The organism is Pseudonocardia sp. Cha107L01 (assembly GCF_052566575.1).
Genome location: NZ_CP199579.1, coordinates 4379722 through 4434974 on the forward strand (window position 1 = coordinate 4379722; position 55253 = coordinate 4434974).

59 protein-coding genes (2 of these 59 only partly in view) are annotated in these 55253 nt (G+C 72.5%); 24 read left to right on the plus strand and 35 right to left on the minus strand.

Annotated features, from left to right (window positions below; genetic code table 11):
• On the plus strand, positions 1 to 127 hold the 3' end of the coding sequence (locus ACTXG6_RS20615) for a phytoene desaturase family protein (protein ID WP_445189427.1). It extends 1286 nt beyond the left edge of the window; the window shows 127 of its 1413 coding nt (coding positions 1287-1413); its start codon lies beyond the left edge, outside the window; it ends in the stop codon at positions 125 to 127.
• Between the two features lie 453 nt (positions 128 to 580).
• Complete coding sequence (locus tag ACTXG6_RS20620; protein ID WP_445190059.1) at positions 581 to 1168, plus strand: cadmium resistance transporter; 588 nt, start codon at positions 581 to 583, stop codon at positions 1166 to 1168.
• 9 nt (positions 1169 to 1177) lie between these two features.
• On the opposite strand, the gene ACTXG6_RS20625 is transcribed toward ACTXG6_RS20620, so the two are convergent.
• From ACTXG6_RS20625 to ddaH, 3 genes are all read right to left on the minus strand, one after another.
• On the minus strand, positions 1178 to 2002 hold the full coding sequence (locus ACTXG6_RS20625; protein WP_445189428.1) for a dimethylarginine dimethylaminohydrolase family protein: 825 nt from the start codon (positions 2000 to 2002) through the stop codon (positions 1178 to 1180).
• A 378-nt stretch (positions 2003 to 2380) separates the two neighbouring features.
• Positions 2381 to 3619 carry an ornithine--oxo-acid transaminase gene (gene rocD / locus ACTXG6_RS20630; RefSeq protein ID WP_445189429.1) on the minus strand — a complete coding sequence of 413 codons (1239 nt, stop codon included), beginning with the start codon at positions 3617 to 3619 and terminating at the stop codon, positions 2381 to 2383.
• A complete protein-coding gene (gene ddaH / locus ACTXG6_RS20635) occupies positions 3616 to 4473 on the minus strand; it encodes a dimethylargininase (RefSeq protein ID WP_445190060.1) in 858 nt (285 codons plus the stop codon). Before ddaH ends, rocD begins: the two co-directional genes overlap by 4 nt.
• 154 nt (positions 4474 to 4627) lie before the next feature.
• Here ddaH and ACTXG6_RS20640 point away from each other — a divergent pair, with 154 nt between their 5' ends.
• Together ACTXG6_RS20640 and ACTXG6_RS20645 are read left to right on the plus strand one after the other, a co-directional pair.
• Entirely contained in the window at positions 4628 to 5062 is a 435-nt protein-coding gene (locus ACTXG6_RS20640) for an Lrp/AsnC family transcriptional regulator (RefSeq protein ID WP_445189430.1), read from the plus strand.
• 18 nt (positions 5063 to 5080) lie between these two features.
• Complete coding sequence (locus ACTXG6_RS20645) at positions 5081 to 5470, plus strand: hypothetical protein (RefSeq protein ID WP_445189431.1); 390 nt, start codon at positions 5081 to 5083, stop codon at positions 5468 to 5470.
• On the opposite strand, the gene ACTXG6_RS20650 is transcribed toward ACTXG6_RS20645, so the two are convergent.
• Complete coding sequence (locus ACTXG6_RS20650; protein WP_445189432.1) at positions 5467 to 6717, minus strand: PucR family transcriptional regulator; 1251 nt, start codon at positions 6715 to 6717, stop codon at positions 5467 to 5469. The two genes, ACTXG6_RS20645 and ACTXG6_RS20650, sit on opposite strands and share 4 nt — an antisense overlap.
• Positions 6718 to 6900: 183 nt before the next feature.
• On the opposite strand from ACTXG6_RS20650, the gene ACTXG6_RS20655 reads away from it, so the two are divergent.
• The 3 genes from ACTXG6_RS20655 (at position 6901) to mftD (ending at position 10061) form a co-directional block, all read left to right on the plus strand.
• Positions 6901 to 8043 carry a HoxN/HupN/NixA family nickel/cobalt transporter gene (locus ACTXG6_RS20655; protein WP_445189433.1) on the plus strand — a complete coding sequence of 381 codons (1143 nt, stop codon included), beginning with the start codon at positions 6901 to 6903 and terminating at the stop codon, positions 8041 to 8043.
• A gap of 48 nt (positions 8044 to 8091) precedes the next feature.
• Positions 8092 to 8712: an L-threonylcarbamoyladenylate synthase gene (locus ACTXG6_RS20660; RefSeq protein WP_445189434.1), complete on the plus strand. Its 621-nt coding sequence runs from the start codon at positions 8092 to 8094 to the stop codon at positions 8710 to 8712.
• Positions 8713 to 8855: 143 nt separating this feature from the next.
• On the plus strand, positions 8856 to 10061 hold the full coding sequence (mftD, locus tag ACTXG6_RS20665; RefSeq protein ID WP_445189435.1) for a pre-mycofactocin synthase MftD: 1206 nt from the start codon (positions 8856 to 8858) through the stop codon (positions 10059 to 10061).
• A gap of 20 nt (positions 10062 to 10081) precedes the next feature.
• On the opposite strand, the gene ACTXG6_RS20670 is transcribed toward mftD, so the two are convergent.
• The 5 genes from ACTXG6_RS20670 to ACTXG6_RS20690 form a co-directional block, all read right to left on the minus strand.
• Positions 10082 to 10900, minus strand: coding sequence for a hypothetical protein (locus ACTXG6_RS20670; protein WP_445189436.1), 819 nt, complete (start codon positions 10898 to 10900; stop codon positions 10082 to 10084).
• Positions 10901 to 11102: 202 nt separating this feature from the next.
• Positions 11103 to 11525 (minus strand): TIGR03668 family PPOX class F420-dependent oxidoreductase, encoded by a 423-nt coding sequence (locus tag ACTXG6_RS20675; protein ID WP_445189437.1) that lies wholly within the window; start codon positions 11523 to 11525, stop codon positions 11103 to 11105.
• Positions 11526 to 11552: 27 nt separating this feature from the next.
• On the minus strand, positions 11553 to 12812 hold the full coding sequence (ilvA, locus tag ACTXG6_RS20680; protein ID WP_445189438.1) for a threonine ammonia-lyase IlvA: 1260 nt from the start codon (positions 12810 to 12812) through the stop codon (positions 11553 to 11555).
• 73 nt (positions 12813 to 12885) lie between these two features.
• Positions 12886 to 14055: a glycoside hydrolase family 3 N-terminal domain-containing protein gene (locus tag ACTXG6_RS20685; protein WP_445189439.1), complete on the minus strand. Its 1170-nt coding sequence runs from the start codon at positions 14053 to 14055 to the stop codon at positions 12886 to 12888.
• Positions 14056 to 14218: 163 nt separating this feature from the next.
• Positions 14219 to 15247: an MBL fold metallo-hydrolase gene (locus ACTXG6_RS20690; protein WP_445189440.1), complete on the minus strand. Its 1029-nt coding sequence runs from the start codon at positions 15245 to 15247 to the stop codon at positions 14219 to 14221.
• Positions 15248 to 15470: 223 nt separating this feature from the next.
• On the opposite strand from ACTXG6_RS20690, the gene ACTXG6_RS20695 reads away from it, so the two are divergent.
• The 4 genes from ACTXG6_RS20695 to ACTXG6_RS20710 all read left to right on the plus strand — a co-directional run bounded on the left by ACTXG6_RS20695 (position 15471) and on the right by ACTXG6_RS20710 (position 18437).
• Entirely contained in the window at positions 15471 to 16142 is a 672-nt protein-coding gene (locus tag ACTXG6_RS20695) for a phosphatase PAP2 family protein (RefSeq protein ID WP_445189441.1), read from the plus strand.
• A 141-nt stretch (positions 16143 to 16283) separates the two neighbouring features.
• Positions 16284 to 17027, plus strand: coding sequence for a protocatechuate 3,4-dioxygenase subunit beta (gene pcaH, locus ACTXG6_RS20700; RefSeq protein ID WP_445189442.1), 744 nt, complete (start codon positions 16284 to 16286; stop codon positions 17025 to 17027).
• Between the two features lie 56 nt (positions 17028 to 17083).
• Positions 17084 to 17620 (plus strand): protocatechuate 3,4-dioxygenase subunit alpha, encoded by a 537-nt coding sequence (gene pcaG, locus ACTXG6_RS20705; protein WP_445190061.1) that lies wholly within the window; start codon positions 17084 to 17086, stop codon positions 17618 to 17620.
• The gene (locus ACTXG6_RS20710) at positions 17613 to 18437 is read left to right on the plus strand and encodes an IclR family transcriptional regulator (RefSeq protein WP_445189443.1); all 825 of its coding nucleotides are present in this window, start codon (positions 17613 to 17615) and stop codon (positions 18435 to 18437) included. The genes pcaG and ACTXG6_RS20710 overlap by 8 nt, the downstream gene beginning before the upstream one ends.
• 55 nt (positions 18438 to 18492) lie before the next feature.
• Here ACTXG6_RS20710 and ACTXG6_RS20715 read toward each other — a convergent pair whose 3' ends face one another.
• The gene (locus tag ACTXG6_RS20715) at positions 18493 to 18930 is read right to left on the minus strand and encodes a nuclear transport factor 2 family protein (protein ID WP_445189444.1); all 438 of its coding nucleotides are present in this window, start codon (positions 18928 to 18930) and stop codon (positions 18493 to 18495) included.
• Between the two features lie 132 nt (positions 18931 to 19062).
• Here ACTXG6_RS20715 and ACTXG6_RS20720 point away from each other — a divergent pair, with 132 nt between their 5' ends.
• Complete coding sequence (locus ACTXG6_RS20720; protein ID WP_445189445.1) at positions 19063 to 19683, plus strand: TetR/AcrR family transcriptional regulator; 621 nt, start codon at positions 19063 to 19065, stop codon at positions 19681 to 19683.
• Here the strand turns inward: ACTXG6_RS20720 and ACTXG6_RS20725 are convergent.
• The 4 genes from ACTXG6_RS20725 to ACTXG6_RS20740 are packed head-to-tail and all read right to left on the minus strand — an operon-like array spanning position 19624 to position 24701.
• The gene (locus ACTXG6_RS20725) at positions 19624 to 21192 is read right to left on the minus strand and encodes a sodium:solute symporter (protein ID WP_445189446.1); all 1569 of its coding nucleotides are present in this window, start codon (positions 21190 to 21192) and stop codon (positions 19624 to 19626) included. The genes ACTXG6_RS20720 and ACTXG6_RS20725 overlap by 60 nt on opposite strands.
• Positions 21193 to 21211: 19 nt before the next feature.
• Positions 21212 to 21913, minus strand: a complete 702-nt coding sequence (locus tag ACTXG6_RS20730) for an anhydro-N-acetylmuramic acid kinase (RefSeq protein ID WP_445189447.1) — start codon at positions 21911 to 21913, stop codon at positions 21212 to 21214.
• A complete protein-coding gene (locus tag ACTXG6_RS20735; RefSeq protein ID WP_445189448.1) occupies positions 21910 to 23982 on the minus strand; it encodes an N-acetylmuramic acid 6-phosphate etherase in 2073 nt (690 codons plus the stop codon). Before ACTXG6_RS20735 ends, ACTXG6_RS20730 begins: the two co-directional genes overlap by 4 nt.
• Positions 23979 to 24701 carry a GntR family transcriptional regulator gene (locus ACTXG6_RS20740; protein ID WP_445189449.1) on the minus strand — a complete coding sequence of 241 codons (723 nt, stop codon included), beginning with the start codon at positions 24699 to 24701 and terminating at the stop codon, positions 23979 to 23981. Before ACTXG6_RS20740 ends, ACTXG6_RS20735 begins: the two co-directional genes overlap by 4 nt.
• A 379-nt stretch (positions 24702 to 25080) precedes the next feature.
• Between ACTXG6_RS20740 and ACTXG6_RS20745 the strand changes: the two genes are divergently transcribed.
• The 4 genes from ACTXG6_RS20745 to ACTXG6_RS20760 all read left to right on the plus strand — a co-directional run bounded on the left by ACTXG6_RS20745 (position 25081) and on the right by ACTXG6_RS20760 (position 28672).
• The gene (locus ACTXG6_RS20745; RefSeq protein WP_445183062.1) at positions 25081 to 26523 is read left to right on the plus strand and encodes an aldehyde dehydrogenase; all 1443 of its coding nucleotides are present in this window, start codon (positions 25081 to 25083) and stop codon (positions 26521 to 26523) included.
• A 140-nt stretch (positions 26524 to 26663) separates the two neighbouring features.
• The gene (locus ACTXG6_RS20750) at positions 26664 to 27191 is read left to right on the plus strand and encodes a very short patch repair endonuclease (protein WP_445189450.1); all 528 of its coding nucleotides are present in this window, start codon (positions 26664 to 26666) and stop codon (positions 27189 to 27191) included.
• 224 nt (positions 27192 to 27415) lie between these two features.
• Positions 27416 to 27685, plus strand: coding sequence for a hypothetical protein (locus ACTXG6_RS20755; RefSeq protein WP_445189451.1), 270 nt, complete (start codon positions 27416 to 27418; stop codon positions 27683 to 27685).
• The gene (locus ACTXG6_RS20760; protein ID WP_445189452.1) at positions 27686 to 28672 is read left to right on the plus strand and encodes a cobalamin biosynthesis protein; all 987 of its coding nucleotides are present in this window, start codon (positions 27686 to 27688) and stop codon (positions 28670 to 28672) included.
• Here ACTXG6_RS20760 and ACTXG6_RS20765 read toward each other — a convergent pair.
• The 4 genes from ACTXG6_RS20765 to ACTXG6_RS20780 are packed head-to-tail and all read right to left on the minus strand — an operon-like array spanning position 28651 to position 31612.
• Complete coding sequence (locus tag ACTXG6_RS20765) at positions 28651 to 29601, minus strand: SURF1 family cytochrome oxidase biogenesis protein (protein WP_445189453.1); 951 nt, start codon at positions 29599 to 29601, stop codon at positions 28651 to 28653. The genes ACTXG6_RS20760 and ACTXG6_RS20765 overlap by 22 nt on opposite strands.
• A gap of 4 nt (positions 29602 to 29605) precedes the next feature.
• Positions 29606 to 30529, minus strand: a complete 924-nt coding sequence (locus tag ACTXG6_RS20770; protein WP_445189454.1) for a fructosamine kinase family protein — start codon at positions 30527 to 30529, stop codon at positions 29606 to 29608.
• Positions 30526 to 31032, minus strand: a complete 507-nt coding sequence (locus ACTXG6_RS20775) for a low molecular weight protein-tyrosine-phosphatase (protein WP_445189455.1) — start codon at positions 31030 to 31032, stop codon at positions 30526 to 30528. The genes ACTXG6_RS20770 and ACTXG6_RS20775 overlap by 4 nt, the downstream gene beginning before the upstream one ends.
• A 34-nt stretch (positions 31033 to 31066) precedes the next feature.
• Positions 31067 to 31612 carry a hypothetical protein gene (locus ACTXG6_RS20780; RefSeq protein ID WP_445189456.1) on the minus strand — a complete coding sequence of 182 codons (546 nt, stop codon included), beginning with the start codon at positions 31610 to 31612 and terminating at the stop codon, positions 31067 to 31069.
• A gap of 154 nt (positions 31613 to 31766) precedes the next feature.
• Here ACTXG6_RS20780 and ACTXG6_RS20785 point away from each other — a divergent pair, with 154 nt between their 5' ends.
• Positions 31767 to 32522: a GAF and ANTAR domain-containing protein gene (locus ACTXG6_RS20785; protein WP_445189457.1), complete on the plus strand. Its 756-nt coding sequence runs from the start codon at positions 31767 to 31769 to the stop codon at positions 32520 to 32522.
• 42 nt (positions 32523 to 32564) lie between these two features.
• Here the strand turns inward: ACTXG6_RS20785 and ACTXG6_RS20790 are convergent, their stop codons facing one another.
• From ACTXG6_RS20790 to ACTXG6_RS20800, 3 genes are all read right to left on the minus strand, one after another.
• Positions 32565 to 33713 carry a metallophosphoesterase gene (locus tag ACTXG6_RS20790; protein ID WP_445189458.1) on the minus strand — a complete coding sequence of 383 codons (1149 nt, stop codon included), beginning with the start codon at positions 33711 to 33713 and terminating at the stop codon, positions 32565 to 32567.
• 82 nt (positions 33714 to 33795) lie between these two features.
• Complete coding sequence (locus ACTXG6_RS20795) at positions 33796 to 34275, minus strand: hypothetical protein (RefSeq protein WP_445189459.1); 480 nt, start codon at positions 34273 to 34275, stop codon at positions 33796 to 33798.
• Positions 34272 to 35651 carry a molybdopterin-dependent oxidoreductase gene (locus tag ACTXG6_RS20800; RefSeq protein WP_445189460.1) on the minus strand — a complete coding sequence of 460 codons (1380 nt, stop codon included), beginning with the start codon at positions 35649 to 35651 and terminating at the stop codon, positions 34272 to 34274. Before ACTXG6_RS20800 ends, ACTXG6_RS20795 begins: the two co-directional genes overlap by 4 nt.
• Positions 35652 to 35763: 112 nt before the next feature.
• On the opposite strand from ACTXG6_RS20800, the gene ACTXG6_RS20805 reads away from it, so the two are divergent.
• Both ACTXG6_RS20805 and ACTXG6_RS20810 read left to right on the plus strand, forming a co-directional pair.
• Entirely contained in the window at positions 35764 to 36873 is a 1110-nt protein-coding gene (locus ACTXG6_RS20805) for an NAD-dependent epimerase/dehydratase family protein (RefSeq protein ID WP_445189461.1), read from the plus strand.
• Positions 36874 to 36920: 47 nt separating this feature from the next.
• Positions 36921 to 37580 carry a glycosyltransferase family 2 protein gene (locus tag ACTXG6_RS20810; RefSeq protein ID WP_445189462.1) on the plus strand — a complete coding sequence of 220 codons (660 nt, stop codon included), beginning with the start codon at positions 36921 to 36923 and terminating at the stop codon, positions 37578 to 37580.
• Between the two features lie 132 nt (positions 37581 to 37712).
• On the opposite strand, the gene ACTXG6_RS20815 is transcribed toward ACTXG6_RS20810, so the two are convergent.
• Both ACTXG6_RS20815 and ACTXG6_RS20820 read right to left on the minus strand, forming a co-directional pair.
• Entirely contained in the window at positions 37713 to 40907 is a 3195-nt protein-coding gene (locus ACTXG6_RS20815) for an arabinosyltransferase domain-containing protein (RefSeq protein WP_445189463.1), read from the minus strand.
• Positions 40908 to 41009: 102 nt separating this feature from the next.
• Positions 41010 to 41408, minus strand: coding sequence for an OsmC family protein (locus ACTXG6_RS20820; protein ID WP_445189464.1), 399 nt, complete (start codon positions 41406 to 41408; stop codon positions 41010 to 41012).
• 163 nt (positions 41409 to 41571) lie between these two features.
• Here ACTXG6_RS20820 and ACTXG6_RS20825 point away from each other — a divergent pair, with 163 nt between their 5' ends.
• Complete coding sequence (locus ACTXG6_RS20825; RefSeq protein ID WP_445189465.1) at positions 41572 to 42201, plus strand: hypothetical protein; 630 nt, start codon at positions 41572 to 41574, stop codon at positions 42199 to 42201.
• 123 nt (positions 42202 to 42324) lie between these two features.
• Here the strand turns inward: ACTXG6_RS20825 and ACTXG6_RS20830 are convergent, their stop codons facing one another.
• Positions 42325 to 43023 (minus strand): hypothetical protein, encoded by a 699-nt coding sequence (locus ACTXG6_RS20830; RefSeq protein WP_445189466.1) that lies wholly within the window; start codon positions 43021 to 43023, stop codon positions 42325 to 42327.
• A gap of 398 nt (positions 43024 to 43421) precedes the next feature.
• Between ACTXG6_RS20830 and ACTXG6_RS20835 the strand changes: the two genes are divergently transcribed.
• The gene (locus tag ACTXG6_RS20835) at positions 43422 to 43841 is read left to right on the plus strand and encodes a DUF5709 domain-containing protein (protein WP_445189467.1); all 420 of its coding nucleotides are present in this window, start codon (positions 43422 to 43424) and stop codon (positions 43839 to 43841) included.
• Positions 43842 to 44058: 217 nt separating this feature from the next.
• On the opposite strand, the gene ACTXG6_RS20840 is transcribed toward ACTXG6_RS20835, so the two are convergent.
• The 10 genes from ACTXG6_RS20840 to ACTXG6_RS20885 form a co-directional block, all read right to left on the minus strand.
• Complete coding sequence (locus ACTXG6_RS20840; RefSeq protein ID WP_445189468.1) at positions 44059 to 44529, minus strand: nitrile hydratase accessory protein; 471 nt, start codon at positions 44527 to 44529, stop codon at positions 44059 to 44061.
• Positions 44526 to 45119 carry a nitrile hydratase subunit alpha gene (gene nthA, locus ACTXG6_RS20845; RefSeq protein ID WP_445189469.1) on the minus strand — a complete coding sequence of 198 codons (594 nt, stop codon included), beginning with the start codon at positions 45117 to 45119 and terminating at the stop codon, positions 44526 to 44528. Before nthA ends, ACTXG6_RS20840 begins: the two co-directional genes overlap by 4 nt.
• Positions 45116 to 45808 carry a nitrile hydratase subunit beta gene (gene nthB / locus ACTXG6_RS20850; protein ID WP_445189470.1) on the minus strand — a complete coding sequence of 231 codons (693 nt, stop codon included), beginning with the start codon at positions 45806 to 45808 and terminating at the stop codon, positions 45116 to 45118. Before nthB ends, nthA begins: the two co-directional genes overlap by 4 nt.
• A gap of 157 nt (positions 45809 to 45965) precedes the next feature.
• Positions 45966 to 46904, minus strand: coding sequence for a LysR family transcriptional regulator (locus tag ACTXG6_RS20855; protein ID WP_445189471.1), 939 nt, complete (start codon positions 46902 to 46904; stop codon positions 45966 to 45968).
• A 162-nt stretch (positions 46905 to 47066) separates the two neighbouring features.
• Positions 47067 to 48068 carry a CbbX protein gene (gene cbbX, locus ACTXG6_RS20860; protein ID WP_445189472.1) on the minus strand — a complete coding sequence of 334 codons (1002 nt, stop codon included), beginning with the start codon at positions 48066 to 48068 and terminating at the stop codon, positions 47067 to 47069.
• A 1-nt stretch (position 48069) separates the two neighbouring features.
• A complete protein-coding gene (locus ACTXG6_RS20865) occupies positions 48070 to 48495 on the minus strand; it encodes a ribulose bisphosphate carboxylase small subunit (protein WP_445189473.1) in 426 nt (141 codons plus the stop codon).
• A gap of 15 nt (positions 48496 to 48510) precedes the next feature.
• The gene (locus ACTXG6_RS20870; RefSeq protein ID WP_445189474.1) at positions 48511 to 49941 is read right to left on the minus strand and encodes a form I ribulose bisphosphate carboxylase large subunit; all 1431 of its coding nucleotides are present in this window, start codon (positions 49939 to 49941) and stop codon (positions 48511 to 48513) included.
• A 263-nt stretch (positions 49942 to 50204) separates the two neighbouring features.
• Positions 50205 to 50819: a TetR/AcrR family transcriptional regulator gene (locus ACTXG6_RS20875; RefSeq protein ID WP_445189475.1), complete on the minus strand. Its 615-nt coding sequence runs from the start codon at positions 50817 to 50819 to the stop codon at positions 50205 to 50207.
• Between the two features lie 52 nt (positions 50820 to 50871).
• Positions 50872 to 52107, minus strand: coding sequence for a GAF domain-containing sensor histidine kinase (locus ACTXG6_RS20880; RefSeq protein ID WP_445189476.1), 1236 nt, complete (start codon positions 52105 to 52107; stop codon positions 50872 to 50874).
• Entirely contained in the window at positions 52104 to 52739 is a 636-nt protein-coding gene (locus ACTXG6_RS20885; RefSeq protein WP_445189477.1) for a response regulator, read from the minus strand. Before ACTXG6_RS20885 ends, ACTXG6_RS20880 begins: the two co-directional genes overlap by 4 nt.
• Before the next feature lie 189 nt (positions 52740 to 52928).
• Between ACTXG6_RS20885 and ACTXG6_RS20890 the strand changes: the two genes are divergently transcribed.
• The 3 genes from ACTXG6_RS20890 (at position 52929) to ACTXG6_RS20900 (ending at position 55187) form a co-directional block, all read left to right on the plus strand.
• The gene (locus ACTXG6_RS20890) at positions 52929 to 53876 is read left to right on the plus strand and encodes a phosphoribulokinase (protein WP_445189478.1); all 948 of its coding nucleotides are present in this window, start codon (positions 52929 to 52931) and stop codon (positions 53874 to 53876) included.
• A gap of 112 nt (positions 53877 to 53988) precedes the next feature.
• Positions 53989 to 54492 carry a MauE/DoxX family redox-associated membrane protein gene (locus ACTXG6_RS20895; protein WP_445189479.1) on the plus strand — a complete coding sequence of 168 codons (504 nt, stop codon included), beginning with the start codon at positions 53989 to 53991 and terminating at the stop codon, positions 54490 to 54492.
• Positions 54492 to 55187 carry a thioredoxin domain-containing protein gene (locus ACTXG6_RS20900; protein ID WP_445189480.1) on the plus strand — a complete coding sequence of 232 codons (696 nt, stop codon included), beginning with the start codon at positions 54492 to 54494 and terminating at the stop codon, positions 55185 to 55187. Before ACTXG6_RS20895 ends, ACTXG6_RS20900 begins: the two co-directional genes overlap by 1 nt.
• A 12-nt stretch (positions 55188 to 55199) precedes the next feature.
• Here ACTXG6_RS20900 and pabB read toward each other — a convergent pair whose 3' ends face one another.
• Positions 55200 to 55253, minus strand: partial view of an aminodeoxychorismate synthase component I gene (gene pabB / locus ACTXG6_RS20905; protein WP_445189481.1) — the 3' end only. It continues 1767 nt past the right edge of the window; 54 of the gene's 1821 nt are visible here — the last part of the coding sequence; its start codon lies off the right edge, out of view; the stop codon is at positions 55200 to 55202.

Consider the following 55253-nt stretch of genomic DNA (forward strand, 5'->3'; position numbering starts at 1 on the left):
GGTCGATCCGTACTACACCGGAGTGCCCGGGGTGTACCTCTGCTCGGCCGCGACGCCGCCCGGGGCCGGCGTGCACGGCATGTGTGGCTTCAACGCGGCGAGCTCAGCGTTGCGCGCGCTGCGTTGATCTCTCCATCGGCGGGGCGCGGCGTCCTGTGGCCACGCCCTGGGTTTCGGGACCACGGGCCTGACGTCGGCCTCGGAGCCCCATTACGCGGATTGAGCGGCGCCTAAAGTCTCAATTGGGCGGAGTGAGTGGCACCTAAAGTCTCATCGGCGCGGTCTTCTGCTTTATCGGCAGGGCTACGGGCGGACCTGAGCGGCCAAACGAGCGAAACTCGGTAGCCCACATGCCGTAACGCCCCGTCGCGCTCGGTCGACCGCCGAGACAGCCGGCCGAGCGCTGACCGCACACACCGTCGTTCCGCCGTACACACCGCCAAACCTGTGCGGGGCGCTACGACGGTGTGTGCCGTGGTGCTGAGAGTGCTGACGGTGCTGACTGGGGTGGTCGGCACCGGTCGGTACAGTCCGGCCGTGGACGGCGCGCTCCGTGGCCTTCGTCGCCCGGGCGGCCGGCATGTTCGCCGTGACCAACATCGACGACATCCTCGTCCTGGCGTTGTTCTTCGGTCGGTGTGCCGGGCACCGGGGTGCCGCGGTCCGGGTGGTGATCGGCCAGTACCTGGGTTTTGCGGCCATCCTGGTCGCCTCGCTCGCCGGGGCACTCGGGGCCGGGTTGCTGCCGCGCCCGGCCATCGCCTATCTCGGACTGCTGCCGCTGCTGCTCGGCATCCGGGCGGCCTGGGGCGTCTGGCGGGACCGGCACGGCACCGGCCCGGACGCCGGCCCCGGTCCGGACGCCGGCACCGGCACCGGCACCGGCACCGCTTCAGTCCTTACCGTCGCGGCGGTCACCTTCGCCAACGGCGGCGACAACATCGGCGTCTACGTGCCGGTGTTCGCAACCGCCGGCCCCGCTGGCCTGGTCGGCTATTCAGCGGTGTTCCTCGTCCTGGTCGGGGTCTGGTGCGGAGTGGGCCGGTTCCTCGCCACCCGGCCGCCGGTGGCCCGCACGCTCGCCCGGTTCGGCCACCTGCTGCTGCCGGCCGTGCTGATCGGCATCGGCCTGCTGATCCTGGTCGAAGGCCACGCGTTCGGCCTCTGACCTGCGCTTTCAGTCGCGCCAGAGCGGGGCGGTGAGGCAGGTCGGGCCGCCGTCGCCCTTCACCGAGACTTCCGAGCCGTCGTATACGTGGGTCTCGCAGCCGTGCGCCTCCAGCGCCGCCCGGATCCGGGGGTTGCCGTCGACCAGGACCACCACCCGAGGGCGTACCGCCAGGACGTTGCAGCCCATGGTGAGGTACTCCTCGTCGTCCACCGGCACGACCGTGATGCCGCGCGCCTCGAGGGACTGCATCAGGCTGACCGGCGCGAGCGGCGGGTAGACCACCGCGAGGTCGTCGGCGACCGGCGAGATGAACGACATCAGGTGCAGCACGTGCTCCGGGCCTCCTGCGTGCGGCAGGTCCACCGAGACGACGGTGACGCCCTCCTCGGCCAGCAGTGCGCGCAGCTGGGCCACCGCCGGCTCGTTGGTGCGGTAGCTGCGCCCGATCACCAGGGTCTGCTCGTCGAGCCAGATGAAGTCACCCCCGTCGGCGACCGCGGCACCGGTCAGCCGCCCGATCACGGGCACGCCGGCGCGCTCGAACGCCGCGCCCAGCAGCTCCGGCTCGGGCTGGCGTACCGGCTTGGTCATCTGGAACAGGATCGCGCCGCGGCCGGTGACCAGTGCGGGGTCGCGGGCGTAGACGGCGTCGACGAGGCCGTCGATCGGCGCGGCCACCTCGACCTCGGCGCCGAGGGAGCGCAGCAGCGCCGCGAACTCGTCGTGCTGGCTGGCCAGCAGCGCCGGGTCGGGGGTGCGCCAGTCGGCGGCGGCGAAGTCGCCCCCGGTGCTGGGCCGGCGGACCAGGACCCGGCGGAGCGGCGCGCTCATCGAGCGAACCCCGAAGTGAGCGTCGGTGGCCAATTGGGTCTGCGATGAGTCCATTTGGCTACCATAAGAGGACCGGTCCGCGTCCCCGGCCGCCTGTGCATGCCGCTTAGCACCTACGACTACCGACGCCGACCCGGTCGAAAGCTGGCGGCGGTTGAGGACGATCCGACGCCAGCGCTTGCAGTAGCAAATGATTCGTATCCGTCGTGATGAGCGTTGCCACGCTCATGCTTGCCGGAAGTGGGACCGGCTTACCTGGTGCGGCCTATGCTGCCGCCTGTCCCGCACTCAGTCCGTCGGCTTCGTGACACGCGGACGTCGACGCCAGGTTCGGCGATCCCCGGTGTTCGAGTTCGACAGAATTGTCGGCTCGTGGTTTCAGCTGGACGCCAGATCTTTCAGCGACCTGCGCAATGCCTCGACCGCGCCGTCCAGCTCGGCCGGCTCGATCACCAGCGGCGGGGCGAGGCGCAGGGTCTGGCCGTGGGTGTCCTTCGCCAACACGCCGTGCGCGAGCAGCCGTTCGCAGACCGCCCGGCCGGTGCCCAGCCCGGGGTCGACGTCGATGCCGGCCCACAGCCCGAGGCTGCGCACGGCGGTCACCCCGTGTCCGACCAGCGACTCCAGCCCGGCGCGCAGCTGCTCACCCAGTACCCGGGCGCGCTCCTGGTACTCGCCGGTGGCCAGCATCCCGACCACGGCCCGGCCGACCGCACAGGCCAGCGGGTTGCCGCCGAAGGTGGAGCCGTGCTGGCCGGGGCGCAGCACACCGAGCACGTCGGCGTCGGCGAGCACCGCGGACACCGGCACCACGCCGCCGCCGAGCGCCTTACCGAGCAGGTACATGTCCGGCACCACGCCGTAGTGCTCGCAGGCCAGGGTGCGCCCGGTACGGGCCAGCCCGGACTGCACCTCGTCGGCGATGAACAGCACGTTGTGCCGGGTGCACAGCTCGCGCACCCGCGCCAGGTAACCGGGCGGCGGCAGGATCACGCCCGCCTCGCCCTGCACCGGCTCCAGGAGCACCGCGACGGTGTCGCCGTTGATGGCGGCGGCCAGCGCGGCGGCGTCGCCGAAGGGCACCGCGCGGAAGCCGGGGGTGTAGGGGCCGAAGTCGGCGCGGGCGTCCGGGTCGTCCGAGAAGCTGATCACGGTGGTGGTGCGGCCGTGGAAGTTGTTGGCGGCGACCACCATGTTCGCCCGCCCCGCCGGCACGCCCTTGACCCGATAGCCCCACTTGCGGGCCACCTTGATGCCGGTCTCCACCGCCTCGGCACCGGTGTTCATCGGCAGCACCAGCTGCTTGCCGACGAGCGCGGTGAGCTCGGCGCAGAACGGGCCGAACTGGTCGTGGTGGAACGCCCGGCTGGTCAGGGTGACCCGGCCCAGCTGGTCGCGGGCGGCGTCCACGATCCGCTCGTTGCCGTGCCCGAAGTTCACCGCCGAGTAGGCCGAGAGGCAGTCCAGGTAACGGTTGCCGGCGACGTCGGTGACCCAGGAGCCCCGCGCGGTGGCGATCACCACCGGCAGTGGGGCGTAGTTGGCGGCGCTGTGCGCCTCGCCGAGCTGGATGTACTCGGTCGCGGTGCGCACGGGTGTGTCGGTGAACAGGCTCATGTCCGGATCTCCAGGGTGCAGCACTTGGCGCCGCCGCCGGCCTTGAGCAGCTCGGACAGGTCGACACCAATGGGGTGGAAGCCGCGCTCGCGCAGCTGGGCGATGAGGCCGGTGGCCGCCTCGGCGAGTACCACGTGGTACCCGTCGGACACCGCGTTCAGCCCGAGTACGGCGGCGTCGGCGGGGGCGGCCAGGATCGCGTCCGGGAACAGCCGGCGCAGCGTCTCCCTGCTGCCCTGGCTGAACGCTTCGGGGGTGTAGGCCACCGTGGTGTGGTCGGGGTGGTCGTCGAGCACGGCGAGCGCCGTGTCCAGGTGGTAGAAGCGCGGGTCGACCAGGCGCAGCGACACCACCGGCAGCCCGAACGTCTCCCGCACCTCGGCGTGCGCGGCGAGCGTGGTGCGGAACCCGGTACCGGCCAGCACCATGTCGCCGACCGTGAGGAAGTCGCCCTCGCCCTCGTTGACCTGTTCGGCCGCGGCGACCGCGGTCAGCCCGGAGCCGCGCAGCCAGTCGAGATAGGCCGGACCCTCACCGGCGCGCTGCGGGTAGGCGAACCGGGCGCCCAGGGCGCGGTCCCCGATCACCAGGCCACCGTTGGCGGCGAACACCATGTCCGGCAGGCCGGGCTCCGAGGCGATCGTCTCGACGACGTGCCCGAGGTCGGTGTAGGTCCGGCGCAGCCGGTCCCACTGCCGACGGGCCAGCGCGAGGTCGATCGGCCGTGCGGTGTCCATCCAGGGGTTGATCGCGTAGGAGACCGCGAAGTGGTCGGGCGGGCACATGAGGTACCGGCGCCGCCGTGCCACGCGAGCGGTCGCGGTGCTGGTCAACAGGGGTGCGGAGTCCGCGATGACGGTCACAGTCTGAACTGTATGTTCGTACGGATGCCGCAATCAATACGTCGATATTGCGTCTGTACCGTCGATTTATTGCGTAATATTCGGAAAATCAGAGTTCTGTTGTGTTGATCTCCAATTCGGTCATCGACCCCTCGAGGAGGAGCGCGTGGACGACATCGACCGGCAGGTCGTGGGGTGCCTGCTGCGGGACGGCCGGGCCACCTTCGCCGAGGTCGGCGCGCAGGTGGGGCTGTCCGCGCCGGCGGCGAAACGGCGGGTGGACCGGCTGGTGGCCAGCGGCGCGATCCGGGGGTTCACGGCGGTGATCGACCCCGCCGCGCTGGGCTGGACCACGGAGGCCTACGTCGAGCTGTACTGCCGGGGCACGGTCTCGCCGCAGGATCTGCGGCGCAGCCTCGAGCACGTGCCGGAGGTGGTCAGCGCGTGCACGGTCACCGGTTCGGCGGACGCGCTGCTGCAGATGCTGGCCACCGACATCACCCAGCTCGAGCAGGCCATGGAACGGGTCCGCAAGGAGCCCAATGTGGACCACACCGAGAGCGTCATCGTGCTGTCCCGGCTGATCGACCGGCGTACGTGAGTCCGGCACACTCGACTCGTGAGCTCACCGACGGGCGCGGTCGACCCCGGGGTCGCGGACAGAGCGCGGCGGACCGCGGCCGAGGCCGCGGCCCGGGCCGGCGTCCGCATCGGCCTGGTCGAGGACGTGGCCGGCACGTCGGAGGTGTCGCGGTTCCTCGCCGAGCTGTGGAACAGCACCGAGGCGATGCCGGCCGAGGTGCTGCGCGGGATCTGGCACGCCGGCGGCTCGGCGCTGGCCGCGTACGCCGGCGACCGGCTGGTCGGCGCGGCGGTGGCCGTCTTCGAGCCGCCGGCCACCCGGCACCATCGAGAACACCCTGGTGGCGGGGGCTCCGGTGCACCCGGTGCCGCCGGCCCGCCGCACGGTCCGCTCGGGGTCGTAGCAGGGCACCAGCAGGGCAACTAGTGCCCCGGCTCGGCCGCCAGTACCCGGTGGCCGAGCTGCTGGCAGGCGACCAGGGCGACCTCGACGTCGAGGCGCCCGTCGGTGAGCGGCCGGCCGCGGATCTCCTCGGCCTTGCGGACCCGGTAGTGCACGGTGTTCTTGTGCAGGTGCAGCCGTGCCGCGGCATCGGTGAAGCTGCCGCCGGTCTCCAGGAACAGGCGCACGGTCTCCCGCAGCCGGGCCATGCCCTCGTCGTCGCGGGCCAGCTCGCCCAGCGTGCGGCCCACCCAGGTACGCAGCGCGTCCAGATCCTCGGACAGCATCGCGGCGATGCTCACCCTGGCGAAGCTGAGCACCGGGGGGAGGTGCTCGCCGGAGGTCTCGGCGACCGTCTTGGCCCGCAACGCCTCCCGGTGCGAGGACCGGAAGCCAGCTACGCCTGGTGCCGGCTCGCCGAGGGCGATGCGCAGCGGGGACGCGTCATCCAGCTTCGTGGCCAGCACCTTCTCGTCCAGGCGCATCGACGGCGGGCCGGACAGCCAGGCCCAGAGCGTGTGGTCGTCCGCGAGCACGGTGAGCGGCCGGCCGCCGTGTGCGGAGGCGAGCACCCCGGCAGCGGACTCCACCCACTTCGCGGCGTTCGGGGTGTCGATCTCGACCCAGGCGACGGCGGCGATGTGCCACCCGCGCAGCCGGTACCCGATCATCGCCTCGGCGGTGCTCAGGTCGAGGTTCTCGTCGTCCAGCACGGTGCGCAGTGCGATCGCCCTGGCGGCGTCGGTGCGTTGGGTCCACAGCTTGCGTTCGGTCTCGTAGATGTCGATCAGGTGCCCGGAGACCTGGTCGATGTAGCGGCCGACGACGGAGACGACCTCCTGGGCACAGCCGAGCAGCACCGCCGAGGGCAGCGACCGCTCACCGAGGCCGCGCAGGAACCACTGGACCACCCGTTCCTGGCCGAGCCGGTACGCCCGCAGCAGGCCCTCGACCGGCAGGTCGCGCTGGGCGAACCGGCGGGCGTACGCGGCGGCCGCGGCCGGCACGTCGATGCGGTCCAGCGGCAGCCCGTGCAGCAGGATGTCCAAGATCGTGGAAAGGTTGGACGAGGTGCTCGCGGCCATCAGCTCGCGGACCGCCTCGTCGCCCTGGAACGCCGGGATCAGGTCCAGGAAGAGGGCGGCGAGCTCGGCGGTGAGTGCCGGGACCTGGGCGTCCAGCTCGCGCGCCACCTCCGCGACGACCTGTCGGGTGGTCGCGTCGCTGGCCATGCCTGACCCTAGCGCCAGCGGCCTGACCGGCCACGCTGGTGGCCACCTCGGTGCCAGAGCTTGCCCGTTCCGACTGAGGATTGGCTACTGCCACTAAGTTGTGAGTGCCGTAACCAGGCCGTAGTCTCACCCGGACGTGGAACCTCGGAAGAGTGCCCCCGGACGCCGAACGTGAGGATCTCGATGGCCACCTTGAGTACGCGGCAGAAGCCGGCCTCCGCACCGGTCCGGGCCTGGCGGTCGCTGTCGTCCAAGGACCGGTTCTCCCTCGGCGGGATGTACGGCTTCATCGCGCTGCTGCACATCGTCGGGTTCGTCGTGCTGTTCGCCGTCGTCGTGCCGGCCAACTACTCGCTGGGCACCACCGGCGTCTACACCGCCGGGATCGGTCTGCTGGCCTACACGTTCGGGCTGCGGCACGCCTTCGACGCCGACCACATCGCGGCCGTCGACAACACCACCCGGAAGCTGCTGGGCGAGCGCACCGAGTCCGGCCCGCGCCCGCTCTCGGTCGGCTTCTGGTTCTCCCTCGGGCACTCCACGATCGTCTTCGGACTGACGTTCCTGCTCTCCATCGGGGTGCGGGCGCTGGCAGGGCAGGTCGAGGACGACGGCTCCCAGCTGCACTCGGTGACCGGCATCGTCGGCGCCTCGGTCTCCGGGGTGTTCCTGTGGATCCTCGGGATCCTCAACCTGGTGGTGCTGATCGGCATCATCGGTGTCTTCCGCCGGATGCGGCACGGCCACTTCGACGAGCAGGAGCTCGAGGAGCAGCTGAACAAGCGCGGGTTCATGAACCGCTTCCTGAACGGGCTCACCAAATCTGTCCGCAAGCCCTGGCACATCTACCCGGTCGGGGTGCTGTTTGGGCTCGGCTTCGACACCGCGACCGAGGTCGGCCTGCTGGTGCTCGCCGGCGGCGCGGCGGCCTTCAACCTGCCCTTCTACGCGATCCTGGTACTGCCGATCCTGTTCGCCGCCGGCATGTCGCTGATGGACACCACCGACGGGGTGTTCATGAACTTCGCGTACGGCTGGGCCTTCGCCAAGCCGGTCCGCAAGGTCTTCTACAACATCACCATCACCGCGCTGTCGGTCGCCGTGGCGCTGATCATCGGCACCATCGAGCTGATCGGCGTGCTGGTGGACCAGGCGGGCATCCAGTCCGGCCCGCTGTTCGACATCGCCTCGATCCCGCTGGACCTCGCCGGCTACGCCATCGTGGCGCTGTTCGTGCTCGCCTGGCTGGTCGCGTTCGCGGTGTGGAAGGTCGGCCGGGTCGAGGAGAAGTGGTCCGCCCGGCTGGCCACGCAACCGGCGGACTGATCCAGTCCGGGTCCGCGGCGCACCGGGGGACGCTCTAGGGTCCGCGGTATGGCCAGGTACTTCGATGTCCACCCGGAGAATCCGCAGCACCGCTCGATCGTCCAGATCGTGGACCTGGTCCGCAACGACGGGTTGATCGTCTACCCGACCGACTCCTGCTTCGCGCTCGGCTGCCAGGTGGGAAACCGGGCCGGCCTCGACCGGATCAGGGACATCCGCCACCTCGACGACCGGCACCACTTCACCCTGGTGTGCGCCGACTTCGCACAGCTCGGCAAGTTCGTCCGGATCAGCAACAAGGTCTTCCGGATGATCAAGGCCGCGACGCCCGGCAGCTACACGTTCATCCTGCCGGCTACCAACGACGTGCCGCGTCGGCTGATGCACCCCAAGAAGAAGACCGTGGGGGTGCGCATCCCGGAGCACGCGGTGGTCCAGGCGCTGCTGTCCGAGCTGGGCGAGCCGCTGCTGTCCAGCACGCTGCTGCTGCCCGACGAGAAGGAGCCGCTCACCCAGGGCTGGGAGATCAAGGAACGCCTGGACAACGTGGTGGATGCGGTGGTCGACTCCGACGACTGTGGCACCGAGCCGACCACGGTGATCGACTTCTCCGGTGACGAGCCGGAGATCGTCCGGCGCGGCGCCGGCGACCCCTCCCGGTTCGAGTAGGGCGGACCCTGTCCGGTCGGGCGGTTGCGCCTGCCCGACCGGTGTGCGCTCGGTCTCCGTGGTGCGGCGCACCCGGTGGAGGGCCCGGCTCGGGCACTAGGCTCCGCCGGAGATCGGTTGGACGAGCGGCGAAGGGGCCGGGCATGGCGAGCAGCAAGGAGTGGTTCGAGACCGTCGCAGAGGCGCAGCGTCGAGCGAAGCGCCGGCTGCCGAAGTCGGTGTATCTCGCACTGGTGGCCGGTGCCGAGCGGGGTCTCACACTCGAGGACAACGTCAACGCGTTCAGCGAGCTGGGTTTCCGCCCGCACATCGCGGACCTGCCCCAGCACCGCGAGCAGTCCACCACGGTGCTCGGCCAGGACATCTCCTTCCCGGTGATCATCTCGCCGACCGGGGTACAGGCGGTCAACCCGGACGGTGAGGTCGCGGTGGCCAGGGCGGCCGCGGCCGCCGGTACCGCGATGGGGCTCAGCTCGTTCGCCAGCAAGCCGATCGAGGAGGTCGCGGCGGCGAACCCGAAGGTCTTCTTCCAGATGTACTGGGTGGGCGGCAAGGACCGGCTGCTGCAGCGGGCCGAGCGGGCCCGCTCGGCCGGCGCCAAGGCGCTCATCATCACGCTGGACTGGACGTTCGCGCACCGCCGCGACTGGGGCAGCCCGTTCATCCCGGAGCGCCTCGACCTCAAGGCCATGCTCAAGTTCGCCCCGGAGGGCATCGTCCGGCCGCGCTGGCTGCTGGACTTCGCGAAGTCCGGCAAGCTGCCCGACCTGAGCACGCCGAACCTGGCCGCCCCCGGCGAGCAGGCGCCGACCTTCTTCGGCGCCTACGGCGAGTGGATGGGCACCCCGTTGCCCACCTGGGACGACGTGAAGTGGCTGCGGGACGAGTGGGGCGGGCCGTTCATGGTCAAGGGGATCATGCACCCGGATGACGCCCGGCGGGCGGTGGACATCGGCGCCACCGCCATCTCGGTGTCCAACCACGGCGGCAACAACCTGGACGGCACGCCGGCCTCGATCCGGGCGCTGCCCGCGGTGGTCGACGCGGTCGGCGACCAGATCGAGGTACTGCTGGACGGTGGCATCCGGCGGGGCAGCGACGTGGTCAAGGCGCTGGCACTGGGCGCCAAGGCAGTCATGATCGGGCGCGCCTACCTGTGGGGCATGGCGGCATCCGGCGAGCGCGGCGTGGCCAACGTACTGGAGATCCTGAAGAGCGGGGTCGACGAGGCGCTGCTCGGGCTGGGCCGGGGGTCCATCCACGACCTGGTCCGGGAGGATCTGATCATCCCGGACGGCTTCACCAAGGCCGCCCCGGCACCCCGCCAGAGCGGCGCCACCCCCAGCTGACCGCCCGGTTCGCGGGTCGGCTAGCGGCGGGTCCAGTTGCGGACCATCCGCGAGCCGACCAGCCCGGCGAGTGCGGCCCCGACCAGTGCTCCGATGCCGAGCGTGATGAGCGTGTTCGGGAACACCGGGGCGGTCACCGAGTAGGCCGGCGCCACGATGGACGCGATGTTGGATGTGGTGACCTGGGCCGCGATCTGGTTCTGCAGATCCGTCACCTGGGCCTGCAGGTCGCCGACCGCGTCCGGCGCCGTCGCGGGGTTGGCCAACTGGCGCTGCGCACTGTCCAGCTGGGCCTGAAGCTGCGACTGGTTGCCGGTGTCGTTGGCGATCTCGAGGTAGCGCTTGGCGATCGCGTCGGTCAGCTGGATGCCGGAGGACCGGTCCGGGTGGTTGACCTGGATCGTGATGATCTCGCTGTTCGGGACGACCGTCGCGGTGGTGTTCTTGATCAGGTAGTCGATCGGGACGCCGGTGCTGTCCGCGACCGGCTGCAGCACGTCCCGGCCGGTGATCAGCACGGTCTGGGTGGTGAGCGTGCGGTCCGCGTTGTCGTCGCCGGAGGAGCTGGCGCCCAGGCTGAACCGGATCGTGGTCTGGGCCGCGTACACGTGCGGGAGTACGACGGTGGCGACCAGCCCGAGGACCACGCCGACCACGACCAGGATGGCGGACACCAGGGTGAGCCGGACCTGCTGGGCCTTGGTGAGGCGGGGGCGGGACGGAGTGGGTGGCGGTCCGAACCCCGACTGGGGTCGGAACTGGCCCGGCCCGGGTGGCCCTGGCAGGCGCTGGGCCGGACGGCCCGCACCTCCGGCGGGGGCCGAGCTGGGGGTAACCATCGACAACGTCTCTCCTCGCAAACCTCTCGCGGTCGTGATCGGGGGCCTGACTCCGCGCGCCAGCCACCGAGGACGGTACCGCCCCGCTACCAGGCTAGAGGCGGGACCCTGAGAATGCAGCGCTGAATACCTTGTCGATCGTGTAGTTGCGCGCGCGACGCCGCGGTGCCCTGTGCGGCGTAGTCGCAGGTCGGCGCGGGACTCAGCCGGTGTACGCCCAGCCGCGCCAGCCGTCCACGGCTATCCGGATCACCGGCCCGACCGGCGGCTCGGCCCGGTACTGCGGGTACTTGGCACAGAGCCGGCGCACCGGGTCGGCGCGCTCCGTCTCGTCGGTCAGCACGGTCGCCCGGCCGTCCGCGCGCGCCCACCACAGCGCCGCCCAGTGGTCATCGTCATAGTGCTCGGCGAGCACCGAGACCCGGTCGTTGCCGGCGATGTTGCGCAGCCGGCGCAGGTTCGCGGTGCTCTTGGGCTTGTGGTCCACCGCGATCACCAGCACCGAGTCGGTCAGGTCGAAGGTGACCGGGACCAGGTGCGGGCGCCCCTGCTCGGACACGGTGCCCAGGTAGGCCACCCGAGCACCCGCCAGTCGGCGCCGGACGTCCTCCTCGGCCAGCCGCATGCCGCCGACCCTAGCCCCGGCGCGCGCTCAGAGCAGGAACCGGAACTGGGGGCTGTCCGGCGGCACCCGCTCGATGTTCGGAGGTGCCGCGCGCATCCGTTCCAGCAGCGCGTCCAGGTCCTCCGGGCGACCCAGCTCGATACCGACCAGCGCCGGCCCGAACTCCCGGTTGTTGCGCTTGACGTACTCGAAGAGCGTGATGTCGTCGTCCGGGCCGAGTACGTCGTCCAGGAAGCGGCGCAGCGCCCCCGGCTCCTGCGGGAAGTCCACCAGGAAGTAGTGCTTGCGGCCCTCGTGCACCAGGGCCCGCTCGACGATCTCGGCGTACCGGCTGACGTCGTTGTTGCCGCCGGAGAGCAGGCACACCACGGTCGCCCCGGGCACGTCGAGCCCGGCGGCCACCGAGTCCATCAGGGCGGCCGAGGCGAGCGCACCGGCCGGCTCGGCGATGATGCCGTCGGACTGGTAGAGCTCGAGCATCTCCACGCACACCGAACCCTCGGCGACGGTGGTCACGGTCGCCGCGCCGGCCTCCACGCCGTCCCGCGCGATCGGGTAGGTGACCTCGCCGGCCCGGCGCACCGCCGCGCCGTCCACGAACGGGTCGACGGTCTCCAGGTCCACCGGCCGGCCGGCGGCCAGCGCGGCGGTCAGGCAGGCCGCCCCGGCCGGCTCCACGCCGACGACCCGTACCTCGGGGTGCCGCTCGCGCAGCCATACCAGCGAGCCGGCGAGCAGCCCGCCGCCGCCGACCGGCACCACGAGCACATCGGGCGCCCGGCCCAGCTGCCCGACCAGCTCGCGGACCACGGTGCCCTGCCCGGCGACCGTCCTGGGGTGGTCGAACGCGGGCACCAGGGTGGCCCCGGTGTGCCGGGTGTCGTCACGGGCCGCCTCGGCGGCGTCGTCGTAGGCGTCGCCGACCACCCGCACCTCCACGACGTCGCCGCCGAGGTAGGCCACCCGGTCCCGCTTCTGCCTGGGCGTGGTGCGCGGCAGGTACACCCGGGCGCGGACGCCGAGCCGGGCGCAGGCGTAGGCGACACCCTGGGCGTGGTTGCCGGCGCTGGCACACACCACGCCGCTCGCCCTGGCCGAGGCGTCGAGCTGGGAGATCAGGTTGTAGGCGCCGCGGATCTTGTAGGAGCGCACCGGCAGCAGGTCCTCGCGCTTGAGCCAGACCTGCGTGCCGCTGCAGTCGCTGAGCCGGGGGCTGCGTTCGAGGGGGCTGGCCGGGATCACCCCGAGCAGGCGTGCGGCCGCGTCGTCGACGTCGTCGGCGGTCACCGGAATCACCGTGGTCACCCGATGACGGTGCCACGGCGCGCCGGGCGTCCGGGGACCGGGTCAGGTGCGTGCGTCAGTCGGTGCACAGGCCCTTGGCGGCGAGCACCCGGGCGGTGGCCTGGTCCACGTTCGCCTGGGGCAGCTGGCCGGTGCGCACGGCCACCTGCAGCCGGTCCAGCACGGTCCCCGGGTCGCCGTCGGAGGTCCACAGCGCGACGTCGGCGCCGGCCCGCAGCGCGGTGAGCACCGCGTCGGGCAGGTCGTGCTGGTCGGTGATCGCGCGCATCGCACCGAGGTCGTCGGTCATCACCAGGCCGCGGAAGCCGAAGTCGCCGCGCAGCAGCTGGTAGGCGGCCGGGCTGAGGCTGGCCGGCTGCCCGCCGGTCAGCCCGGGCACGTTCAGGTGCCCGACCATCACCGCCGCCGGGCCGGTGCCGAGCAGGTCCCGGTAGGGCACCAGGTCGTCGGTGCGCAGCGAGGCCAGCGGCGGGGTGGAGACCAGGCCGGCGTGCGAGTCGCCGTTGACCCGCCCGTGCCCGGGGAAGTGCTTGAACACCGGCAGCACACCGGCGTCCCGCAGCCCCGAGGCGAACGCGCCCGCGTAGCTGACCACGGTGTTCGGGTCGGCGCTGAACGACCGGTCGCCGATCGCCGAGCCGGCCGGCTGGTTGCCGACGTCGAGCACCGGGGCCATGTCCACCGTGACACCCCTGGCGCGCAGCTGCTTGCCGCGCTTCGCGCCCAGCGCCCGGACCTGGGCCGGGGTCATCGTCTGGGCCATCACCCTGGCGCTCGGGATGGAGCCGTCAAGCTGGTCGATCCGCTGGACCCGGCCGCCCTCCTCGTCCACCGAGACCGCCACCGGCAGCGGGCTGGCGGCGCGCATCGGGGCCAGTGCGTTGGCGCGCAACATCGCGGTGGGGTTGCCGCCGATGAAGATCCCGCCGATGCCGTCGGCGGCCACCACCGTGCGCGCCGATTTCGGCTGGGCCGGGTTCACCCCGACCCACAGGCGCTGGGCCAGCCGGGCGCGCAGCGGCAGCGCCGCGACCTTCGGGGCGCAGGCGGGAAGGCCGGGCGCGGCGGCCGGGGCGGGGCTGTCGGCCGGTGCGCCGGCGGTGTTGCCCTCGGTGTTGCCCTCGGTGTTGCCCGCGGTGCCGCTCGCCGTGCCGGCAGCAGGCTCGGGGTGCCGTGCGGCGACCAGCCTGGGGATGCCGACGGCCAGTCCGGCGACGACCAGCACCGCGAGGGCGAGGAGGCCGAGCCGGCCACCGGGTACCCGCCAACGCGGCCGTCCCCGCTCGGCGGTACCGGGCGGGGCGGGGCGGTGCCGGCCGGACCCCGGGGTGGGGGTCGGGGGCCGATCGGGGAGCTGGCGGGCGATGTCCCGAGGGTACGGCGGCCGCTCAGACCTCGTAGTGGCGCACCCCGTCGACCTCGGTGCGCTTCAGTCGGCCCTGCTCGGCGAGCAGATCCAGGTGGGCGGACGTCTCGGCGATGGCCATGCACTGGTTGAACAGGTCCATCTCGTCCAGGCGGCGGCCCCGGCGGGTCCAGGTCAGCTGCCCGGCGGTCTCGAACCCGGTGCCGGCACCCGCGGCGACCGCGGCTTCCATCTCGTCCAGCCGCACGGCGTGGTGCTCCAGCAGCTGGTCCACCCTGGCGTGCACGCTGGGCGAGACCGGTCCGTGCGCCGGTAGCAGCTGGCGGTCCGGCATGCCCCGCACCATCCGCAGCGAGTCCAGGTAGTCCCCGAGCGGCGAGTGCGCCAGCTCGGCCTCGAACCCGACCGAGGGCGTGATGTGCGGCAGCACGTGGTCGCCGGCGAACATCGCGTCCCGCTCGGCGTCGATGAACACCAGGTGCCCCCGGGTGTGCCCGGGCGTGGCGACCGCCTGCAGGGTGCGCCCCCGCAGCTCGACGTCGGCCGGGGCGGTGAGCCAGTCGTCCGGGTCCTCCCAGATCGACGGGTCGTGCTGTGAGGACTCCGGGATCAGCTCGTCGAGCAGCTTCTCGGCGCCGCCGAAGCGCAGCTGGGCGAGCAGGGAGGTCCACGGCGCACGGTCCGGGTCGGCGCTCAGCCGCACCGAGGGCAGCTCGTCGGCACCCAGGCTGATCCGGTTGCCGAACTCGCGGCGCAGCCGCACCGCCAGCGTGTAGTGGTCGCGGTGCACGTGGGTGATCAGGAACCGGTGCACGTCGCCGATGCCGTGGCCGAGCGCCGCGAGCGCCTTCTCCAGCACCCCCCGGGCCTCCTCGACGGCCCAACCCGAGTCGATCATGACGAGCCCATCACCGTCGCGCAGCGCGTAGACGTTGACCGCCTTCAACCCGTCCATGGGCAGCGGCATCGGGATCCGGAAGAGCCCCGGTGACACCTCGTACACGCCTTCGGCGGTCCAGTCGCCGTTCGGGTCATCCGACTCGATTCGCACGGGCCGCTCCTCTCTTCTGCCGGTCTGCGGCCGGGCTGGGGAACGCCGATGGCGTCCCGGCTGCCCGGGCTCGACCCCGATTCGAACCCGTTGCGCCATGCAACGGCAAGTCCGCAGCGCGCGTAGCGCATTACTGTGGCCTGTGTCACGCGATGAGCCCATACTCAGGCCGCCGTTCCGGCGGAGACCCGGATCGGGCACCCTGGATGGAGTGAGTGGAACGGTGGTCACGCGGTGGCCGGGGCTACTGCCCGGGCGGTGGCGGGCCGCGCTGGCCGTGTTGGCCCCGCTGAGTGCGCTCGGCCTGCTGGCACTGGGCTGGTGGTATGCCGGGCAGGAGTCCGCCGGCGCGCTGGACACCGCCCTGGACGACCAGCTGGTCGCGCACCGGGGTCCACACCTGCACCTGCTGTGGAGTGTCTCCGACCTGGGTAGCCCGCCCGTGCTGCCGCTGGGCATCCTGGTGCTCGCGGTGGCCGCCGGCCTCACCCAACGCCGCTGGCCGGCCGTGCTGCTCGCGGTCGCCGGCCCGATGGTCGCCGTGGTGCTCACCGAGTTCGTGCTCAAGCCGCTGGTCGGGCGCACCCATGAGGGCGGCCTGTCGCTGCCCAGCGGGCACACCACCAGCATCACAGCGATGGCCTGGGTGTTCGTCCTGCTCTTCGTGGCCGGCGCGCGACACCGGCCGTGGTGGCTGCGCGCACTGCTGGCGGTGCTGGCGGTGGCCGCGGTGCTCGCGGTGGCCGGCTCCATGGTCGCGCTGGAACGGCACTACGCCACCGACACGATGGCCGGTGCGCTGGAGGCGACGGCGGTGGTCGGCGCGGTGGCACTGCTGCTGGACGGTTGGCTGCGCCGGCGTCGACCCACCGGCCGGCCCAGCCTCGGGAGCTGACCCGGACCGGCTGATCCGAGCCTTCCGCTCAGCGGAAGTGGGCCTGCCGCGGCACGCTGGCCGGGCGACACCATGGATCCCGTAGCTCCCAGCGTCGCGGCGATGAGCGGCGGCGGGACAACCAGCCGTGAGGAGGAGCCGGTGGCCGTACCTACCCACCACGTTGCCGAGGCGGGCACGCTGCCCCAGTACCGGTCGGACCCGGACGGGAGCCAGCCGCCGCTGGACTTCCCCGCTTACCGGTCCACCGGGCTGCGCCATCCGAACGAGCCGCTGATCCTGCTGCCTCAACGGCTGACCGAGGTGACCGGGCCGGTACTGGGCCCCGGCCGGGTCGGCCCACTGGACCACGACCTGACCCGCCAGCACGCCGGCGAACCGATCGGGCAGCGCATCATCGTGCACGGCACGCTGCGCGACGGGAACGGCCGCCCGGTGCCGAACTCGCTGGTCGAGATCTGGCAGGCCAACGCCGGCGGCCGCTACCGGCACAAGGTGGACAACTGGCCGAGCCCGCTGGACCCGAACTTCACCGGGGTGGGGCGGGCGCTGACCGACGCCCAGGGCCACTACGAGTTCGTCACGATCAAGCCGGGCGCCTACCCGTGGGGCAACCACGACAACGCCTGGCGGCCGGCGCACATCCACTTCTCGGTGTTCGGCCGTGCGTTCACCCAACGGCTGGTCACCCAGATGTACTTCCCGGACGACCCGTTGTTCGCCCATGACCCGGTCTTCAACTCGGTGCCCGACGAAGCCGCCCGGCAGCGGATGGTCTCCCAGTTCGACCTGGACAACACGGTGGAGCAGTGGGCGCTGGGCTTCCGCTTCGACATCGTGCTGCGCGGTCGCTCGGCGACCCCGTTCGAGGAGCCGCACCAGTGACCGCGACCGAGCTGACCGGGACCGAGCTGACCGGGACCGAGCTGACCGGGACCGAGCTGGCGGGGCCGACGCCGTCGCAGACCGTCGGGCCCTACCTGGCGATCGGGCTGCCGTGGCCGGACGGGCCGGATGTGGTGCCGCCGGGCACCTCCGGGGCGTTCGAGGTCGTCGGCACCGTGTTCGACGGCAACGGGCAGCCGGTGCCGGATGCGATGGTCGAGACCTGGCAGGCGGACCCGGACGGCCGGTTCGACCACCCGGACGACCCGCGCGGCCCGGTGCCCGGCTGGCGGGGGTTCGGGCGCAGCGCCACCGACGACGGCGGTAGCTACGTGATCCGCACCGTGCTGCCGGGGGCGCTGCCCGGGCAGGCCCCGCACCTCGACGTCTCGGTGTTCTCCAGGGGGCTGCTGAACCGGGTGGTGACCCGGATCTACTTCCCGGACCACGCGGACGCACACGCCGCCGACCCGGTGCTCGCCTCGGTCCCCGAGAAGCGCCGGGGCACCCTCGTCGCGGTCCCGACCGAGGGTGGCTACCGGTTCGACGTGCACCTGCAGGGACCGGGGGAGACCGTCTTCTTCGATGTCTGACCTGGCGCCGTTCGCGGAGGTACCGGCCCGTGCGGTCGGTTCCGGCGGCGACCCGCGTGACGGGAACTGCGAGCCGGCGGTGCGGTCCACGGTCGCACGGGCGCTCGGGGTGCTCGAGGTGTTCTCCGCCGGCCACCTGGAGCTGACGCTGTCGGAGATCGCCCGCCGTGCCGGCCTGCCGCTGACCACCGCGCACCGGATCGTCGGCGAGCTGACCCGCTGGGGCGCCCTGGAGCGCGCCGACCACGGTGGCTACCAGGTCGGACTGCGGCTGTGGGAAGTTGGCGCGCTGGCGCCGAGGGGACACGGGTTGCGGGAGATCGCACTGCCCTTCCTGGAGGACCTCTACGAGGCCACCCGGCAGAACGTGCAGCTCGGCGTCGTGGACGGGACCGACGTGGTCTACGTGGAGCGCATCGCGGCCCGTACCGCGGTGGCGGTGATCACCCGGGCCGGCAGCCGGATGCCGCTGCACGCCACCGGGGTCGGCCTGGTGCTGCTCGCGTTCGCCGACGTGGCGTTCCAGGAACGGATCCTGGCGGCCCCGATGCGCCGGTTCACCGAGAAGACCATCGTGAACCCGGCCGAGCTGCGCCGGGTGATCGCGGACGTGCGGCACCGGCGGATCGCGATCAGCGACGGTCAGGTCACCCTGGATGCGCTGTCGGTGGCGGCGCCGATCTTCGGGACGGACGGGCGGGTGACGGCCGCGTTGTCGGTCGTGGTGCCCAACGAACACTCTGCCCAGGAGTACATCCCGGTGGTGCACGCGGCGGCCCGCGGCATCTCGCGCGGCCTCGGCTGGCGCCCCGTCTGACGGTCGTGGGTGCGGAGCGTTGCCCTAGCAGGCTCCGCGCCCACGACGCCTTGGGTCAGCGGTCCTCGGGCCAGGTGTCGCCGAACATCGGCAGCTTGCTCACCGACTCCTCGCGGGACACCTCGTCCTGGAGCACGTCCCAGTGCTCCTTGAGCAGGCCCCCCTCCATCCGGACCAGGTCGACGGCGATCCACGCGGCCGGCCGCCCGGTGCCGGCGAAGCGGCCGCGCACCAGCAGCAGGTCGCCCGCGGCCATGATCAGTTCGAGTTCGTGGCTCAGGGTCGGCGGCAGGCTCTTGACCAGGTTGAACAGGCCGTCGCGGCCCGGCGGGATGTGAGCGCTGTGCTGGATGTACTCGGGTGCCCAGAACTTCTCGGCGGCGGCGTAGTCCCGCTTGTTGAACAGCGTGTCGAAGGCCTCCCGGACGATTGCCTTGTTCCGGGACTCAGTGGTTTCGACTGCGCCGGTCTCGGCCGCAACGGTCTCGGTCATGAGCTGGGTGTCCCATCAGTTGGTGTCGGAGGCGGTCAGTTTGTTGACCACTTGGACCACAATATGAATTGTGGTCCACTTAGTCAACAAAATTGTGGTCCGGCTGGACAACAACTCGGTAGGGTGGGTGGCATGGGAAGGACGCGGGGCTTCGACGAGGCCACTGTGCTGCACACGGTCCGTGACCAGTTCTGGGACACCGGCTACGAGGGCACCTCGACCTACGACCTGATGGACGCCACCGGCCTGGGCAAGGGCAGCATCTACAAGGCGTTCGGCAACAAGCGCGAGCTCTACCTGCGGATCTTCGCCGACTACTGCGACGACATCGTCGGACAGGTTCAGCAGGCCGTCGGATCGCGGCAGGTCGACGGCCCGGATGCGACCTCCGGCTCGCCGTTGCGGCGGCTGGAGCAGTACGTCGTGTCACTGGCCAACGCCTTCGCCGCGGAGTCGCCGCACCGCGGCTGCTTCCTCAGCAAGGCGACCGCGGACCTCGCGGGCGCCGACGAAGCGGTGGCCGAACGGGCCAGGGACGCCTTCGACCGGATCGCCGGCATCCTCGGCGCGGCGATCTGCGACGCGCAGCGGGCCAACGAGATCGATCCGGCCGCCGACCCGAGGACGCTGGGCTACCTGCTGCTGTCGGTGATCAGGGGAATCGACTGCATCGCCAAGGCGGGCGTCGACCCCTCAACGCTGAGCGATACCGCTCGCGCCGCGATCACGCTGCTCCCCAGACCCACTACCTGAGGGGTCACTGCCTGAGGAGTCGCTGCCTGAGGGGTCACTGCCCGAGGAGTCGGGTCGGGCCGGTCGCACCAGGGACACCAGCCCACCGACCACCAGCGTGATCAGCACACCCAACGGCACGAACCAGGGGAACGCGAGCGACTTGCCGCCGATGCTCACGCCGACCGCGGCCCAGCCGGTACCCAGCAGCGTGGCGATGAACGCGGTCGCGGCGGCCACCCCGTCGGCCCGGCGGACGAGAAGTCCGAGCAGGAACGCGCCGAGCAGCGCCCCGTAGGTGTAGGAGGCGATGGAGAGCCCGAGCTCCACCACGGGGTTCTTCGTGGTGGTGAACATCGAGGCGAAGGCGACCATGACCAGCGCCCACCCGCCGGTGGCCCAGCGCGCGATCTTCAGCATCGTGTCCGGTGCGGGGGAGCGGCCGGCCCAGGACTGCACGAGGTCGGCGATGGTGGAGTTGGACAGTGAGTTCAGCGCGCTGGACAATGAGCCCATGGTGGCGGCCAGGATCCCCGCGACCAGCAGCCCGGACAGCCCCATCGGGAGCCCGCGCAGGATGAAATCGCCGAAGATCTGGTCCGAGCTCAATCCGAGCCGCTGCAGCGACGCGCCGTGGTTCGCCACCCAGAGCAGCGCGCCCACCAGGGAGAACAGTGCGAACTGGATGCCGACCGCAACCGCCGAGCCGATCATCGCCTTGCGCCCGTCGGACAGGGACCGGCAGGACAGCACCCGCTGGGCGATCAGTTGGTCCGACCCGTGCGAGCCCATCGTCAGCAGCGCCCCGCCGACGATCGCGGTGACGAAGGCGTAGGGGCTGGTCAGGATCGGCAGGTCGAAGTTGAACACGGTGAGCTTGCCGGCCTGGAACGCGGTGCCGAGCGCGCCCGGGCCGGTCCGCCCGAGCAGCACCACGAGGCACACCAGCGCGCCGATCACGTACAGCGACATCTGCAGGAAGTCGGTCCACACCACCGCCTTGATCCCGCCGACGTAGGTGTAGGCGACGGTGACCGCGGTGATGGCCACGACGATGACGAAGTAGTTGACGTGCACGCCGAACTCGGCCAGCAGCAGCTTGATCGGGATGGCGCCGGCGAACAGCCGCACCCCCTCCGCGAGCAGCCGGGTGACCAGGAAGGTCACCGAGGCCAGTGCCTGCACGTGCCGGCCGAATCGCAGCCCCAGGTACTGGTAGGCGCTGACGAAGCCGCCGCGGAAGTACAGCGGTAGCAGCACGAACGCGACCACGGTCCGGCCGATCAGGTAGCCGACGGCCAGCTCGACGTAGGAGAACGACCCGAGGTAGGCCACTCCGGGCACGCTGATCACGGTCAGGGTCGAGGTCTCGGTGGCGACGATGGAGAACATCACCGCCCACCAGGGCAGCGACCGCTCACCGGTGAAGTAGTCGGTGGCCGAACGCTGCCGGCCGGAGAGCTTCAGCCCGATCACCGCGATCGCGACGAGGTAGGCGACGATCACGGCGAGGTTGACTGCGTCGTGCATCGGGCCCTCCCTTGGCTCATCAGGTGATCTGCAGGGTGTGCACCGGGCCGGCGGGGTCGGGCAGCCGCAGCGGCCGGTGCCCCGGACTGAACCGGCCGAGCACCCTGGACGTGCGGGAGCCGGTCGCGCCGGGCAGGACACCCGGCACGCCGTGCCAGCTCAGCGCGCCGAGCAGGGCGGTCAGGTAGGCCTCCTTGGCGTCCACCGGCAGCCCCAGCTCGGCACTGCGGCGCAGCGGCACCGGGTCCAGCGCGGTTCGCAGCGCGCCGACCAGGACCGGGTTGTGCATGCCGCCGCCGGAGCCGACCACCTCGGTGACCGCGTACCGGGCGCAGGCGTCGGCGACCGTGCGGGCGGTCAGCGCGACCAGCGTGGCCGCGATGTCCGGCGCGGTCGGGTTCGGAGTGCGCTTTGTGCCGTGGTACACCGTCTGGCCCAGCCAGCTGACCAGGTCGCCGGGCCGGCCGAGGTCACCCAGCGCGGCGTCGGCGGCGGCCGCGGCGGCCTGGCCGACCAGTGTGTCCAGCGCGCAGACCTGGTCGACGGTGGTCCGCCCCGGGGGCAGCACGGCCAGCAGCCGGTCCCGCAGCCTCGGCGACCACGGCGTGGTGTGCGCGGCGAGCGGCGTCAGCCGGACCACCCCGCCCGCGATCTCGATCTCGGCGACGGCCACATCGAGTGAGTCCATCGAGGAGCCGGAGAGCAGCCCGACGACGATCACAACCCGGCCTGCCCGACCGGCTCGACCCGGTAGCTCTCGTCCCAGCCAGGTTCGCCCTCGCTGCCGGGCCGGCCGCCCTGCTCGGCGTGCCGGGCCGCGTCGATGGCGACGCGGACCGACCCGGTGTCGGCCAAGTGTTCGCGCGCGGTGGCCACATCCAGCCCGGTCAGCGCGCTGACCAGCGCGATCCGCACATCGCCCGCCGCGGCCGTGATCAGCTCGGCGGCGGTCTCCTCGTCGACTCCGGCGGCGTCCCGCACGATACGCACCCCCCGGCGCCGGAGCTTGGCGTTGGTGGCGCGGACCCCGACCATCCAGCCGCCGTAGGTGGCGCCGGTGCGCACCATCGCCGCGGTGGACAGCGTGTTCAGCGCGATCTTCTGCGCGGTTCCGGCGGCCAGCCGGGTCGACCCGGCCAGCACCTCGGGGCCGGTGAGCAGCTCGATGACGACGGTAGCGTCCCGCGCCACCGGCGCGGCCGGGGCGGAGACGATGGCCACGGTCGCCGCGCCACGCTCGCGGGCGGCCTCGAGCGCGGCCCGGACGAACGGGGTGCGCCCGGACGCGCTCACGCCGACCACCACGTCGTCGGGGCCGACCCCGGTGGCCGCGACCGCCGCGCGGGCGGCGTCGACGTTGTCCTCGGCGTTCTCCACCGCGGCGCTGGCGGCCGTGGCGCCGCCGGCCAGCAGAGTCGGCACGCGCGCCGGGTCGAGCCCGAAGGTGGGGGTCAGCTCGGCGGCGTCCTGCACGGCGAGGCGACCGGGGGTGCCGGCGCCCACGTAGATCATCCGCCCGCCCCGGCGGAACGCGGCGGCCACCTGATCGACCGCCACGGTGAGCGCGCCGGTGGCCCTGGCGACAGTCGGGGCGGCGGCGGCCTGCCCCTCCAAGAGACGGGCGACGAGTTCGGCGGTCGGCAGCAGGTCGATCTGTTCCGAGCCGGGGCGTCTGGCCTCGGTCGGCAGCGAGTCCACCTCGGCGTCGACCCGGTCCCCGCCCAGCTCGCCGGGTACCGAGGTGGCCGGCGCATCCCGGCCGGGCGGGCCGACGGGCCGCACCCGCACCAGGCCGGCCTCCAGAGCGGTGCCGGTGTGGTCGAGCAGCCAGTTGAGCCCGTCCATGGCGTCGCCGTCCGGGGTGGCCCAGTCGGTGCCGGGATGGCGCTGGCGCAGCCGGGGCAGCAGTGCGTCCGCGAGGCCGCCGACCACCGCCACCCGGACCCGGGCCGTTGCGTTGTCGTGGGGGCGATCGTCGTGGGACCGATTGTCGTGGGGGCGATCCGGTGCGGCCACACCTCCCAAAGCGGCCGCACCGGCTCCTGCCCCCGGCTCGCCCGTACCCACCGCCGCGGCTGCGGCCCCCTTCGCGGCAGCCGCGGCGGTTCGGGCGAGTGCATCTGTGCCGGCGTCGAGGATGCCGGCGGCCACCAGGTCACCGCGGCGCGCGGCCGACAGCACCCGGGGCGCCACCCGGGCCAGCGCCGCCGCGGTGGGCAGCGCGGACCCGCCCTGCGCCGGAGCGGTGAGCGAGGTCAACGCGGTGGCCGGGCCCCGGCCGTCGGTGGCCCTGGCGGCGGCCCGCAGGCCCTCGAGCCCGATCCAGGCGCCGCCGCCCTCGTCACCGAGCAGCGGCCCCCGACCGTCGGCCTGGCGGACCGCGCCGTCGCGTACCCCGAGCGCGACGGCGCCGGTGCCGATCGAGAGCACCACGCCGTCCCGCCCGGACAGTGCACCGGCGTGCCAGGCGGCGACATCACTGGCGATCAGCACCAGCTCCGGTGGCCGGGGCCAGCACCGGCTGAGCTGGCTGCCCAGCTCGCTGGCCTCGATGGGCCGAGCCAGCACGCCCGGTACCGCCACGGCCAGGCGCCAGGGCGTTCTCGGGCCGGCCCCGATGATGTAGCGGACCAGCCTGGCGATCGCCTGCGCGCCGTCCGGGTCACCGAGGCCGGCACCCTGACCGAGGCGGCTGGTCGGTTCGTCGTCGACCCGCATGCGGGTGGTGCTGCGGCCGATGTCCACGGTGACGGTGCGCAGGACCGCCAGCGTGTGCTCGTGGCACTTCATCGCAACGTCCTGGCCGGCGGGATGATGTCCACCTCGATGAGGTAGCGGTCGCCCCTGGCCACCGACTCCACCCGCTCGACCACGTCGCCACACTGGTCCCGGGAGATCCGCACGAAGCGCAGCGCCGGCCGGCCGGCCGGGACGCCGAGCAACCCGGCCTCCCGCTCGGCGAGCACCACCGGGGCGACGGACTGTTTGCCGGTCGCGATGTGGCGGCCATAGCGGGTGGCGAGGATGTCGTAGTAGGACACGTTCCCCGCCAGGTCGTCGCCGGTCAGCCCGGGCACCCGGGCGCAGGGTGCGTGCAGGGTCTCCAAGGTCATCGGCTCGTCGTCGGCCAGTCGCACCCGGCAGACCCGCAGCACCCGCTCGCCGCCCGGCATCTCCAGGTGCTCGGCGAGCTCGAGGTCGGCGACGACGGTGTCCCACCACAGCAGCCGGGACGAGGGCGACAGACCTCGCCGGTGCATGTCGTCACGGAACGAGGTGGCCATCAGCGGTTGGGCCGGCGCCGGCCGCCGCACGAAAGTGCCCGCCCCGTGCCGGCGCTCGACCAGGCGTCGCGCCATCAGATGCTCGAGTGCGTGGCGCACCGTCATCCGGGATACCCCGCAGCGCTGCGCCAGTTCCCGCTCGCCGGGCAACACCGCGCCGGGCCCGCGCTCGAGACACAGAGCCTCGACGTGCGCCTCGACCGCGACGGTCCGGGAGTCTGACATGGAAGAGGTATAGACCTCTCAGGGTGCCCTTACAAGAGGTCTGAACCAGTTGGCGTACGGCGCGCGCCTCATCCGTCCCGTGCCGCGCGCCGAGTGGTCCGATCGGGCCCGTGACTGGGCTGACCGGGGGATAAAGATGCCTCGGAAGGGAGGCAGCGAAGACCAACGACTGCGTTAGGGTTTGCCATAGCCTTAGTGAGCCGCGAGTTGCCGCATTTGCGCCGGCTTCCACCCCTATGGATGGGTAGCTGCGGGTTTCGGCGCGCCTCGCTTCGTCTAGACCACCTGGTGCGCCGTGGGACATCTCCCGCTCGGCCGGCTCCGTGCGGCGGTTTGTCCGCGCACCTTCTCGTTCACCCAGACCCGAAGGAGACATCGGATGACTCAGCACGAGACGTTGTTCATTGGTGGGGAGTGGATCGCGCCGAGTTCGGGTCAGACGATCACGGTGGTGTCGGCGAGTTCTGAGGAGGTTATTGGTTCGGTGCCGGAGGCGCAGGAGGCTGATGTTGATGCCGCTGTGGGTGCGGCGCGGCGGGCGTTTGATGACCCGACTGGTTGGGCCACCTGGGAGCCGTCGGCGCGGGCGGTGGTGTTGGAGCGGTTTGCTGGTGCGTTGGAGCGCCGTGGTGGTGAGATCGCGAGGTTGGTGAGTGCGCAGAACGGGATGCCGGTGGCGATCTCGACGGCGTTCGAGGGTGCGTTCCCGGCGGTGTTGTTGCGCTATTACGCGGGAGTGATCAAGGAAGCGGTGTTCGAGGAGGAGCGGCCGGCGTTGATGGGTGGGACGACGGTGGTGCGTCGTTCGCCGATTGGTGTGGTGGGTGCGATCGTGCCGTGGAATTTCCCGCAGTCGTTGGCGGCGTTCAAGTATGCGCCGGCGTTGGCGGCGGGGTGCACGTTGGTGATCAAGCCGTCGCCGGAGACGGTGTTGGACTCGGTGTTGGTGGCTGAGGCGGCGGTGGAGGCGGGGGTCCCGGCTGGGGTGATTAATTTTGTGCCGGCGGGGCGTGAGGTGGGTGCGTATTTGGTGTCGCATCCGGGGGTGGACAAGATTTCGTTTACCGGGTCGACGGCGGCGGGGCGGTCGATCGGGGAGACGTGTGGGCGGTTGTTGCGGCCGGTGACCTTGGAGTTGGGGGGTAAGTCGGCGGCGATTGTGTTGGATGATGCTGATCTGGATTTGGCGACGATCGGTGAGAAGTTGTTCCAGGCGACGTTGTTGAATAATGGGCAGACGTGTTTTTTGGGGACCCGGGTGTTGGCGCCGCGTTCGCGTTATGCGGAGGTGGTGGAGGTGTTCGCGGCGTTGGCGGGTTCGTTGAAGGTCGGGGATGCGTTGGATGCGTCGACGCAGATCGGGCCGATGGCTTCTGATCGGCAGCGGGACCGGGTTGAGGGGTATATCGCGAAGGGTAAGGCGGAGGGTGCCCGGGTGGTGGTCGGTGGTGGTCGGCCGGCGGGGCAGGATCGGGGTTGGTTTGTGGAGCCGACGATTTTTGCTGATGTGGATAACAATCACACTATTGCGCAGGAGGAGATTTTCGGTCCGGTGTTGTCGTTGATTCCGTATTCGGATGTGGATGATGCGGTGCGGATCGCGAATGATTCGGACTTCGGTTTGGGTGGGACGGTGTGGACGCGGGACAAGGAGCGTGGGTTGGGGGTGGCGCGTCGGGTGCAGACCGGGACGATCGGGGTGAACACGTATCTGCCGGATCCGACGGCGCCGTTCGGTGGGGTGAAGGCGTCGGGGTTGGGTCGGGAGTTGGGTCCGGAGTCGATCGGGCATTACCAGCAGATCCAGTCCATCTACACCTGAGCACCCCGAGGTGAGTTGGGGTCCCGCCGGCGTGGCGCCGGCGGGACCTTCTCGCGAGCGGGTCCGGTCGGGGAGTGGGGACGGGGCCCGACTGCGGGCAGTCCGGCAGTGGTGGCGGCCCTTTACTAGGCTGGCCGACCGTGGCGGAGACCCCCGGGCAGCGGCCGCCCCGGCGTCGGCTGGGGCCGCGCGACCCGGCGGTGACCAGCCGCATGATGGCCAGGGTCCGCCACAAGGACTCCAAGGCCGAGCTCGCACTGCGCCGCGCGCTGCACGCCGCCGGGGTGCGCTACCGACTGCACGCGCCGGATGTCACCGGCCGGCCCGACCTGGTGATCCGGTCGCGGCGGCTGGCCGTGTTCGTGGACGGCGACCTCTGGCACGGCAACCCCGAGGAGATCCGCCGGCGGGGCCGGGACTCGCTGGCCGACCTGTTCCCCACCCGTACCGACTGGTGGGTCGCGAAGATCGAACGGACGGTGGCCAGGGACCGCGAGGTCACCGAGGCGCTGGAGGGCAGCGGTTGGACCGTGATCCGGCTCTGGGAGCACGACGTGCTGCGCGACCCGACCGGCAGCGCCGAGACGGTGCGCCAGGCAGTGCGGAAACCACTCCCGAAACCACTGCCGAAATCAGGGCCGAAACCACCCACGCACACGGTCCGCTGATCGGAGCAGCCGGGGTGGTCGGTCGGGCGCGCCGCCGTGCGCCCAGCGGTACTCCAGCCGCGCTAACCAGAGAGTAACCCCCAGTTACCAACCGTAAGCGGAAATGTAACGCGTTCAGCGCGCTGTGCTGGTCGTTTGTCGAGCCAGCATGACTCGCGCCGCCCGACATGCAACCCTTCGCGAAGGACGGGGCGACGGTGCCACCCGGAGGTTGGGGAGCGACTTTGCATTCGGAACAGAACGGCCTCGGCGAGGATGAAACGAATCCACTCGCCCTGGTGTTGGCCGGCATGCCCGAGGTGTGGGCCCGGCTGCTCGAGGAGCACGTCCCGGACAGCTACGGTCGCTGCCTGGCCTGCCGCAATTCCAGCACCGCCGGGGTGCCCTGGCCGTGCACGTTGCAGGTTGCCGCGTCGGACGCCCGGGCGATCACCCTCGGCCCCGGTGAGTTACCGGACGAGCTGTCGGACTCAGAAGTTCACGTCGCCTGCTGAGTGCCGCGTCGCCTGCTGAACCCGAGGGCCGCCGGCCTGTTGCTCGGCGCGGCGGCCGACGCGGTGTTCGCCGACCCGGCCCGATGGCACCCGGTTGCCGGGTTCGGGCAGTTCGCCGCACGGTTGGAGAGACGCTGCTACGCCGACTCCCGAGCTGCCGGGGTCTGCTACACCGGGTCGACCGCCGGGGCGGCCGTCGCGCTGGGTGCGGTGCTGGGCCGCCTGTGCCGGGGCCGGCCGCTGTTGGAGACGGTCACCGTGGCGGCGGCCACCTGGGCGGTGCTCGGCGGTGCGTCGCTGGCCGGTGAGGCCGCTGCGCTGGCAACGGCGTTGGACACGGCCCGGGACACCGGTGACCTCGCCGCCGCACGGGCCCGGGTCCCCAACCTCTGCGGCCGGGACCCGGACGCGCTGGACGCCGCCGGAATGGCCAGGGCCGCGTGTGAATCGGTCGCCGAGAACACCTCGGACGCCGTGGTCGGCCCGTTGTTCTGGGGCGGGCTGGCCGGCGTGCCCGGGCTGCTCGGCTACCGCGCGGTGAACACCCTGGACGCGATGGTGGGCTACCGGTCGCCGCGCTACCTGCGGTTCGGCTGGGCCGCCGCGCGCACCGACGACCTGCTCAACCTGCTGCCGGCCCGGCTGACCGCGCTGCTCACGGTGGCCGCGGCACCGCTGCTCGGCGGCTCACCGGCGGCCGCCGCCCGGGCCTGGCGGCGCGACGCGGGCGGTCATCCCAGCCCGAACGCCGGCCCGGTGGAAGCGAGCGCCGCCGGCGCGCTCGGCATCCAGCTCGGTGGGCTGACCCGGTACCCGCACGGAGTCGAGCTGCGCCCGGTGCTCGGCGACGGTGCCCCGCCAACCCCGGCCGACCTGCGGCGGATGGCGCGGCTGTCCCGGCTGCTCGGTTGGGCGGCCGCCGGACTGGCCGCACTGGCCGCCGCGTCGCTGGCGCGCCGCACCGATCAGAACCGCGCCTTGCCGTAGCGGTCGATCAGCCGGTCCCGGTCCGGCTCGGCGGGCGTGTCTACCGCCCGGGCCGGCACCCGCGCGGCGGCCGGGGCCGGCGCGGACCCCCGCAGCGCGTCCCGCAGGCTGACCTTCGCGGGCTCGCCGACGTTGTCACCGCCGACGCGCTCCCCGGCCGGGCCGTCGGGATCGTCGGAGCCGAGGTCCTCGTCGTCCTCCGGTTCGCGCCGTTGCAGCAGCTCGAGGCGGATGAAGTAGACGAGGCCGAAGATCGCCATCGCGCCGAAGGACAGCCACTGCCAGGCGTAGGACAGGAACGGTCCGCTGTCACTGTCCGGCAGTGGCAGCACCCCCAGGCCGCCGGGCTGCCCGTCGATCAGCTGCAGGTAGCCGGCCGCGACCGGTGCCCCGATGGCCTGGGCCAGCAGTTGGCTGTCCGCCGCGTAGAGCTGGCGGTGCCCACCGGACTCGAGCGAGGCGCGGTGGTCCGGGTCGGACTCGTCCAGCCTGATCCGGCCGGTCAGCGCAGTGGTGCCGGTCGGGGCCGGCGCGAACACCGACACGTGCCGGTCCTCCCCGGGCCGGACGTACCCCCGGTCCACCGCGACGATCCGGCCGTCGTCGGTACGGAACGCGGTGAGTACCTCGAACGCCGGGCGACCCAGCACCGTGCGCAGCCGGACCACCGCCTCGTCGGCCGGCAGGTACTGCCCGCGCACCACCGCCTGTCGCCACTCCACTGCCGGCCCCGGTGCGCTCCCTGCCGGGACCAACTCCTCCAACGGCCGCGGCGGGTTGGCGAAGGACGCGGCGATCTGGCGGTTCTGCTCGGCCTGCTCGGCGTTGCGCCGGAACTGCCACGGGGCCAGCAGCGTGTAGCAGGCCACCACGAAGGCGATGACGACCAGGACGAACGCTATCCAGCCTGGTTTGAACAGGAACCGCACCCCTCTACGGTATGCCGTCGGCCAGCCGCAGTGTGGAGCGGGCGGCGGCCACCGCCTGATCGGCATAGCCCCGGCCGAACAGCACCACGTGCACCAGCAGCGGGAACAGCTGGTGCAGCCCGACCCGCGCCGGCCAGCCCGGTGCCAGCGGGCTGACCTGCTGATAACCGGCGAGCACCGCCTCCAGGTGCGGGCAGCCGAACAGCGCGAGCATGGCCAGGTCGGTCTCCGGGTGACCGCCGTGCGCCGCCGGGTCGATCAGCCAGCCCTCGGTCCGGGCGGAGCTGGGTTCACCGGGCCGGGCCGGGCCCGGGCTCCAGCGGACGTTGCCGGACCAGAGGTCGCCGTGCAGCCGGGCCGGCGCGACCGGCGGGCCGGCCACCTCGGGCAGCACCTGGCAGGCGGCCTCGATGACGTCGGCGTCGTGGTCGGTCAGGTGGCCGGCGTCCCGGGCCGAGGCGAGGTAGGGCAGCACCCGGTGCTCGACGTACCAGTCCGGCCAGTGCCCGCCGGTCACGTTGTGCATCGGGGCCAGCCCGATCCAGGCCCTGGTCGGGCCGCCCGGTGGCGGGGCACCGAACGCGGGAGCGCCGGCCGCGTGCAGCCGCGCCAGGGCGGCGCCGAAACGGGTGGCGGCGGGCGCGTCAGGCCTGGCTGCCGGGAGGTACTCGATGAGCAGCCAGTCCGCGTCGTGCCCCAGAACCGCCGTCACACCGACCTCGTCCGGCTCGGCCAGCCAGCGCAGCCCGGCGACCTCGGCGGCCACCTGGCCGGGTTGGCGGTGGGCCGCCTTCAGTACCGCGAGCCGGCCGTCCGCGAGCTCGACCCGGACCGCCGGCCCGTCGGTGGCGCCGGTCTGGCGCACCGACCTCGGCGCGGCGCCGGTCAGCCGCAGCACCACGGACCCGACGTCGTCCCCGGAACTCACGCCAGCTGGCCCCGGGTCCAATCGAGCAGGCCGGGCATGGTCGCCTCGACCATCGCGAGCACCTCGTCGAAACCCCGGTCGCCGCCGTAGTAGGGATCGGGCACCTCGGCGCCGGCCGGCGCGGCCGGGTCGAACGAGCGGAGCAGCCGGACCCGCTGTCCGGCGTCCTCGCGGCCCAGCGCCCTGGTGAGCGCGGCGACGTGCTCGGCAGAGGCGGCGAGCAGCAGGTCCGCCTCCAGGTGGTTCGGGTTGATCTGCCGGGCCACGTGCTCGGCCGGGTAACCGTGCCGGCGCAGTACCTCGGCGGCCCGCTCGTCGGCGGGTTCACCGGCGTGCCAGGGTCCGGTGCCCGCGCTCGTCACCAGGACCTGACCAGCCAGCCCCTCGCGGTCCAGCACGGTGGCGTAGACCTTCTCGGCCATCGGCGAGCGGCAGATGTTGCCCGAGCAGACGAAGCAGACCTGTAGCTGTTGTTGGTTCCCCACCCGGTCAGTTTGACGCATCGCCGAGCCGGGAAGCGCGTCGCGCCAGGTGCTCCTACAGCGACAGCTGGACACCCGGCCGGTCGGACCCCGGACTGCCCCACGGACACCGTCGAGCTGTGGGCCGGGCCCTGGCGGCGCTCCGGCGCGCGATGGCGAGCCGTTCGACGAGGTCGTCGGAGTTGTCGAGCAGCCGGTAGCGGTGCAGCGAGGGTGCGGTCGAGCCGAGGTCCTCGTGCCGGGTCAGCCCGGTGAGGTAGTCGGCGACCCGGTCGGGGGAGGGCACCAGGTCGCCCGGGAAGTAGCGCCGGCCGGTGCCGCGCGGGTCCGCCGGTTCGGCCCACCACCCCAGTTCCTCGTGCCAGCCGACCCGGATCCGCTCCCGGGGTGCCGGCACACCGTCGGTGGCCTCAGCTGTCTGAGCTCCGTCGGCGCCCTCCGGCAGCCTGCCGGCGGCCAGTTCGAGGCTCAGGCCCAGGGCCTGCTGCGGCATCGGCTGGTGCACCCACGCAGCGGTGACCACGACGTGCCGCTCGGCCAGCTGTTGGCGGACGGCGCTCAGGTACTCGGTGAGGAAGTCCAGGCAGGTGCTCACGGTCATCGGTTCGCCTCGCGGGTCAGCGGGTGCCCGCCGGCAGGGACGACGAGCGATTTCGAGACCAGGCTGACTGCGTAACCGTGGTTTCCCGCAGCATAGCTCCGCGCCGGCGCCGGCGGGTAGCCTCGCGTCGGTCGACCGCCCCGGGTGAGGAGCCATGACCCACGTGAGTACCGATCTGCAGACGCTGGCACAGGAGCTGGCCGAGATCACCAGGCTGGTCGAGGACGACGACCTCGACTCGACCCTGCGGCGTTACGTGGACCGGGTGGTGCGCACGGTCGACGGCTGCGACCACGCCTCGATCACCGTGGAGACCAAGACCGGCCCCGAGACGGTGACCGGCGGGGCCGAGCCGCTGCTGAGCTACCTCACCGGGAACTCACCGGGCGACGTCAGCCCGATCGTCGAGGTGCTGCGCTACCGGGAGCCGCGTCGGCTGCCCGACGTCGACTCGGAGCAGCGGTGGCCGGAGTTCGGCGCCCGGATGGTCAAGGCCGGCTACCACAGCGCGCTCTGCCTCCCGCTGGACACGAAGGCCGAGCCGGCGGCCGCGTTCACCCTGTTCTCCCGCAAGCCCAACGAGTTCGCGGACACCTCCTACGACATGGTGCTGTTGTTCGCCCTGCACGCCGGCGTGGCGTTCGACAACATCAGCCTCTACTCCGACTGCCAGACCCTGGTGAAGCACCTGCGCGACGCTCTGGGCACCCGGTCGCTGATCGGGCAGGCGCAGGGGCTGCTGATGCACCATCACGGCTACGGCACCGAGGCGGCGTTCAATGCGCTGCGCACGGCGTCGCAACATCACAACACCAAGCTGCGCGAGGTGGCCCGGATCCTGGTCGAGGCGCAGCAGAGCGATCAGCTGGACGCCGGTCTCCGCCGGTTCGGTCTGGAGCAGGGGACCTGACCCGAGCAGGGCGGCCTCGAGCAGGACCGCCCCCGACCCGGTTCAGGCGCCCGGCGCGCGCAGGGTGAGCACGGTGATCTCGCTGGGCGCGAAGACGCGCAGCGGCGGACCCCAGAACCCGGTGCCCCGGCTGGTGTAGAGCTGGGTGCGCTCACCGTGCCGGCTCAACCCGGCCACCACCGGCTGGTCGAGGCGCACCAGGTAGCGGAACGGCCAGATCTGGCCACCGTGGGTGTGCCCGGAGATCTGCAGGTCGACGCCGGCCGCCACGGCTTCGGTGACCTGTTTGGGCTGGTGGGCGAGCAGTACCACCGGCAGCTCCGGGTCCGCGCCGGACAGTGCGGCCGACAGGTCGGGGCCGTGCCCGAGGAGGAGGCCGACGCCGGTCGGATCGTCGACGCCCGCGATCACCAGCCGGTCACCGCCCCGGCACACCACCTCGTGCAGGTTGTGCAGCGGCTGCCAGCCGATCGAGGCCATGTGGTCGATCCAGCCCGCCGCGTCGCCGAAGTACTCGTGGTTGCCGGTGATGTAGAACTTGCCCAGCTCGGCGTGCACCTTGGCCAGCGGGTCGACCTGGTGCCGGCGCTTCTCGACCGGCCCGTCCGCGAGGTCACCGGCGTGGCAGGCGATGTCCGGGTGCAGCGCGTTGACCGTGTCGGTGACCTTCGTCGACCAGCCGGCGCGGTCGATCGGGCCGAAGTGCGTGTCGGTGACGACCACCAGGCGCAGCCCGTCCAGGCCGGCGCCCAGCCGGGGGAGCACCACGTCGAGCTCGCGCACCCGGGGTACCCGGCGCGCCTCGAACATGCCCCAGCCGAGCAGCACCACCACGGCGACCAGCACCGATACCGCGACGATCCGGGACCGGGCCGGATCCGGCACCCCGGCCGCGAGCAGCACCAGCCCGCCCAGGTTGCCGATAACCGACCAGCTGAACAGCAGCCAGGCGGTTCCCAGCATCGTGTCGCCCAGCGCGGCCGCCGCGTCGCGCTGCGCGGCCCCGTGCCCGAGGATCATCAGCACCGGCAGACCCAGGACGGCCAGCACGAACACCGCGGTGCCCACCAGCAGCATCGGGTCCGGCCAGGACAGCGGGCTGCCGAGCAGGGTCCACCAGGGAACGGAGAACAACAGCAGCAGCACCAGGGAGACCAGGAGCCGGCGGGGGATGTGGTGCAACAGCCGCATCAGCGGATGCCGTCCTTTGCGCGTCGGATTCAGCGAGGAGCTTGTTCCGAGCTTAACAGAACGACGGTCTGTTATGGCTGGGTCATCGCTGTGCCGAGGGAGTGGGGGCCGGTGTCGGGTGCCGGCCGAGTCGGCGGGTCACCGAGCGCACCGCGTAGACCAGCAACGACCCGGCGAACATCGCGGCGCACAGCAGCAACCAGCGGGCCAGGAACGGCTCCTGGGTCAGCCCGGTGGCGGCCCGGTAGGCGCCCGCGCCCTGGCGGATGATGCCCGGGAAGAACAGCAGGAACGTCAGGGCGACGCCGAGCAGCGGCACCCGCAGGTAGTTGACCCCGGGGCCCGGCCGCACCCGGTTCAGCACCCGGTCGGCGGCCGCGTAGAGCGGGAACACCACCAGGTCGTGCGCCACGATCGCGGCGCCGAACCAGATCAGCATCCTCGGCCACACCGGGTTGGCCAGCACCCCCAGCGCCGCGTACCCGGCCAGCGCCAGGCAGGCCAGCACGGCCAACAGGTGCAGCGGGTGCTCGCCGTAGAAGGCCTTCCAGCGGGTGATCACGGTGCGCTCCGGAACTCGATGGACCCGACCCACTTGGTGCAGTGCACCCCGGGCACCGCGGGAGCGATGACCCGGCACGGGGCGCCGTGGTCGCGGCTGAGCGGCGCACCGTTCACCGAGGTGGCGAGCAGTGCGTCCGGGTTCAGCACCTGGCCGGCGGTGAGCGAGGCGGTGGCGAACGCGCCCATCGGCTCCACCGACCGCACCACCGCCGACGTCGGCGCGGCCACCCCGGCCAGCGCGGCCAGGTCGCCCAGCCGCACCCCGGTCCAGGTCTGGGTGCTCGACCAGCCCTCGACGCAGGCCAGCGGCAGCTCGACGCTGTGCTGCTGCAGCGACGACAGCGCCGCCCGGTCCAGGGTCAGCGGCAGCGGGCCGCCGGTCAGACCCAGCCGCCAGCCCGGCCCGACCAGTTCGTCGGTGATGCCGGCGGCCACCGCGGTGCGGTTGATCTGGAAGTCGTTCGGGCCGTCGCCGTAGGAGCGCCCGCGCGGCAGCAGGATGGCGGCGTGCCGCAGTGGGCCGCCGATGGTCTGCCCGGCGGTCAGCAGCCCGACCAGCAGTGAGCCGCCGCCGACCACGGCCAACAGACCGCGCCGGGACAGCGTCGGTGGTGCCGGGTCCAGCGCGACCAGGCTGTCCGGGTCCTCCGGGTGGGCCGGCTCCGGCCGGGTCCCGGCCAGCGGCGTGCGCAGCTCGGTGCGCAGCGAGCGGGACCGCAGCCCCGTCACCATGTGCGGGAACTTGATCGCGACGTGCACCACGATGCCGCCGATGAACACCCAGGCGCCGTAGTAGTGCGCGGTGTAGAAGTCGAAGCCGAACACGTAGTCGTACTGGATGTTCAGCACGCCGGTGGCGATCTCGAACAGGATCCCGCCGACCACCGCGACCAGCGAGACCCGCTCCAGCACCTGCGCGAGCGAGCGGGCCGGCGGCCACGCGAACAGCCGGGGCACCACCGACCACAGCTTGGCCAGCACCACCGGGATGAGCACCAGGCCCAGTCCGACGTGCAGGCCCTGGGTCAGCCGGAACAGCCAGGACGGCCGGCTCGGCCAGTCGAAGTAGGGCAGGTGCAGCCATCCCACGTCGAACGGGAAGGCCTGGTCGAACTGGGGCCCGTACGCGATGTAGTCCAGCAGCCCGGTGACGATCACGATCGGCAGGGTGATCAGGAGGACGGCGCCGAACACCGAGGTCAGCCACGGGCCGCGCAGCGGGCTGCGCCAGAACCGGGTCCGGCCGAGGCCCGGCGGGCGGAGTCGCTCGACAGTCCGCCAGAGCACGGCGGGGAACCCGTAGCGTGCCGGCGGCGGCTCGGCGGGGGTCGGGACACGGCGCGGTGGCGCCTGCCTCGACGTCGTTCGTGGCATGGTCGTGACGCTAGCGACCAACAGTTGCGCAGAGCGACGATCATGACGGTTCGTAAGCACTCGGTAACCGATCTCCGCCGTGCGCCCGGAGCACGGCCGTTAGCCTCGTGCGGTGCACATCCTGATCACCGGCGGGGCCGGGTTCATCGGGTCCCACGTCGCGGACCTGCTCGCCGACTCGGGCCACCGGGTACTGCTGCTGGACGCGCTGCTGCCGCAGGCGCACGGGTCGGGCGGGGCGCCGCCGTGGACCGACCGGCACGAGCTGGTGGTCGGCGACGTGCGGGACGGCGAGCTGCTGCGCCGGCTGCTGCCCGGGATGGACGCGGTGTGTCACCAGGCCGCGATGGTCGGCCACGGGCTGGACCCCTCCGACGCGCCCGACTACGCCTCGCACAACGACTACGGCACCGCGGTGCTGCTCGCCGCCATGCACGCCACCGGCGTGGGCCGGCTGGTGCTGGCCGGCTCGATGGTCGTCTACGGCGAGGGCCGCTACGACTGCGCGACCCACGGCACCGTGCGGCCCGGCCCGCGCCGGCCGGCGGAGCTGGCTGCCGGCCGGTTCGAGCCGCCCTGCCCGGAGTGCGGCGCGGCCCTGGTCGGCGGCCTGGTCGGGGAGGACGCCCCGCTGGACCCGCGCAGTACGTACGCCGCGAGCAAGCTCGCCCAGGAGCACCTGTCCGGCGCCTGGGCGCGGCAGACCGGCGGCTCGGTGTGGTCGTTGCGCTACCACAACGTGTACGGCCCCCGGATGCCCCGGGACACCCCGTACGCCGGGGTGGCGTCGATCTTCCGCTCCGCGCTGGCCAGGGGAGAGGCACCCACGGTGCTCGAGGACGGGGCACAGCGGCGGGACTTCGTGCACGTCACCGACGTGGCCGAGGCGAACGCGCTGGCGCTGGCCGCCGACCCGGCGCGCACGGCCGGCCGGCTGGAGGCGGTGAACGTGTGCTCCGGCGAGCCGCACACGGTGGGTGAGCTGGCCGCCACGCTGGCCTCGGCGATGGACGGCCCGCAGCCGGTGACCGTGGGCGGGGCGCGGGCGGCCGACGTCCGGCACGTGGTGGCCGACCCCGCCAAGGCACGTGCGCTCCTCGGCTTCCGGGCCGGGGTGCGCTTCGCCGACGGGGTGGCCGCGTTCGCCACCGACCCGCTCCGCGACCCGGCCGGACTCACTGGCCCCCCGGCGGTCTCCTCGCCCGGTGTCACCACTCCGTAACCGGGTCGGCGCGGGTCCGGGGCCGTGGTTCTTCTAGGGTGCGCAGCGTGACAGCCGGTGCGGACGTGGTGCTGCCCTGCCTCAACGAGGCCGAGTCGCTGCCGGGGGTGCTGGCCCGGCTGCCCGCCGGCTACCGGGCGATCGTGGTGGACAACGGCAGCACGGACGACACGGTGGCGGTGGCCACGGCGGCCGGTGCCACCGTCGTGCACGAGCCGAGGCGGGGTTACGGCGCGGCGGTGCACGCCGGGCTGCTGGCCGCGACCGCCGACTACGTGTGCGTGCTCGACGCGGACGGTTCGCTGCCCCCGGAGGTGCTGCCCACCCTGGTGGCCGAGGTGGCCGCCGGCCGTGCCGACCTGGCGGTGGGTCGGCGCCGCCCGGTCCGGGGTGCCATGCCGTGGCACGCCCGGCTGGGCAACGCGCTGATCGCCGGCCTGCTGCGCCGCCGGGGGGTTCCGGTGCACGACATCGCGCCGGTCCGCGTGGTCCGCCGGGACGCACTGCTCGCGCTCGGTGTGCAGGACCGCGCGTTCGGCTACCCGCTGGAGCTGCTGCTGCGCGCCGGGTCGGCCGGCTGGCGGCTGCACGAGATCGACGTGGAGTACCGCCCCAGGACCGGCGGCCGGTCCAAGGTGTCCGGCTCGGTGCGGGGTACCGCCCGCGCGGTGCGCGACATGAGCGCGGTGCTGGCCCTCACCCGCTGACCGAACCTCGCCCGACCGTCTCAGAACCTCGCCCGCCCGCGGTCTCAGAACCTCGCCGAGTTCAACCACACCGGCCCCGATCGGGGGGTGCGAGGCCGCTGCGGTTGAACTCGGCGAAGGATTCGGCGCTGGTCAGCCGTGCAGGCCGGAGACCGGGACCCAGCTGGTGTCGATCCGGTACTGGTCGCGGGCCGCGGGGTAGTGGGTCAGCAGCACGTCGCCCCAGTCCACCCCGGGGCGACCGGCCAGCTGGTTGGTCTCCTCGCCGAGCCCGCCCAGGGTGCGCAACGGGGCGAAGTTGCCGCCGATGCCCGGGTCGGTGGAGGCGGCGGACAGGTCGCCGTAGCTCCTCGGCGCCTCGAGCACGGTGACCGGCGCCTGGGCGAGGCCGTGGTGCACCGCGACCGGGTCGGTCACGCACGGGAACAGGAACGCGATCGGCCAGGCCACCAGCACCGGTCGGTGCTCGGCCAGGAACCCGTTGAGCCCGAGCACCTGGCGCAGCCTCGGACCGGACACCGCCAGCCAGCCGTCCGGGTCGGCGGTGCCGTCCGCCGCGCGCACCCGGACCCGGTCGGTGCCGGCCGGGACCTGCGCTGCGCCCACCCCCACGGCCCGCCAGAGCCGGTACTCCGGCGTCACCCCGAATGGCGCGCGCATCGGATCCGGCGGGGTCACGGTGCCCAGCGGCGTCACCGTCTCCGGTGCGGTCGCCGCGGCCGGCGAGTGGGTCGGTACCGGAGCGGCTGTCGGCACGGCTGTCGGTCCCGCCCGGCCGAACTCCAGGACCAGCCGGTTGCCGCCATCGGTACGGCCGGCCACCGACACAGCGACCTGCTGGTCGGCGGCCAAGCGGGGCAGGGTGAACCAGGGGCTGGTCAGCGCGCCGGTGTTCACCTGGCCCCCGATGAGGCTGCCCCAGAGGTATTTCGAGGCACCGGCGCCGGGCGGGTCCGGCGGCGGCGCGCCCTGGTCGTAGCCCGCGCCGGCGCTGAACCCGTCCAGCACACCGGAATCGGTGCCGGCCGGGGCGAGCAGGCCGGCGGGCACGTCGGGCAGCACCTGCACGTCGTCGGCCAGCCCGCAGCCGCCGTCCCTGGCCAGCCAGCGCAGGTTGGCCAGCGCCAGCGAACCGGTGGGCTGGCGGATCGGCGCGGCGATGAACGAACCGAGCAGCACCGCGACCGAGACCGCCACGACCGAGCTGGCCAGCACGGCCGGGGCGGCGACCAGCGAGCGGTTGGCCGGGGCGGCACCGCGGCGCCGCCGCACCACCAGGTAGCCCAGCCCGACCGCGCCCGCCCAGAGCAGCGGGGAGTTCAGCGGCAGCCCGCCGGGGCGGATCGGGCTGTGCGCCCACGGCACGTCGTAGATCACCGGTTGCCACCATTGGTTCGGCGCGCCGAAGGCCAGCCCGGCGACCACCGCGACCAACCCGACCCCGCCCAACCCGACACCGAGCGGCACCCGATCCCCGGCCGGCGTCGACCGGGCGCAACGCACCAGCAGGACGGCGGCCACCACCAGGAACGCGGCGAAGACCCCGGCCAACCCGCCGAAGTGGTGCGACCACTTGGACGGGGTGAGCCAGAACAGCGCCAGCCCCAGCACAGCGACCCCGGCCAACCGGGCCGCCGCCGGGCTGACCCGCCCGGCCGCCCCGGCGGCACCACCCTCGGCCGCCCCGGCGATCCCGCCCTCGGTGCGCCGGGCGAGCAGCAGCCCGACCACCGGCAGCAGCGCCAGGGTGAGCAGCACCGGCACCCGTTTGGTGGCGGTGCCGTCCGGGCCGTCGCCGAGCAGGGAGCTGTAGCGGGCCAGCTCGGCGTACCACGGCAACGACGGGCCGAACTGGGTGTGCCACCGGGTCGCGACGGCCAGCGCGTGCCAGCTCTGGTCGGCGAACACCAGGACCAGCGCCACACCACCGACGCAGCACAACGCCGCGACCCTGGCCACGATCTCGAGCCCGCCGGCACCAGCCCGGACGATCCGGACGACCTGGGGCGCGAACACCAGGACGGGTGCGGCGAGCAGCACCCCGGACGGGCTGGCGCTCACCGTCAGCGCGGCGAGCAGGGTGGCGGCGCCCAGTGCGGGCAACCCGCGCCCCCGCCACAGCAGTGCCAACACCCCGGTCACACCGACCGCGATGTAGGCCTCCGGGCGGACGCCGAGGTCGAACGGCAGCCAGCAGGCCAGGAAGCAGCCGGCCGCGAGCAGCCGGATCCCGGTGCGGCGGGCCAGCTCCGGCAGCGCGGCGACCAGGACGCCCCGGCTGAGCGCGAACCAGGTGACCGCGGCCAGCAGCGTGCTCGGTACCCGCAGCCACAGCGGCGCCAGGCTGACCTCGGTGAGCGGCGCCAGCACGTGCTGGGCCAGGGCGAACGGTGTCTCCGAGGCGTTCCACCAGCGGTAGTAGTTGCCCTGGTAGCCGGCGAGGCGGGAGTTGCGCGCGATCATCGCGGCGAAGCCGTCGTCGTCGGACAGCGGTCCGATCACCGCCCAGCCGGCCAGCGTGACCAGCATCCCCAGGTCCACCGCCAGCCCCGCGGCCCTGGCCCGGACACCGCGCCCGGGTTCCGGTGTCGAGCTGCCAACGCGGTCCTGAGCTGCGCCGGACCCGACCGCGCCGGACCCGACCGCGCCGGACCCGACCGCGCCGGACCCGACGGCGCCGGACCCGACAGCGCCGGACCCGACAGCGCCGGCCTCGACCGAGCCGGACCCGGCCCAGCAGAGCCAGGCCAGTGCCCCGGCCGCGGCGAGCAGCTGGACCGCCAGCAGCGCCGACTTCAGCCCGGTGGCCCGGACGTGGAACGGGTCCTCGGTGTACCCGGTGACGCTCAGCCCGGCGGCCAACGCCGGGGCCAGCTCGGTGCGGAACGCCTGCACCTGGGGCGTCGGCTCGCCGTCCAGCCGGATCCGCTGCCCGCCCGCCGCGACCAGCGCCCCGCCCGAGTCGGCGGCCACGGTGACCGCACACTCCGGTGCCGCCGTCGCGGTACTGCTCACCAGCCGCCCGTTCAGCAGCACCTGGGTCGCGCCGCCCGCCACCCGCACCAGCAGTCCCGCACCGGCCGAGGCGGTGTCCAGCACCGTGACCGGCCGGTTCGCCGCGGCGGCCGCGCGCAGCACCGGGCAGGGCACCTCAGCGGTCAGCCGCACCGGGCGGTACGGCGTGAAGAACGCGGTGCTGGAGGCCACCGGTTGCCCGGCGATCGGCCAGCTGACCGTGCTCCGCTCGGCGAGGACCGGTGCGAACGGCAACGCCACCGCGGCGAGCACCCCGACGCAGCCGACCACCAGCGCGGCGAAGGTCAGCACCCTCCGGGGGGAGCGTTCAGCGGACAGTGGGATGGGCCCTTCGGATCAACGAGAGTGCCGCGACCCTAGTGCAGCCGGCCCGGCGGCGTACTCGGTGACGGCCTACTCGGTGACGACCTCGATCGTCGGTGCGGCGGCCAGCGTCCGGGTGACGTAGCAGACCCGCTTCGCCGACTCGGCCAGCTTGGCCAGGTCGTCGCCGGTCGGGGCACTGGCCCGCACGATGATCCGGAACGAGCCGAACTGGGGGCCGTCGTAGTGGCCGACCACGTCGACCTCGACGTCGGCGAGCTCGATGTCGCGCTTGCGGGCGCTGTAGGCCAGCGAGATCGTGAAACAGGACGCGATCGAGGCCAGCAACAGCTCGGTGGGTTGTGGCCCGGTGCCGGTCCCGCCGGCCGACTCGGGCTCGTCAGCCACCACCTCGAAGTCGCCGGCCTGCACGACGGCCCGCAGGCCACCCGTCCAGCGGGCCTGCACGGCACGCTCGGTCACACCCATTCGTCCTCCTCTGCGCGGTGGTGCGTGGTCGGGATACGACCGCAACACCCGTCCCGGCCAGTGTGCCGTGGCCGCCGGGTGGACGTGCCGGCCGCCGCGGCACGCCGCCCTCGGGAGGGCGCGCTGGCCACGCGGACCCGGACGCTGTAGACCTGACTGCGGCATGGACACGACAAGGAACCTGACCGACCCGGCAGCCAGCGATCCCCGGGCGCGTTGGCGCGCGGCCGAGGACCGGCTCTACCCCACGCTGATCGCGAATCGGAGCACCTACCAGCTGGCACTGGACCAGATCCAGGCGGTGGTCGACGAGGTGCGGCGGCGCGGCGGGGACATGGCCGCCCTGCTGGCGGTCGAGGCCGACGCCGAACAGGTGCTGGCCTCGGCCTGCCCGGAGGGCGTCGGCCTGCCCACCGACCTGCTGCTGGGCGTGGCCTGCGCGGTCCGGGACCGGGAGCTCACCGCGGCGTCCGAGCGGCAGCGGGTGGAGCGGGTCGTCGCGGCAGCCAGGTCGGCCGGTGCCCAGTGGGCGTCGCTGCGCGGCCCGGAGTCCCCCGCCGAGCTCACCGAGGGCAGCACGGCGGCGCTGCACCTGGCCTCCGGGACGATGTTGACCGCCACTGTGGACCCGTGGTCCGGCGGTCCGCCGTACGGGCTGCAGGTAGCCCCGACCGACGGTCCGCCGACCAGCCGGAACTTCGCCGACCGGGCCGAGTGGCTGGCCGAGTACCGGCGGCGCCGGACGGAGCTGGCCGCCGCGCCACCCGGGTCGGCCGGCACACCGGCGACGTAACACCTCGATCCGGGGCGGTTGGCTGACGGCACGCGCCGCCGCGGCTCGCGAGAGAGCCCCGGAGCAGACTCTGCTCCGGGGCTCCGGGTGTCGGACCTGCCGAGGGACCGTCAGGACCTTCGCTTACTTGTTCGCGGTCGTGCGGCGCGCGCCGTTGTTCGTCTTCGGCTGCTCCGCCGATGCAGACTTGGCCGGTGCGGACTTGGCCGGCGTCGACTTGGCCGGCGTCGACTTGGCCGGCGCGGTCCGGTTGGCGGCCTTGCGGGTGGCGCTGCGCGTGGTGTGCGCGGCCTCGTCAGCGGCGTCCGTGACCGCCTCGGCGAACTCGGCGCTCACCTCGGTCACCGCCTTCGCGGTGTCCCGTGCCACCCGCTGGGTGCGGCGGGCGGTGCGCTCGCCGGCGGAGCGCGTCTCGAAGCTCACGGCCTCGAGTACCTCGCTGCCGACGTCGTGCAGCTCGTCCACCAGGTTCTCGACCAGCGAGTTCGAACGCTTGTTGGCGCTCTCCACGGAGCGCAGCGCACGGGCGACCTGGGGCTGGGTGCGGATGCGCTCGAGGGTGCCCTCGCCGCGCTCGGCCCACTCGTTGTAGGTGCCCCGCGCCCGCTCGCCCGCCTCGTCGGCGCGCTTGCGGAGCTCGTCGCGGCTCAGCCGGGTGCGCAGCTCCTCGGGCAGTTCGCGCAGCGTCTGCACCGCGAGGTCGGTCGCGCCGAGCGCGGCCATGACCGGCCGGCGAACCGCGTCGACCTGGGTGTTGACGGTCTTGTTGACCTGCGAACGGGCCTTACGGACGTCCGCGGAGGTCGGCAGCTGGATAGCCATTGAAGATCACCTCTCTGTGATTGGACTGGTGTCCGCGACGGCTGTTCGTGCCTGCGCCGCGGTCGGGTTGGACGGGCCGAGATCGGTCCGATCGCTCCGGTCCGACCCGGGCGCCGCGTCCTGCTCGACCAGCTCTCTGCTGTCAGGTCTGTTGTCAGATCCCGCTGTCAGGTTTGGACTGACAGGAACGACCATAAGGGAGAGTGCTAGCTGTAGCAAGCGCTCTGCTTGCGCAGGTGGGGTGGCCTTCGCCACGTTTTGGACAGCCGTCCGCCGCCCGGTCCCGCCGCGGGTCGGCGGTTCGGTCCGGGTGAGTCGGGGATCCGGTCCGGGCGGATCGGGCATACGCTCGGCGGTCGACCGGTTGTGCCGACCGGGTCGAACCGAGGGAGGACGCGATGGACCCCGATGAGGTCGACGACGACGTGTTCGAGCAGCTGGACGGACTGGACACGCTGGACGGGCGGGGCCCGAACGACCCGCTGGACGAGGGGTACTCACCGCCGGAGAAGCCGTGGGCGGTCGAGGACTGGGGCACCACCTCGCGCGAGGAGGCCGAGGGCGAAGGCCTGGACCGGCGGCTGGCCCGCGAGCTCCCGGAGTCCTGGGCCGACGAGGACACCGACGACGACGGCCTCGGCGACGAGTCCGACACCGACGGTGAGCTGCGTGACGACGAGGTCGGCGACGCCCGGTCCGGCCGGCTGACCGACAACGGCGACGGTGCCGGCGACCACGAGCCGTACGCCGAGGACGTCGGCATCGACGGCGCGGGCGCGTCCGCCGAGGAGGCCGCCGTGCACGTGGTCGACGACTGAGTACCTCTGGTGGACGTCGCGCATGGTGGACGTCGCGCGGGGCTGGGGTGCCGGCGGTTTGCTCGCTGACGTCGCGCATGGTGCGAGATGCGCGGCGTCCACGCAAGGTGCGCGACGTCGCCGCCTAGTCATCCACAGGCCGTGACGTGAACACGGTTACGTGAAACGCGCCGGGCCGTGGTCCGTCACCCGGTGCATCCGTTCCCGGTGACTCCGCTCAGTGCCCGTGCCCGTGGTCATCCCGGTGGTCGTGGCCGGCCGGGCGGTGGGCCAGTGCGGCGGCCCGGTCGCTGACCTCGCCGGCGGCCACCGTGCCGTCGCTGGCCAGCACGTCCTCCAGGGCGCCCAGCCAGTGCTGGTAGTAGCTCCAGCACTCACCGGGGGGCGGGGCGGCCTCCCAGGCGGCGATCCGGGCGATCAGGGCCGCCTGGAAATCCGGCCAGCGGAACGCACCCGCGTCGAAGAGGGTGACCGCCATCCCGAACGCGCGGCTCTCCCACGGCTCGGCGAACACCAGCTCGCCGTTGGACCGGGGCGGCGCTCCCGGGCCGTCCGACTCCAGCGGCGCGGCGGGTCCGTCGAGGCCCGCTCCGGCCTCCAGCCGGTCGGTGCCGTGCTGGTGAGTGCTGGGCTGGTCGGTGCCGCGCTGGTGAGTGCCCTGCTGGTCACGGTCGAGTTGGGGGGTCACGGGGCAGCCACCTTGGCCACGCCGACCATCGCGTCCCGGGTCACCAGCGGGATCAGCGCGTCCTCGTCGAGGTTCTCCGTGCCGGCCGGGCGCTGCGGGAGCACCAGCCAGCGGACCTCGCTGCTGGAGTCGCGCACGGTGATCCGGACGTCGTCGGCCAGCTCCAGGCCCATCTCGGCGAGCACCGCGCGGGGCTCCTTGACCACCCTCGCGCGGTAGGCCGGGTCCTTGTACCAGGACGGGGGCAGCCCGAGCACCGGCCACGGGTAGCACGAGCACAGCGTGCACACGATGACGTTGTGCGTGGTCGCGGTGTTCTCCACGACCACGATGTGCTCGCCCTGCGAGCCGGTGAACCCGAGCTCCTTGATCGCCGCGGTGCCGTCGGTGAGCAGCCGCTCCCGGTACTCGGGGTCGGTCCACGCCTTGGCGACCACCTTGGCGCCGTTGAGCGGGCCGACGTTGGTCTCGTAGTTGGTGATGAACTTGTCCATCGCGGTCGGGTCGACCAGGCCGCGCTCGGTGAGCAGTTGCTCGAGCGCCTCGGTGCGCAGTGCGGCCGGGATCCGCTCGGTGGGTTCGCTGCTCATGCCGTGACTCCTGCCGCGGGCTCCAGGTAGCTCTCGAACAGTTCGATGGTCAGCGCGAACGGCTCGGCGTCCGTGCCCGGTCCGGTGCCCCAGAGCTCGCGGGACTTGAACCGCACCGAGTAGACGTGCTGCGGGTTCTCGCCCAGGAAGTGGGCGTGCGTGTCGGGCAGCAGCGCAGCCGGCTGGATGATCTCCACCACGCCGGTGTGGCCGCGGACGTAGCCGGGCAGGCGGGTGTGGCCGGCGGGGGAGATGTCCTTGGCGCGCACGGTGTCACCGACCGCGAACGCCGGCGCCTGCTCCACGGTGCGCAGTGAGCCGGGGCCGGTGGCCGCGTAGTCCGGCTTGTCCGGCTCCGGTACCGGCGGCTCCTCGACCTGCTCGCCGCGCAGCCCTCGGGCCCGGGCGTCGACCGCGCCGGGGGCCAGGATGGCACTCTCGACGAGCATCAGCTCCGCGGCGTTGAGCCACCGCCCGAAGTAGCCGTCACTCAGGTAGGCGGCGCGGTCCAGCCGCTCCAGGGCGTGCCGGAAGGCGTCCAGGTTCCGCCCGGAGACCCGGCCCATGGACAGCAGGGCCAGCGCGAACGCCCGCCCCTCCCAGGTCTCCGCGAACACCGGTTCGTCCGGGCTCGGCGGGTGCACCGGGCCCCAGCCGCCCGTGCCGCCCATATCGGCGACCCCGTCCATGGCACCACCTCTCGTAGCTCCGCCAGCAATGACGATCATCCACCCAACAGCTGGATGGTGAGATGTGGCTCCGTTGCCTGAGTTCTATCCTGATCCCCAGGGCGGTGCCTCGCCAGGGCGGCCCCCGATGGTGGTCGGTGTGGGAGCGGTCGCGGGCTCAGGTCCGCGCGGCGGTGGCGGCCGGCGAGTCTTCCGCCGGGTCTCCCGGAGCTCCCGGAGAACCCGGTGCCCGCCAGCCGAGCTCGCCGTGTGCCAGCAGGTGGCGGACGAACAGCTCGGTGGTGGCGGTCGGCGCCGGCTGGCTCACCACGTGCCAGGGCCGCCGCAGCGGGGTGCCCGGTACCGCGAGCTGGACCAGCGCGCCGGACTCGAGGTGCCCGTGCACCGCCGGCAGGGACACCAGGGTGACGCCGAGGCCGGCCACCGCGGCGGCGACCACGGCGCCGTGCGAACCCAGGGTGAGCCGCGGCGGGTCGACCTCCAGAGCGCTGAGCAGCGCGGTCGTGGTGGCCCGGATACCGGATTCGGGCTCGCGGAGCAGCCAGGTCGCCGCGGCCGGGTCGAACGTGGCGGCCAGCTCCGGCGACCCGACGACCACCAGCGAGTTGGGGCGCACCGCCCGCACCCACATCGGCCCGTCATCGGGTGGGCGGCCGGCGACGACCAGGTCCACCTCGTGGTAGGCGAGCTTGGGCCACACCGCCCCCCGCGGCGCGACCTCCAACCCGAGCACCACCGCCGGGTACTCGGCGCGGAACGACGCGAGCAGGGTGGGCAGCAGGTGCTCGCCCGCCGTGGTCACCGCGGCCAGTCGCAGGGTGCCGTGCTCCGGGTCGGCCTCGCTGCGCGCGGCGGCCAGCGCCTCCTCGTGCAGGCCCAGGATGCGGCGTGCGTAGTGGACGTAGCGGCGGCCGGCCGCGGTCAGCCGCACCCCCCGCCCGTCGCGGTCCAGCAGGGGCACGCCGACCTCGGCGGCCAGTGCGCTGATCGCGGCGGACACCGAAGCCTCGGTGACCACCAGCCGCTGCGCGGCGGCCCGCACCGAGCCGGTGTCCGCCAGCTCGACGAGCGCCCGCAACCGCGCATTGGTCGTCACTGAGGAGCGCCCTGAACAATGCATGCTCTACTGCGAGGCGCCCAGCTGGCGCCGGGCGGCGTTGTCGTAGGGGTCGATACAACCCCGGCATCGACCCCTACGAGGAGGACAGGGCCTTTCGATGCATCCAACTGGATCACCTCTCGCGACGAGCGGCACTGTTCAGGACCCTCCCGTGATTGTCGCCCCGTCCGGCTCGCCCCGGAACACCCGGCTGGCCAGTAGGTCCGGTGCCTCCAGGGTGGTCAACGCGGCCAGGTCCACCCGGGGGTCGGGCCGCTCGAGCAGCCGCCGGGCCTGCCGCAGCCGGGCCCGCTCCACCGCGTTGCGCACACTGCGCGCGTTGGCGAACCACGGCTGGCCCACCCGGGCCCGCAGGTAGCGGCCCAGTACCTCGCGCGCCTCGGCGGAGAACCGGTAGCCCAGCCCGTCCGCCATCAGCTCGCTGATCTGCGCCAGCTCGCCGACGGTGTAGTCGGGGAACGTGATGTGGTGCGCGATCCGGCTCTGCATGCCGGGGTTGGCGGCGAAGAAGGTGTCCATCCGGTCGGCGTAGCCGGCCAGCACCACCACCAGGTCGTCCCGGTTGTTCTCCATCACCTGCAGAAGGATCTCGATGGCCTCGCCGCCGTAGTCCCGCTCGTTCTCGACCTTGTACAGGTAGTAGGCCTCGTCGATGAACAGCACGCCGCCCATCGCCCGCTTGATCACGTCCTTGGTCTTCGGTGCGGTGTGCCCGACGTACTGCCCGACGAGGTCGTCCCTGGTCACCGCCACCAGGTGACCCCGGCGCAGGTAGCCGAGCCGGTGCAGCAGGTCGGCCAGCCGCAGCGCCACGGTGGTCTTGCCGGTGCCGGGGTTACCGGTGAAGCACATGTGCAGCGTCGGCGCCGGCGTGGCCACCCCGAACCGCGCCCGGGTGCGGTCCACCAGCAGCAGCGCGGCGATCTCGGCGAGGCGCGTCTTCACCGGCGCCAGCCCGACAAGCTCCCGGTCCAGCGCGCCGAGCACCTCGTCGATACCGGCATCCCGGCGGGCCTGCGCGAGGTCCACCAGGGTGTCGGCAGGCAGTACCTCGGGAGCCGGCTCGGCAGGCTCCGGCACACCGACCGGGCGGCGCATCCCGAAGGAGGCGCGCTCGGCGGTGGGTGCTGGGCGGGTCACCTCAGCCCCGCGGGTAGCGCTCGCCGGCCGGGCGCTCGGTGGCGTAGGAGTGGGTGGTGTACCGGACGGTCCGGTTGCCGGTCTCCTGGCGCTCCAGCCGGAACCCGGGCTCCTCGGCGGGGCGCTGCACCAGGAACGACAGGGCGGTGGTCTGCCGGCCGAGCCGCGCGTCGTATGCGTTGAGCTTGATGTAGACGTTCGGGTTGGCCCGGCGGCAGGCGTCCACCTCCAGCAGGACGCCGGCCGGGTCGGCCAGCTCGAACATCGGCAGCCCCCACATCTCCCAGTAGGAGTTACGCGGGTGCGGGTCGTCGGTGTACTCGACCGACAGCGGCCAGCCGTTGTCCAGGCAGTAGCCGATCTGTGCGGTGATCTCGGCGTCGGTGAGCTCGGGCAGGTAGGAGAAGGTGCCCTGGGTGATACGCATGGTTTCCTCGCCCTCTCAGACGCTGGTCGGCGTCTCGACGACGTCCGGCACGTCGGTCGACTCGTAGTTGAAGGTGATGTCGCCCCAGGTGGCCAGCGCGATGTCGAGCTCGCGGCTCTGCTTGGCGGCCGCCTTGAGGATGTCGGTGCCCTCGATGACGTAGTCCCGGCCCTCGTTGCGCGCCTTGATCATCGCTTCGACGGCGACGCGGTTGGCGGTGGCGCCGGCCGCGATGCCCATCGGGTGGCCGATCGTGCCGCCGCCGAACTGCAGCACCACGTCCTCGCCCAGGTAGCCGAGCAGCTGGTGGATCTGGCCGGCGTGGATGCCGCCGGAGGCCACCGGCATCACCCCGGGCATGGACGCCCAGTCCTGGTCGAAGTAGAGGCCCTTGACCGGGTCGGCGGTCACATGGTCCAGCCGCAGCGTGTCGTAGTAGCCGCGGATAGCGTTCGGGTCGCCCTCCAGCTTGCCGACCACGGTGCCGGCGTGGATGTGGTCGACGCCGGCCAGGCGCATCCACTTGGCCAGCACCCGGAAGTTGACCCCGTGGTTCTTCTGCCGCGACCAGGTCGCGTAGCCGGCCCGGTGCAGGTGCAGCAGCACGCTGTTCTTCCGGGCCCAGTGCGCCATCGACTGGATCGCGGTGTAGCCGATCGTCAGGTCGATCATGACGATCACGCTGCCGATCTCCTTGGCGAACTCGGCGCGCTCGTACATCTCCTCCATCGTCCCGGCGGTGACGTTGAGGTAGTGGCCCTTGATCTCGCCGGTCGCGGCCTGCGCCCGGTTCACCGCCTCCATGCAGTGCAGGAACCGGTCCCGCCAGCGCATGAACGGCTGCGAGTTGATGTTCTCGTCGTCCTTGGTGAAGTCCAGGCCGCCGCGCAGCGCCTCGTAGACCACCCGGCCGTAGTTGCGCGCGGACAGCCCGAGCTTGGGCTTGGTGGTGGCGCCGAGCAGTGGGCGGCCGTACTTGTTCAGCCACTCGCGCTCCATCACGATGCCGTGCGCGGGGCCCTGGAACGTCTTCACGTAGTGCGTCGGGATCCGCATGTCCTCCAGGCGCAGCGCCTTGAGCGCCTTGAAGCCGAAGACGTTGCCGATGATCGAGCTCGTCAGGTTCGCGATCGAGCCCTCCTCGAACAGGTCGAGCTCGTAGGCGATCAGCGCGATGTACTGGCCGGGGATGCCGGGCACGGCGGTCACCGAGTAGCACTTGGCCTGGTAGTGGTCGTAGCTGGTGAGGCGGTCGGTCCAGACCACGGTCCAGGTGGCGGTACTCGACTCGCCGGCCACCGCGGCGCCGGCCTCCTCCGGGGGCACCCCGTCCTGCGGGGTGATCCGGAACGCGCACAGCACGTCGGTGTCCTTGGGCAGGTAGTCCGGCTGCCAGTAGCCCATCTCCGCGTACGGGATGACCCCGGCGTTCCAGCGATCAGTCATGAGCCCATGGTGGTTCGCCAACCCCTAGCACGTCTATCAAGAGTTGACCGCTCACTCTTAACTAAACGCCTAACTATCGCTAGGTGCCCGTTCCCCGGCTTGTTGTTACCGAACTGCACAGGAGGCAGGTTTTGGTGGCTCGCGACCTGCCTGTTGTGCAGCTCGGTAACCGCGTGCATGTTCGCGGCCGCGCGCTCGGCGCGCCCCCGTGCCTGGCGCGCCCCCGTGCTCGGAACGGTCGCCCTCAGTCGGCGGCGGTCCCGTCAGCCGGTCGCGGCGGCGGCCCGCAGTGTGGTGAGTGCGCCGTCGAGGGCGGCCTCGAGGGGTTTCAGCGACCGCATGGTCTGGGTCAGCAGCAGCCCGCCGTGCAGCGCGGCGAAGACGGACAGCGCCAGGGTGTCCGGGTCGGCGTCGGCGCGCAGCAGACCGGCATCACGCATCCGGCTCAGTCCGGCGCGCAGGTATCCGCGCCAGTGGTCCATGTGCCGGGCGACGTCCGCCGCACGCTCCGGGTCGTTGCCGATCAGCTCGGTGGCCAGTGCGCCGATCGGGCATCCCCAGTGCCGCTGCGACCCGTAGTGCGCCAGGACCGCGTCGCGCCAGCCCTGCCACGCCGCCCAGCTGTCCAGCTCGCCGAGGAACGGCTGCTGCGCCCGCAGGACCCGCTCGCTCTGGAACGCCGCGATCGCGCCGACGAGCTCGCTCTTGCCGCCCGGGAAGTAGTGGAACAGCTGGCTCTTGCTGGTGGCCGTGCCGGTGCAGATGTCATCCAGGCTGGTGCCGCCGACGCCGCGGGCCAGCACCAGGTCGGCGCCGGACGCCACGATGCGGGCCCGGGTGGCCGCGCCCTTCGGCGTCAGCTTCGCGGTCGCTGTCACGCTCTCAGGGTAGCTCTTGGACTGTCCAGTCCACTATGAGCAGCGGGGACGGTCAGGCGCCGGCCGGGACGGTGGCCACGATGGTGGTGCCCGAGCCCGGCCGGGAGACCACCCGCAGCTCGCCGCCGACCAGTTCGGCGCGTTCGGTCATGGACTGCATCCCGTAACCGCTCTCGACGGTGCCGGTGCCCGGATTGGGGCCGACCTCGAACCCCACGCCGTCGTCGGACACCTCGAGCCTGGCGGTGCCCTCGTGGGTCCCGAAGCGAACCCACGCGGTGCTCGCGCGGGCGTGCTTGGCGATGTTCTGCAGGCACTCCTGGGCGATCCGGTACAGCGCGATCTCCACGTGCTCGGGGAGCCGCTCGTCGGCGAGGTCCAGGCTCACCTCCAGCTGGGGCACCGAGCGGGCCAGGCTCGCCAGCCCGCCGGCGAGGCCGAGGTCGTCCAGCACCGGCGGCCGCAGCCCGCCGATCGCGATCCGTGCCTCGTCCAGCGTCAGGTCCACCAGCTCGCGGGCCACCCGCAGCTGCACGGCGGCCTCGTTCGGGTCGTCGCGCAGGATGTGGCCGACCGCGTCCAGGTGGTAGGAGAGGCTGACCAGCCGCTGCGAGATGCCGTCGTGGATGTCCCCGGCGAGGTGGCGCCGCTCGGTCTCCTGGGCGGCGATGACCTGCTCGGTGAACCGCTCGTGGGCCCGCTCCCGTGCGGCCAGCTGGCGGTGCATCCGGGCCTGGTGCATGGCGCCGGCCACCAGCCGCCCGATCACCAGCAGCAGCCGCAGGTCACGGTCGGTGAACTTGCGCCGGGCCACCGTGTGCACGTTGAGTACGCCGACCAGCCCACCCGGCTCGGTGGCCATCGGGACCGAGGCCATCGAGGTGAACTCGGTACCCCGCAGCGCCGGGATCGGTACGTAGCGCGGGTCGGACTCCTTGTGCTCGACGATGACCGCCGGCTCGTGGTGGCTGGCCACCCAACCGGTGACACCGGACCCGATCGGCAGCTGGATCAGGCCGACCTGCTGGTCGAACGGGGGCGTGGCGCCGGCGAGGGTGAGGGACCGCTCGGTGTCGTCGAGCACGTGCACGAAGCACACGTCGGTGGTGGTGGCGTCGGTGATCAGCCGGGCCACCGCGGCCGCCATCGGCTCCACCGCCGGGCCGTTGGACACCGCCTCGATGATGGCCAGCAGCAGCGCGTTCTCCCGCTCCGGCGCGACCAGCCCCAGGACCGGCCGGGAGCCGACCGACCCGAGCAGCGCGAACCCGGGTTCCCCGGCGGTCACTGGTAGATCCCCTCGCGCAGCGCGGTGGCCACCGCGCCGGCCCGGTCGCTGACCCCGAGCTTGCGGTAGATGGACCGCAGGTGGCTCTTGATCGTCTCGTCGCTGACCACCAGCCGGGTGGCGATGCCCCGGTTGGAAAGGCCGGTGACGATCAGCGAGAGCACCTCGCTCTCGCGGTGGGTGAGTCCGTGCCGGGCACCCGGCCAGAACTCGTTGCTCTGCAGCCGGGCGGCCGTGTCCACCGCACGGCCGGCCAGCGCGGTGTCGATCACCGTGACGCCGCTGTGCGCCAGTTCGAGCTGGCGCACCAGCTCGTCGCCGCTGATCTTCTTGAGCAGGTAGCCGGACGCGCCGGCGCGCAGTGCCTGGAACAGGTACTGCTCGTCGTCGTAGACCGACAGCAGCACCACCTTGCAGTTCGGGTCCCGGGTACGCAGCGTGCGGCACAGGTCCAGACCGCTGGCACCCTGCATGCGCACGTCGCACAGCACGATGTCCGGGGTCAGCCCGCCAACCACGCCGACCGCCTCGTCGGCACCGATCGCCTCGCCCACCACGCGCACCCGGCCGCGGAACGGGGCCAGCATCGCTTTGAGGCCGGCCACCACCATCTCGTGGTCGTCGACCAGCACGATGCGCAGTGGCCCACTCGACGGAGGGCCGGCCGGTGACCCTGTGGGCGACGCAGACATAGCTCAGGACGATAGAGCCATTTCGGCCGGGTCAGCCGCGGTTTGCCCCGGCATTACCCCGCAGCGGGGGAGACGGGGTGGGGGCCGCCGACCGTAACGTCGGGGCCTTCACCACCGGGAGGTGTATCGGTGCCTGACAAGAGGCTGCGGATCAACCGTGCGGGCGAGCAGCCGGCGCGGCGGCGACCGGTGCTGCTGGCCATCGCCGGGGACAGTGCCGCCGGCAAGACGACGCTCACCGCCGGCCTGGTGCAGGTGCTCGGGCCCGAGCGGTGCGTGTCACTGTGCACCGACGACTACCACCGCTACGACCGGGTGGAGCGCAAGGCGCTGCCGTTCACCGCACTGCACCCGGAGTGCAACTACATCGAGATCATGGAGCAGCACCTGCAGCTGCTCGCCAGCGGCCAGCCGATCCTGAAGCCGGTCTACGACCACTCCACCGGGCAGCTCGGCCGCCCGGAGCTGGTCGAGCCGAACGACTTCGTGATCGTGGAGGGGCTCTTCCCGCTCTACACCAAGCTGGCCAGGGCCTGCTTCGACGTGACGGTGTTCCTGGACCCACCGGAGCCGACGCGGCGGGAGTGGAAGGTGCGCCGCGACACTGCCAAGCGCGGCTACACCCCGGAGCAGGTGCTCGCCGAGCTCGCCGTGCGCGAGCCGGAGTCCGAGGCGTTCATCCGGCCTCAGCGCCAGCACGCCGACGTGGTCGTGCGGTTCGGTCCGATCGCCAGCCGACAGGACCCGGTCGACACGCCGCTGTCCGCCGAGCTGATTCTGCGCCCGACGATCCGGCACCCCGACCTGTCCGAGGCGCTGCGGCCCGGCCTGCACCGCACCATGCACCTCAAGCTGACCAGGGACACCGATGGGCGCCCGGTGGACACCCTGCACATCCACGGCTACGTACCCCGGGAGGCGAGCGCGACGGTGCAGGAAGCGATCTGGGCCTCGATCGGCGAACCGGGCAGCGAGACACCGGAGTGCCTCGGCCGGTTGGGCGCGGACGGCCGCAGCGAACCGCTCGCGATCACCCAGCTGCTCCTGCTGCACCACCTCATGGACGCCGCGCGCTGAACTCCTTCCTGAGAGCTTTCTGACAGCGAGCCATGCCGTAATTCGGGTCGGTTGGGCCCGGTTCGGGAACCGGGATGTGCCCCGCGAGCGACTGTTGAAGACAATGACTGCCGTGGGAACTGCCTTAGTAGCGAGAAAGCCGGCCTGGAGCTGGCTGTCCACCTTGGGTCGGCTGGTGCTGGCCGCGGTGTGGATCGCCGCCGGACTCAGCAAGATCACCGACCTGGACGCCTCGGTCCGGGCGGTGCGCGCGTACCGGTTGCTGCCGGAGCTCGCCGCCCAGATGGCGGGCGCCGGGCTGCCGGTGGTGGAGCTGGTACTCGGGGTGTTGTTGCTGGTCGGCGCCGGTGTGCGGGCCTGCGCGGTGGTGTCCGCGCTGCTGATGGTGGTGTACATGGCGGGCATCGCCTCCGCCTGGATCCGCGGGCTGCAGATCGACTGCGGCTGCTTCGGCGGCGGCGGGGCGCTGGCCGCCGGGGTACGGCCCACCTACGGCCTCGAGCTGACCCGCGACGCCGGCCTGCTGGTGGTCGCGTTGCTGTTGGCGAGGTGGCCGGTCGGCCCGTTCTCGGTGGATGGCATGCTCGCCGGCAGGCGAGAGGAGAACGGGCGATGATGTCCAAGAAGACCGGCCGGAACACCCGGTCGGTGGTGACCGCCCGGCGCGGCCCGTCCCTGACGGCGATCATCGGCATCGTGGTGGTGCTGCTGTTCGCGGGGGTGGTCGGGTTCGGCGTCTACCGCACCCAGCACCAGTCCAACTCGGGGGCGGTGCCGGTCAACGCCACCGCCAGCGGGGTGTTGGTGGGGCAGGCCAGCGCGCCGGCCAGCATCGACATCTACCTGGACTTCCAGTGCCCGGTCTGCCGGGCCTACGAGCAGCAGTCCGGTGCGACCATCGACGGCTTCATCGCCAGTGGCGCAGCGAAGGTGCTCTACCACCCGCTCGCGTTCCTGGACCAGTCCTCCACGACCAAGTACTCCACCAGGGCGTCGTCCGCGTCCGGCTGCGCGGCGCAGTCCGGGGCCGCGGTGTTCGCGAAGTACGTCAAGCTGCTCTACGCCAACCAGCCGCCGGAAGGTGGCGACGGCCTGCCGGAGAGCCAACTGATCTCACTGGGCCAGCAGGCCGGCGCCGGGGGCGACTTCGCCAAGTGCGTCACGGACAACACGTTCGCCGGCTGGACCGCCGCGCTGACCGACGCCGCGTCGAAGGCGGGCATCAACGCCACCCCGACGGTCGAGGTCAACGGCAAGCAGATCGACAACACCGACGAGGCCCTGCGCCAGGCGGTGCAGGCCGCCAAGTAGCCGCCGACCGGCTCAGCGCACTGGGGTGCTGGTCGGTGCCGACAACGCGCCGACACCGACCAGCAC

Coding starts and splice junctions, on each gene's coding strand:
- ACTXG6_RS20870 (WP_445189474.1), bottom strand. CDS start 49,941: ATGACTGATCGCTGGAACGCCGGGGTCATCCCGTACGCGGAGATGGGC.
- ACTXG6_RS20620 (WP_445190059.1), top strand. CDS start 581: ATGTTCGCCGTGACCAACATCGACGACATCCTCGTCCTGGCGTTGTTC.
- ACTXG6_RS20900 (WP_445189480.1), top strand. CDS start 54,492: ATGTCCAAGAAGACCGGCCGGAACACCCGGTCGGTGGTGACCGCCCGG.
- ACTXG6_RS20740 (WP_445189449.1), bottom strand. CDS start 24,701: ATGTCAGACTCCCGGACCGTCGCGGTCGAGGCGCACGTCGAGGCTCTG.
- ACTXG6_RS20775 (WP_445189455.1), bottom strand. CDS start 31,032: ATGCGTCAAACTGACCGGGTGGGGAACCAACAACAGCTACAGGTCTGC.
- ACTXG6_RS20790 (WP_445189458.1), bottom strand. CDS start 33,713: ATGCGGCTGTTGCACCACATCCCCCGCCGGCTCCTGGTCTCCCTGGTG.
- ACTXG6_RS20865 (WP_445189473.1), bottom strand. CDS start 48,495: ATGCGTATCACCCAGGGCACCTTCTCCTACCTGCCCGAGCTCACCGAC.
- ACTXG6_RS20625 (WP_445189428.1), bottom strand. CDS start 2,002: ATGAGCGCGCCGCTCCGCCGGGTCCTGGTCCGCCGGCCCAGCACCGGG.
- ACTXG6_RS20825 (WP_445189465.1), top strand. CDS start 41,572: ATGGACACGACAAGGAACCTGACCGACCCGGCAGCCAGCGATCCCCGG.
- ACTXG6_RS20835 (WP_445189467.1), top strand. CDS start 43,422: ATGGACCCCGATGAGGTCGACGACGACGTGTTCGAGCAGCTGGACGGA.
- ACTXG6_RS20830 (WP_445189466.1), bottom strand. CDS start 43,023: ATGGCTATCCAGCTGCCGACCTCCGCGGACGTCCGTAAGGCCCGTTCG.
- ACTXG6_RS20780 (WP_445189456.1), bottom strand. CDS start 31,612: ATGACCGTGAGCACCTGCCTGGACTTCCTCACCGAGTACCTGAGCGCC.
- ACTXG6_RS20670 (WP_445189436.1), bottom strand. CDS start 10,900: ATGGTTACCCCCAGCTCGGCCCCCGCCGGAGGTGCGGGCCGTCCGGCC.
- ACTXG6_RS20720 (WP_445189445.1), top strand. CDS start 19,063: ATGGGAAGGACGCGGGGCTTCGACGAGGCCACTGTGCTGCACACGGTC.
- ACTXG6_RS20800 (WP_445189460.1), bottom strand. CDS start 35,651: ATGCCACGAACGACGTCGAGGCAGGCGCCACCGCGCCGTGTCCCGACC.
- ACTXG6_RS20710 (WP_445189443.1), top strand. CDS start 17,613: ATGTCTGACCTGGCGCCGTTCGCGGAGGTACCGGCCCGTGCGGTCGGT.
- rocD (WP_445189429.1), bottom strand. CDS start 3,619: ATGAGCCTGTTCACCGACACACCCGTGCGCACCGCGACCGAGTACATC.
- mftD (WP_445189435.1), top strand. CDS start 8,856: ATGGCGAGCAGCAAGGAGTGGTTCGAGACCGTCGCAGAGGCGCAGCGT.
- ACTXG6_RS20650 (WP_445189432.1), bottom strand. CDS start 6,717: ATGGCCAGCGACGCGACCACCCGACAGGTCGTCGCGGAGGTGGCGCGC.
- nthB (WP_445189470.1), bottom strand. CDS start 45,808: ATGGACGGGGTCGCCGATATGGGCGGCACGGGCGGCTGGGGCCCGGTG.
- ACTXG6_RS20715 (WP_445189444.1), bottom strand. CDS start 18,930: ATGACCGAGACCGTTGCGGCCGAGACCGGCGCAGTCGAAACCACTGAG.
- ACTXG6_RS20725 (WP_445189446.1), bottom strand. CDS start 21,192: ATGCACGACGCAGTCAACCTCGCCGTGATCGTCGCCTACCTCGTCGCG.
- ACTXG6_RS20820 (WP_445189464.1), bottom strand. CDS start 41,408: ATGGGTGTGACCGAGCGTGCCGTGCAGGCCCGCTGGACGGGTGGCCTG.
- ACTXG6_RS20745 (WP_445183062.1), top strand. CDS start 25,081: ATGACTCAGCACGAGACGTTGTTCATTGGTGGGGAGTGGATCGCGCCG.
- ACTXG6_RS20655 (WP_445189433.1), top strand. CDS start 6,901: ATGGCCACCTTGAGTACGCGGCAGAAGCCGGCCTCCGCACCGGTCCGG.
- ACTXG6_RS20735 (WP_445189448.1), bottom strand. CDS start 23,982: ATGAAGTGCCACGAGCACACGCTGGCGGTCCTGCGCACCGTCACCGTG.
- ACTXG6_RS20785 (WP_445189457.1), top strand. CDS start 31,767: ATGACCCACGTGAGTACCGATCTGCAGACGCTGGCACAGGAGCTGGCC.
- ACTXG6_RS20660 (WP_445189434.1), top strand. CDS start 8,092: ATGGCCAGGTACTTCGATGTCCACCCGGAGAATCCGCAGCACCGCTCG.
- ACTXG6_RS20675 (WP_445189437.1), bottom strand. CDS start 11,525: ATGCGGCTGGCCGAGGAGGACGTCCGGCGCCGACTGGCGGGTGCTCGG.
- nthA (WP_445189469.1), bottom strand. CDS start 45,119: ATGAGCAGCGAACCCACCGAGCGGATCCCGGCCGCACTGCGCACCGAG.